63 protein-coding genes, 1 pseudogene and 1 riboswitch (2 of these 65 running past the window's edge) are annotated in these 57,671 nt (G+C 43.6%); of the genes and pseudogenes, 4 read left to right on the top strand and 60 right to left on the bottom strand.

The features are described 5' to 3' along the window. The 20 genes and pseudogenes from DWX61_RS04305 to DWX61_RS04215 form a co-directional block, all read right to left on the bottom strand. Positions 1–527: the 5' end (the start) of a sugar ABC transporter substrate-binding protein gene (locus DWX61_RS04305; RefSeq protein ID WP_118368734.1), read on the bottom strand. Its footprint begins 721 nt before the window's first position; 527 of the gene's 1,248 nt are visible here — the first part of the coding sequence; it begins with the start codon at positions 525–527; its stop codon lies off the left edge, out of view. Between the two features lie 18 nt (positions 528–545). Next, positions 546–1,511, bottom strand: coding sequence for an ABC transporter ATP-binding protein (locus DWX61_RS04300; RefSeq protein ID WP_118368733.1), 966 nt, complete (start codon positions 1,509–1,511; stop codon positions 546–548). Then, positions 1,504–2,289 carry an ABC transporter ATP-binding protein gene (locus DWX61_RS04295; RefSeq protein ID WP_118368732.1) on the bottom strand — a complete coding sequence of 262 codons (786 nt, stop codon included), beginning with the start codon at positions 2,287–2,289 and terminating at the stop codon, positions 1,504–1,506. Before DWX61_RS04295 ends, DWX61_RS04300 begins: the two co-directional genes overlap by 8 nt. Positions 2,290–2,303: 14 nt before the next feature. Beyond that, positions 2,304–3,872, bottom strand: coding sequence for an ABC transporter substrate-binding protein (locus DWX61_RS04290; protein WP_118368731.1), 1,569 nt, complete (start codon positions 3,870–3,872; stop codon positions 2,304–2,306). Between the two features lie 60 nt (positions 3,873–3,932). Beyond that, positions 3,933–4,760, bottom strand: coding sequence for a nickel transporter permease (gene nikC, locus DWX61_RS04285; RefSeq protein ID WP_118368730.1), 828 nt, complete (start codon positions 4,758–4,760; stop codon positions 3,933–3,935). Then, the gene (nikB, locus tag DWX61_RS04280; protein WP_118513550.1) at positions 4,761–5,699 is read right to left on the bottom strand and encodes a nickel ABC transporter permease; all 939 of its coding nucleotides are present in this window, start codon (positions 5,697–5,699) and stop codon (positions 4,761–4,763) included. 181 nt (positions 5,700–5,880) lie between these two features. Then, a riboswitch (cobalamin riboswitch) is annotated at positions 5,881–6,069 on the bottom strand. Positions 6,070–6,353: 284 nt separating this feature from the next. Continuing rightward, positions 6,354–7,313, bottom strand: a complete 960-nt coding sequence (locus DWX61_RS04275; RefSeq protein ID WP_118623963.1) for a M14 family metallopeptidase — start codon at positions 7,311–7,313, stop codon at positions 6,354–6,356. Between the two features lie 171 nt (positions 7,314–7,484). Further along, complete coding sequence (hisIE, locus tag DWX61_RS19675) at positions 7,485–8,063, bottom strand: bifunctional phosphoribosyl-AMP cyclohydrolase/phosphoribosyl-ATP diphosphatase HisIE (protein WP_502696281.1); 579 nt, start codon at positions 8,061–8,063, stop codon at positions 7,485–7,487. Positions 8,064–8,390: 327 nt separating this feature from the next. Then, positions 8,391–8,765 (bottom strand): annotated as a pseudogene (locus DWX61_RS19670) (HisA/HisF-related TIM barrel protein); the annotation flags it as partial. An 18-nt stretch (positions 8,766–8,783) separates the two neighbouring features. After that, positions 8,784–9,371, bottom strand: a complete 588-nt coding sequence (gene hisB / locus DWX61_RS04265; protein ID WP_021976578.1) for an imidazoleglycerol-phosphate dehydratase HisB — start codon at positions 9,369–9,371, stop codon at positions 8,784–8,786. After that, positions 9,371–10,681 (bottom strand): histidinol dehydrogenase, encoded by a 1,311-nt coding sequence (gene hisD, locus DWX61_RS04260; protein WP_015524922.1) that lies wholly within the window; start codon positions 10,679–10,681, stop codon positions 9,371–9,373. Before hisD ends, hisB begins: the two co-directional genes overlap by 1 nt. Before the next feature lie 50 nt (positions 10,682–10,731). Next, entirely contained in the window at positions 10,732–11,370 is a 639-nt protein-coding gene (hisG, locus tag DWX61_RS04255; RefSeq protein ID WP_118513540.1) for an ATP phosphoribosyltransferase, read from the bottom strand. Then, positions 11,370–12,491: an ATP phosphoribosyltransferase regulatory subunit gene (gene hisZ, locus DWX61_RS04250; protein WP_118623959.1), complete on the bottom strand. Its 1,122-nt coding sequence runs from the start codon at positions 12,489–12,491 to the stop codon at positions 11,370–11,372. Before hisZ ends, hisG begins: the two co-directional genes overlap by 1 nt. A gap of 110 nt (positions 12,492–12,601) precedes the next feature. Then, the gene (locus tag DWX61_RS04245) at positions 12,602–13,135 is read right to left on the bottom strand and encodes a Holliday junction resolvase RecU (protein WP_118513536.1); all 534 of its coding nucleotides are present in this window, start codon (positions 13,133–13,135) and stop codon (positions 12,602–12,604) included. Between the two features lie 12 nt (positions 13,136–13,147). Next, the gene (gene lepB, locus DWX61_RS04240) at positions 13,148–13,705 is read right to left on the bottom strand and encodes a signal peptidase I (protein WP_118623957.1); all 558 of its coding nucleotides are present in this window, start codon (positions 13,703–13,705) and stop codon (positions 13,148–13,150) included. Continuing rightward, positions 13,689–14,657 carry an RluA family pseudouridine synthase gene (locus DWX61_RS04235; protein WP_118623955.1) on the bottom strand — a complete coding sequence of 323 codons (969 nt, stop codon included), beginning with the start codon at positions 14,655–14,657 and terminating at the stop codon, positions 13,689–13,691. The genes lepB and DWX61_RS04235 overlap by 17 nt, the downstream gene beginning before the upstream one ends. Before the next feature lie 12 nt (positions 14,658–14,669). Beyond that, positions 14,670–15,290, bottom strand: coding sequence for a hypothetical protein (locus DWX61_RS04230; RefSeq protein WP_118623953.1), 621 nt, complete (start codon positions 15,288–15,290; stop codon positions 14,670–14,672). Beyond that, positions 15,253–17,127 carry a YgiQ family radical SAM protein gene (locus DWX61_RS04225; RefSeq protein ID WP_118623951.1) on the bottom strand — a complete coding sequence of 625 codons (1,875 nt, stop codon included), beginning with the start codon at positions 17,125–17,127 and terminating at the stop codon, positions 15,253–15,255. Before DWX61_RS04225 ends, DWX61_RS04230 begins: the two co-directional genes overlap by 38 nt. Before the next feature lie 46 nt (positions 17,128–17,173). Further along, complete coding sequence (locus tag DWX61_RS04220; protein WP_118513526.1) at positions 17,174–17,986, bottom strand: GTP pyrophosphokinase; 813 nt, start codon at positions 17,984–17,986, stop codon at positions 17,174–17,176. Positions 17,987–18,264: 278 nt separating this feature from the next. After that, positions 18,265–19,710, bottom strand: a complete 1,446-nt coding sequence (locus DWX61_RS04215) for an aminoacyl-histidine dipeptidase (protein ID WP_118623949.1) — start codon at positions 19,708–19,710, stop codon at positions 18,265–18,267. A gap of 82 nt (positions 19,711–19,792) precedes the next feature. Between DWX61_RS04215 and DWX61_RS04210 the strand changes: the two genes are divergently transcribed. Then, positions 19,793–20,728 carry a hypothetical protein gene (locus tag DWX61_RS04210; protein ID WP_118623947.1) on the top strand — a complete coding sequence of 312 codons (936 nt, stop codon included), beginning with the start codon at positions 19,793–19,795 and terminating at the stop codon, positions 20,726–20,728. Here DWX61_RS04210 and DWX61_RS04205 read toward each other — a convergent pair. The 5 genes from DWX61_RS04205 to DWX61_RS04185 form a co-directional block, all read right to left on the bottom strand. Beyond that, positions 20,705–21,343, bottom strand: coding sequence for a F0F1 ATP synthase subunit B family protein (locus DWX61_RS04205; protein ID WP_114002511.1), 639 nt, complete (start codon positions 21,341–21,343; stop codon positions 20,705–20,707). The genes DWX61_RS04210 and DWX61_RS04205 overlap by 24 nt on opposite strands. 12 nt (positions 21,344–21,355) lie before the next feature. Then, the gene (gene coaD / locus DWX61_RS04200) at positions 21,356–21,850 is read right to left on the bottom strand and encodes a pantetheine-phosphate adenylyltransferase (RefSeq protein ID WP_118513520.1); all 495 of its coding nucleotides are present in this window, start codon (positions 21,848–21,850) and stop codon (positions 21,356–21,358) included. 15 nt (positions 21,851–21,865) lie between these two features. Next, complete coding sequence (rsmD, locus tag DWX61_RS04195) at positions 21,866–22,414, bottom strand: 16S rRNA (guanine(966)-N(2))-methyltransferase RsmD (protein ID WP_118513518.1); 549 nt, start codon at positions 22,412–22,414, stop codon at positions 21,866–21,868. Continuing rightward, positions 22,411–22,806: a methylglyoxal synthase gene (locus DWX61_RS04190; RefSeq protein ID WP_021976563.1), complete on the bottom strand. Its 396-nt coding sequence runs from the start codon at positions 22,804–22,806 to the stop codon at positions 22,411–22,413. The genes rsmD and DWX61_RS04190 overlap by 4 nt, the downstream gene beginning before the upstream one ends. 202 nt (positions 22,807–23,008) lie before the next feature. Beyond that, positions 23,009–23,887 (bottom strand): DNA/RNA non-specific endonuclease, encoded by an 879-nt coding sequence (locus DWX61_RS04185; protein WP_330674866.1) that lies wholly within the window; start codon positions 23,885–23,887, stop codon positions 23,009–23,011. Between the two features lie 197 nt (positions 23,888–24,084). On the opposite strand from DWX61_RS04185, the gene DWX61_RS04180 reads away from it, so the two are divergent. Further along, the gene (locus tag DWX61_RS04180) at positions 24,085–24,315 is read left to right on the top strand and encodes an alpha/beta-type small acid-soluble spore protein (RefSeq protein ID WP_015524906.1); all 231 of its coding nucleotides are present in this window, start codon (positions 24,085–24,087) and stop codon (positions 24,313–24,315) included. 368 nt (positions 24,316–24,683) lie between these two features. Here the strand turns inward: DWX61_RS04180 and DWX61_RS18870 are convergent, their stop codons facing one another. The 4 genes from DWX61_RS18870 to DWX61_RS04160 form a co-directional block, all read right to left on the bottom strand. Then, positions 24,684–25,283, bottom strand: a complete 600-nt coding sequence (locus DWX61_RS18870) for a DUF6465 family protein (protein WP_182433943.1) — start codon at positions 25,281–25,283, stop codon at positions 24,684–24,686. 78 nt (positions 25,284–25,361) lie between these two features. Continuing rightward, complete coding sequence (gene recG / locus DWX61_RS04170) at positions 25,362–27,422, bottom strand: ATP-dependent DNA helicase RecG (RefSeq protein ID WP_118623945.1); 2,061 nt, start codon at positions 27,420–27,422, stop codon at positions 25,362–25,364. A gap of 12 nt (positions 27,423–27,434) precedes the next feature. Then, the gene (locus DWX61_RS04165; RefSeq protein ID WP_118623943.1) at positions 27,435–29,087 is read right to left on the bottom strand and encodes a DAK2 domain-containing protein; all 1,653 of its coding nucleotides are present in this window, start codon (positions 29,085–29,087) and stop codon (positions 27,435–27,437) included. A 20-nt stretch (positions 29,088–29,107) separates the two neighbouring features. Beyond that, positions 29,108–29,467: an Asp23/Gls24 family envelope stress response protein gene (locus tag DWX61_RS04160; RefSeq protein WP_015524900.1), complete on the bottom strand. Its 360-nt coding sequence runs from the start codon at positions 29,465–29,467 to the stop codon at positions 29,108–29,110. 363 nt (positions 29,468–29,830) lie between these two features. Here DWX61_RS04160 and rpmB point away from each other — a divergent pair, with 363 nt between their 5' ends. Next, positions 29,831–30,019, top strand: coding sequence for a 50S ribosomal protein L28 (gene rpmB / locus DWX61_RS04155; RefSeq protein ID WP_015524898.1), 189 nt, complete (start codon positions 29,831–29,833; stop codon positions 30,017–30,019). A gap of 97 nt (positions 30,020–30,116) precedes the next feature. On the opposite strand, the gene DWX61_RS19075 is transcribed toward rpmB, so the two are convergent. The 22 genes from DWX61_RS19075 to rsxC form a co-directional block, all read right to left on the bottom strand. Continuing rightward, a complete protein-coding gene (locus tag DWX61_RS19075) occupies positions 30,117–30,254 on the bottom strand; it encodes a hypothetical protein (RefSeq protein WP_173740860.1) in 138 nt (45 codons plus the stop codon). Positions 30,255–30,313: 59 nt separating this feature from the next. Beyond that, positions 30,314–30,685: a GerW family sporulation protein gene (locus DWX61_RS04150; RefSeq protein WP_015524896.1), complete on the bottom strand. Its 372-nt coding sequence runs from the start codon at positions 30,683–30,685 to the stop codon at positions 30,314–30,316. Further along, positions 30,669–31,718, bottom strand: a complete 1,050-nt coding sequence (locus tag DWX61_RS04145) for a DUF2953 domain-containing protein (protein WP_118623941.1) — start codon at positions 31,716–31,718, stop codon at positions 30,669–30,671. The genes DWX61_RS04150 and DWX61_RS04145 overlap by 17 nt, the downstream gene beginning before the upstream one ends. A gap of 4 nt (positions 31,719–31,722) precedes the next feature. After that, positions 31,723–32,034, bottom strand: coding sequence for a hypothetical protein (locus tag DWX61_RS04140; protein WP_118623939.1), 312 nt, complete (start codon positions 32,032–32,034; stop codon positions 31,723–31,725). Positions 32,035–32,098: 64 nt separating this feature from the next. Then, on the bottom strand, positions 32,099–32,554 hold the full coding sequence (locus tag DWX61_RS04135) for an NUDIX hydrolase (RefSeq protein ID WP_015524893.1): 456 nt from the start codon (positions 32,552–32,554) through the stop codon (positions 32,099–32,101). Between the two features lie 100 nt (positions 32,555–32,654). After that, complete coding sequence (locus DWX61_RS04130) at positions 32,655–34,133, bottom strand: peptidoglycan D,D-transpeptidase FtsI family protein (RefSeq protein ID WP_330612670.1); 1,479 nt, start codon at positions 34,131–34,133, stop codon at positions 32,655–32,657. Then, on the bottom strand, positions 34,051–35,430 hold the full coding sequence (locus DWX61_RS04125; RefSeq protein WP_118513506.1) for an FtsW/RodA/SpoVE family cell cycle protein: 1,380 nt from the start codon (positions 35,428–35,430) through the stop codon (positions 34,051–34,053). Before DWX61_RS04125 ends, DWX61_RS04130 begins: the two co-directional genes overlap by 83 nt. Before the next feature lie 6 nt (positions 35,431–35,436). Beyond that, complete coding sequence (locus tag DWX61_RS04120; protein WP_118513581.1) at positions 35,437–37,596, bottom strand: peptidase U32 family protein; 2,160 nt, start codon at positions 37,594–37,596, stop codon at positions 35,437–35,439. A gap of 89 nt (positions 37,597–37,685) precedes the next feature. Next, a complete protein-coding gene (locus tag DWX61_RS04115) occupies positions 37,686–38,093 on the bottom strand; it encodes a cell division protein ZapA (RefSeq protein ID WP_015524889.1) in 408 nt (135 codons plus the stop codon). A gap of 609 nt (positions 38,094–38,702) precedes the next feature. Continuing rightward, entirely contained in the window at positions 38,703–39,035 is a 333-nt protein-coding gene (locus DWX61_RS04110) for a ribonuclease (RefSeq protein ID WP_118513504.1), read from the bottom strand. 99 nt (positions 39,036–39,134) lie between these two features. After that, positions 39,135–39,398 (bottom strand): DUF6275 family protein, encoded by a 264-nt coding sequence (locus DWX61_RS04105; RefSeq protein ID WP_118513502.1) that lies wholly within the window; start codon positions 39,396–39,398, stop codon positions 39,135–39,137. 11 nt (positions 39,399–39,409) lie between these two features. Beyond that, entirely contained in the window at positions 39,410–39,712 is a 303-nt protein-coding gene (locus DWX61_RS04100) for a DUF4406 domain-containing protein (RefSeq protein WP_118513500.1), read from the bottom strand. Between the two features lie 223 nt (positions 39,713–39,935). After that, positions 39,936–40,097 carry a CdiA C-terminal domain-containing protein gene (locus tag DWX61_RS19515; protein WP_182433945.1) on the bottom strand — a complete coding sequence of 54 codons (162 nt, stop codon included), beginning with the start codon at positions 40,095–40,097 and terminating at the stop codon, positions 39,936–39,938. A gap of 84 nt (positions 40,098–40,181) precedes the next feature. Then, complete coding sequence (ruvB, locus tag DWX61_RS04095; RefSeq protein ID WP_015524888.1) at positions 40,182–41,192, bottom strand: Holliday junction branch migration DNA helicase RuvB; 1,011 nt, start codon at positions 41,190–41,192, stop codon at positions 40,182–40,184. Between the two features lie 58 nt (positions 41,193–41,250). Next, on the bottom strand, positions 41,251–41,862 hold the full coding sequence (ruvA, locus tag DWX61_RS04090; protein ID WP_118513498.1) for a Holliday junction branch migration protein RuvA: 612 nt from the start codon (positions 41,860–41,862) through the stop codon (positions 41,251–41,253). A 141-nt stretch (positions 41,863–42,003) separates the two neighbouring features. Next, positions 42,004–43,068 carry a tryptophan--tRNA ligase gene (trpS, locus tag DWX61_RS04085; RefSeq protein ID WP_118513496.1) on the bottom strand — a complete coding sequence of 355 codons (1,065 nt, stop codon included), beginning with the start codon at positions 43,066–43,068 and terminating at the stop codon, positions 42,004–42,006. A gap of 227 nt (positions 43,069–43,295) precedes the next feature. After that, on the bottom strand, positions 43,296–44,087 hold the full coding sequence (locus DWX61_RS04080) for an RnfABCDGE type electron transport complex subunit B (RefSeq protein WP_118513494.1): 792 nt from the start codon (positions 44,085–44,087) through the stop codon (positions 43,296–43,298). Positions 44,088–44,100: 13 nt separating this feature from the next. Then, positions 44,101–44,676, bottom strand: coding sequence for an electron transport complex protein RnfA (locus DWX61_RS04075; protein WP_015524884.1), 576 nt, complete (start codon positions 44,674–44,676; stop codon positions 44,101–44,103). 16 nt (positions 44,677–44,692) lie between these two features. Next, the gene (gene rsxE / locus DWX61_RS04070; RefSeq protein ID WP_015524883.1) at positions 44,693–45,397 is read right to left on the bottom strand and encodes an electron transport complex subunit RsxE; all 705 of its coding nucleotides are present in this window, start codon (positions 45,395–45,397) and stop codon (positions 44,693–44,695) included. A gap of 14 nt (positions 45,398–45,411) precedes the next feature. Continuing rightward, a complete protein-coding gene (locus DWX61_RS04065; RefSeq protein WP_015524882.1) occupies positions 45,412–45,990 on the bottom strand; it encodes an RnfABCDGE type electron transport complex subunit G in 579 nt (192 codons plus the stop codon). Then, positions 45,990–46,967 carry an RnfABCDGE type electron transport complex subunit D gene (locus DWX61_RS04060; protein WP_118368828.1) on the bottom strand — a complete coding sequence of 326 codons (978 nt, stop codon included), beginning with the start codon at positions 46,965–46,967 and terminating at the stop codon, positions 45,990–45,992. Before DWX61_RS04060 ends, DWX61_RS04065 begins: the two co-directional genes overlap by 1 nt. 14 nt (positions 46,968–46,981) lie before the next feature. Beyond that, positions 46,982–48,307 carry an electron transport complex subunit RsxC gene (rsxC, locus tag DWX61_RS04055; RefSeq protein WP_118368829.1) on the bottom strand — a complete coding sequence of 442 codons (1,326 nt, stop codon included), beginning with the start codon at positions 48,305–48,307 and terminating at the stop codon, positions 46,982–46,984. 479 nt (positions 48,308–48,786) lie between these two features. Here rsxC and DWX61_RS04050 point away from each other — a divergent pair, with 479 nt between their 5' ends. Beyond that, positions 48,787–49,806 (top strand): ribonuclease H-like domain-containing protein, encoded by a 1,020-nt coding sequence (locus DWX61_RS04050; protein WP_118368830.1) that lies wholly within the window; start codon positions 48,787–48,789, stop codon positions 49,804–49,806. 100 nt (positions 49,807–49,906) lie between these two features. Here DWX61_RS04050 and rpsA read toward each other — a convergent pair whose 3' ends face one another. From rpsA to DWX61_RS04005, 9 genes are all read right to left on the bottom strand, one after another. Continuing rightward, positions 49,907–50,983 (bottom strand): 30S ribosomal protein S1, encoded by a 1,077-nt coding sequence (gene rpsA / locus DWX61_RS04045; protein ID WP_015524876.1) that lies wholly within the window; start codon positions 50,981–50,983, stop codon positions 49,907–49,909. After that, positions 50,964–51,830 (bottom strand): 4-hydroxy-3-methylbut-2-enyl diphosphate reductase, encoded by an 867-nt coding sequence (gene ispH / locus DWX61_RS04040; RefSeq protein ID WP_118623937.1) that lies wholly within the window; start codon positions 51,828–51,830, stop codon positions 50,964–50,966. Before ispH ends, rpsA begins: the two co-directional genes overlap by 20 nt. Continuing rightward, on the bottom strand, positions 51,827–52,492 hold the full coding sequence (gene cmk / locus DWX61_RS04035) for a (d)CMP kinase (RefSeq protein ID WP_118368832.1): 666 nt from the start codon (positions 52,490–52,492) through the stop codon (positions 51,827–51,829). The genes ispH and cmk overlap by 4 nt, the downstream gene beginning before the upstream one ends. A 25-nt stretch (positions 52,493–52,517) precedes the next feature. After that, positions 52,518–53,747 (bottom strand): BaiN/RdsA family NAD(P)/FAD-dependent oxidoreductase, encoded by a 1,230-nt coding sequence (locus tag DWX61_RS04030; RefSeq protein ID WP_118368833.1) that lies wholly within the window; start codon positions 53,745–53,747, stop codon positions 52,518–52,520. Between the two features lie 103 nt (positions 53,748–53,850). Next, on the bottom strand, positions 53,851–55,263 hold the full coding sequence (locus DWX61_RS04025) for an oxaloacetate decarboxylase subunit alpha (RefSeq protein ID WP_015524872.1): 1,413 nt from the start codon (positions 55,261–55,263) through the stop codon (positions 53,851–53,853). A 36-nt stretch (positions 55,264–55,299) separates the two neighbouring features. Continuing rightward, positions 55,300–56,448: a sodium ion-translocating decarboxylase subunit beta gene (locus tag DWX61_RS04020; protein WP_015524871.1), complete on the bottom strand. Its 1,149-nt coding sequence runs from the start codon at positions 56,446–56,448 to the stop codon at positions 55,300–55,302. A 15-nt stretch (positions 56,449–56,463) separates the two neighbouring features. Beyond that, positions 56,464–56,844 (bottom strand): biotin/lipoyl-containing protein, encoded by a 381-nt coding sequence (locus DWX61_RS04015; RefSeq protein WP_015524870.1) that lies wholly within the window; start codon positions 56,842–56,844, stop codon positions 56,464–56,466. A 23-nt stretch (positions 56,845–56,867) separates the two neighbouring features. After that, positions 56,868–57,632, bottom strand: coding sequence for an OadG family transporter subunit (locus DWX61_RS04010; protein WP_118368834.1), 765 nt, complete (start codon positions 57,630–57,632; stop codon positions 56,868–56,870). Between the two features lie 13 nt (positions 57,633–57,645). Continuing rightward, on the bottom strand, positions 57,646–57,671 hold the end of the coding sequence (locus DWX61_RS04005) for an acyl-CoA carboxylase subunit beta (protein WP_118368835.1). 1,411 nt of this gene lie beyond the right edge of the window; the window shows 26 of its 1,437 coding nt (coding positions 1,412–1,437); its start codon lies beyond the right edge, outside the window — the gene reads right to left on this strand; it ends in the stop codon at positions 57,646–57,648.

Raw genomic sequence — 57,671 nt, 5'->3', positions numbered from 1 at the left:
CCGCCTGACGGTATGAGGTAATTATTTGTATCTGTATCTGCAAAATACTCAGCCATATTATAACCGGCCTCATAATCAGCCTTTGCATCCGGGCCCACACTTCCGAGGAAATACTGGCTTGTTTTTATCTGCTCATAATCTTTATCGCTGATGCTTCCGGAACCAAGAACATAGTACATCTCTTCTTCATCGCAGGCTTCTACAATCTTCTGAATATCCTGACCATAGAAGGAGATGATTCCGCTTACGCCCTGCAGTTTCATTGCACGAATGAAATCAATCTCATCCTCTGCGGAATTGATGCTTCCTGAAAAATAGAACTTCACTGGGAATCCCTGCTGGATATAATCCCTGTAATAGCTCATAAACATGTTCATTTCCGGGCTATCCTGATTATATACTACAACACCGATCGTATACTGAAGATCTCCGTCTTCCACAGCAGCAGAAACTTTTTTTCCGCTGACAGCAAAAACAGCAAGCATCAACAGCAGAATGCCTAATATTTTTAAGTTTTTAAATGTCATACTGTTTTTTGCCTTTCTTTATTTCTCAGTTACATAATGGCAGGCAACTTCATGTCCTGCTTCCATTTCCTTAAGTACAGGCCTTGTTGTTTTACATTTTTCCATGCAATGCTCACAGCGGTTCTGGAACGGGCATCCGTGAGGAACGTCCAGAGGACTTGGTGCCTCACTCTCAATACTCTCGATCTTTTTGTGCTGATCCATATGAATGGAAAACTGTGCTCCCAGAAGTGCCTGTGTATACGGATGGAGAGAGTTTTTCGCAACATCCTCCCCAGGAATTACCTCTACAATATTTCCAAGATACATAACTGCGATCTGATGAGCAAAAGAACGAATCAGCGCCAGGTCATGACAGATAAACAGCATACTGATATTCTTTTCTTTCTGAAGGCGCACAAGAAGCTGGATCACGGATTCCTGTACAGAAACATCCAGTGCAGAGGTAGCCTCATCACATACCAGAATCTCCGGTTCCAGAGAAAGTGCACGTGCAATACTGATACGCTGTCTCTGACCACCACTCATGTTATGGGGATAACGGTCTACAAAATCTCCAGGAAGCTCTACCATCTCCAGAAGTTCTCTGGCCTTGGCTTCTTTTTCACTTTTTTTCAGTTTCCCATAATTGATCAGTGGCTCTGTAAGAATGTCCACGATCTTCATTTTCGGATCAAAAGAAGCAAGCGGATCCTGGAATACCATCTGCATGTTCTGACGGTTCAGCCAGGTTTCCTTTTTGGAAAGATCTGCAAGATTTTTTCCATGGTAAAGGATCTCACCGCTGGTCGGCTTGTCAAGGGAAATGACCATACGGACAAATGTTGATTTACCGCAGCCACTCTCTCCTACGATTCCCAGAGTTTTTCCTTTATATACATTTAAGTTTACATCGTTGCAGGCTGTTAAGGTTCTGCCGCCGGAAGCCGGGAACTGCTTTACGATATGCTTCGCACTAAGTACGATATCAGATTCATTAAACATAACGCTGTCCCTCCATTTCCGGCACTGCAGCCAGCAGTTTCTTAGTATAGTCACTGGTCGGGTGATTCATAACTTCATCACGGGTTCCCTGATCCACAACTTTTCCATGCTGCATAACTACCAGCTGGTCAGCCATATAGGCTGCAACACCGATGTTATGGGTAACGATGATGATACCCGTTCCGAAATCATCACGGAGTTCCATCATCTGGCGTACGATCTGAGCCTGTGTAGTAACGTCCAGAGCACTGGTCGGCTCATCTGCCAGAAGAAGTTCCGGGTTAAATGTCATAGCCATGGCAATACCAACTCGCTGGCGCATACCACCGGAAAGCTGGTGCGGATAGCTTTTCATAATGTTTTCTGCATCAGGAAGACGCATTTTCTGAAGCATGGAGCATCCTTTTTTCCATGCTTCCGCTTTGGATACATCGGTATGTGTGCAAATATATTCCACATACTGACTGCCGATCTTACGAATCGGGTTTAAGGTTCCACCGCAGTCCTGGAAGATCATGGAAATACGGGTACCTCTTAATTTTCTCCATTCATCCTTTGTATTGGAAAGCAGAGATTTTCCATTGAACTGGATATCACCGGCACTTACCCGGCCGCCCCCGGCAAGTGCGCCGAGAACAGCACGGATAACAGTTGTTTTTCCACTTCCACTCTCTCCTACTACACTGATGATCTCACCTTTCTTCATGGAAAGATTGAAATGCTCAATGATAGGTGCCTGCTTTCCGTACTGAACGGAAAGATCCTTGATTTCAAGCATAAATAAACGCTCCTTTACTCGGCAAGAGTGATATCCTTTGTCAGCCAGTAGTAGTCCATCGGATACATCTTAACGCCAGTTACCTTCTTATTGGAGAAGAGGTAAGTTGTCTCATATCCGAAGAATACAGTTGCTGCATCGTCCATGATATCCTGCTGGATGTCAACGATGAGATCTTTTCTCTTATCCTCATCAAATGTCTGAGCAAGCTCATCAAGAAGCTTATCTACATCCGGATTGTTATATCCTGCAGTGTTGTTTGCAGAAGAGCTGTACCAGTTCTCTCTTAAGTAGTTCTCCGGGTCACCGGTGTTGGCAACCAGTACGTTCCAGATAAGAAGGTCATACTGTCCGGAATCTCTCATGTCAAGAAGTGTCTCATAACTTACTGTATTCAGGTTTACGTTGATACCGATCTCTTTCAGGCTGGCCTGTGCTGCCTGTGCGTATACACCAAGCTCTGCACGGCTTGTGTAGATAACAAAATCAAGAACAAGCGGATCTCCGTCCGGAGTCTCTACATATCCGTCGCCATCAACATCTTTGTATCCAGCATCCTCGAGGATCTTTTTAGCGCTGTCCGGATCGTAAGAGTTTTCATCGTTGAGATCATCAAATCCAAAGTCAAGTGTTGGCGGAACCGGTGCTTTACCAGCTGTTGCACCACCCTCAAGAAGAGTGTTGCAGTATGTCTCTTTGTCAAGTCCACGGAGAAGTGCCTGACGAAGTGCCTTGTCGCTGAGTGCATGATCCTCATTCTGGTTCATGAATGCATAAGTAGAACGAAGAGACTGAAGCTCCTGGATGTCGTAATTGTCATTTCCCTCAAACTCAACCAGGTTCTCTGTTTTCAGGTTGTAAGCGATATCGATCTCACCTGTCTGAAGAGCCATGGAACGTGTTGTCTGGTCATCGACACATTTCAGAGTAACTCTGTCAAGCGGAACTTCGCCATCCCAGTAGTTCTCATTCTTTACTACAACGCAGGAGTCTGTCGGGCTGAAAGACTCTACTGCATAAGGTCCTGTACAGATCGGTCCTTCCATTGCAAATGTGGAATCATCAACATTTGTATCAACGATCAGAAACAGCGGGTCTGCAAGGCATCCGGCCATGTTTGCGTTTGCTCTGTTCAGGTGGAAGATCAGGTTCTGTCCGTCAACTTCAATACTATCAAGGTCAAAGAACTCCGGAACACGGTCGCTCTTCTCAGCTGTACGCTCGATGGAAGCTTTTACCATCTCCGGTGTCATATCATCGCCGTTGGAGAATTTTACACCCTCACGGATCTTGAATGTCCATGTTTTTCCATCTTCACTGTTGTCCCACTCTTCTGCAAGACATGGAACGATATCACCGTTCTCATCGAATTTTGTAAGGCACTCACCGATCGCATAACGGGATACAACCCAGCTGAAATACTGCTCTGTCGGCTCAAGTGTATCTGCAAAGCTTGTTACTCCAATCGTGATTTCCTTATCACTGCTCTTATCGCCCTTTGCCTGAGCCACTGTTGTCATAGAAAAAGTCATCATACATGCAAGTGTAGCAGCCAGCACTTTTTTAACTACGTTATTTCTCATTTCATCCTCCTAAAGATAAATATACTGATTATTGGTGTTGGTTTGTTACAGAAACGTTTTTTAATCCTGGCGCGGATCCAGTACATCACGGATGCTGTCTCCAAGCATATTGAAAACAACAACACAGATCACGATCGCAATACCAGGGTAGATCATAAGCCATGGCGCTTTTGCCATGTAAGTTCTTCCTTCATTCAGCATCAGTCCCCACTCCGGTGTCGGCGCAGTTGCACCAAATCCCAGGAAAGAAAGAGAAGCCAGCTCCAGCATCATGGTTCCGATATCTGCTGCCGCAGTTACCACCATCTGGGTTACCATGTTCGGAAGAACGTGTACAAGAAGAATTTTCCAGGTCTTTGTTCCGTTTACCACTGCAGCTTCTATATAAAGACTCTTCTTGACTTTCAAAACCATACTTCTTGCAAGGCGGGCATACTTCGTCCAGCTTACAGCCGCGATGGAGATAACGGCATTTACCAGGTTTGGTCCCAGCATACCGGCAATGGCGATGGCCAGTACAAGGCCGGGGAAAGAGATCATCATATCTGCGATACGCATGATCACCGCGTCCACAACGCCACCGAAATATCCGGCAATAACTCCTAAAAATGTACCGATCACAAAAATCACCGCAACCAGACATAATGTCATGATCAGGGAAGTTCTTGTTCCGAAAATAACACGGGAAAGAAGATCTCGTCCAAGTTTATCCGTTCCGAACGGATGAGCGGAACTCGGCTCCTGCAGTGATTCAGTCATAACTGCATTCAGCGGATCATATGGCGCAAGCTGCGGTGCGAAGATCGCAACGCCAATTACCACCAGGCCCAGAATGAAGAAAAGAGTGAACTGTTTATTTTCTTTAAATACTCGTAATACCTTTTTCAATTATCTATCCTCCTTAAGTCTTGGATCGAGATAAGTGTAGGACAGATCCACAAGCAGGTTGATGCACATGTACAGGATCGCGATCCAGAGTACATAGCCCTGTACAAGAGGATAGTCACGACAGGAAATTGCCTTTACTGCCATATTTCCCATACCAGGCCAGTTGTAAATGATCTCTACAACTGCGGTACCTCCAAGGAGGCTTCCAAGGGAAAGACCCAGCAGTGTTACCAGCGGAAGCATTACATTAGGAAGAACGTGTTTCCAAAGGATCACGCTTTCTTTGATTCCACGCATTCTTGCACCGGTCACATAATCCTGGTGAAGCTCCTCCAGCACCGCACTTCTTACCTGGCGGGTATATTTCGCAGACATGGCAAGTGCAAGAGTCAGTGCCGGAAGGATCATAGACTTGAAATCCGTACTTCCTCCTGCTACATTGATCCAGCGAAGCTGAACACCAAAGATACTGAGAAGGATCAGGCCCAGCCAGAAGCTTGGAACAGATACTCCCACAAAGGTAATTCCTCTCACAAAATAATCCGGGAATTTGTTCTGATATACAGCGGCCAGGATTCCAAGCGGTATGGAAATAATGACCATCATCAAAAGTGCCAGCAAAGACATCCTCAGCGTCGGCCAGAAACAAGATACCAGTTTATCCGTTACCGGCATTTTGAAAGAATAGGACTGTCCCATATCTCCTGTAACAACACCCTTCAGCCAGGAACCATACTGCACGAGAAAGGGCTGATCAAGGCCAAGCTCATGTCTTGTCTGTTCCAGAAGCTCCGGTGTCGGAAGATTACCACATTCTGTCAGCATGATCTCCGCAGGATCACCAGGTGACAGGTAGGTCAGTCCAAATGTGAAAAAGCTGATTCCAAATAATACAATGATGATCTGGAGAAATCTTTTTCCTATTTGTTTCTTTGTCACGTTTTACTCCTTTCCTCATTTGATGCGATTTTAACATTGCCGTTTTAATTGAGTTAGATAAAAAAACTACTGGATTCTTATTATGCAGAACATGCATGGAATTTTAGAAATTTGCACGAAAAAAGCCCGCGATGAAATACGGGCACATAAAAAAATATGCTTCCTATCTTCCGTAAGAATCATTTTAAAACAATTGCAAGCAGGTCTCCTGACTTAGGATCCTTACCCTCAGGCACCTTCCCGGTCTATTTCTCACGCACTCGACCAGTGGTATTTTGTCTGAGGATTCCCCCTTACAGTGACGGGATCGTACCGGATTTACACCGGTTTCCCTATTAATCCTCTCGGAACTTACAACGGCTGATGTGAAAATCAGCAAATGCTGTTAAATTACCTAAATATTATACGATAAAACTATAGTTTATGTCTATGGAAAAATGTTATATTTTTTGAAAACTCATAAATTTTGTTAAAGATGCTTGAATTGTATATATCCCCCATTGGGGATTTGACAATTAAATTTATTTGATCTGCTAAAAAAACACGGATTTTACCTCGCTGTTTTTACAAATAGAATAGCAAATGGTAAAACCCGGTTTTCTTACTGTTTCAATATGATTTCAGACAGAAGCGTTCTGAAAAGTCTGTTTACTATCAGGTCAGAGTATCTGTGATCGCCGCATATGCGATCATCGGTCCGTCTTCAATGATATTCAGGCTGGCTGTCTGATAAAGTACGACTCCGTTTTCAGTTGCAATAGACGTGTAAAGTAAATTTCCATAGTAATCTCTCAATTCACCCAGTTCTTCTCCCTTAAAGAAGTACTCTCCAGGCTTCTTGGATGGATACCAGCATCCGGTATACGGCGCATATTCATAGACTACATTTTCAAGAAGCATCTGACGGTAATGCTTCAGACCATGACACGTCTTTCCCTGGAGATGAAAAACAAGGTGACGGACGTCTCTTTTATCCTGTTCTACTTCCTCCCAGGTCCAGTAGCTGTGTCCGCCTCTTTCGATAAGAATACTTGGAATTCCAAGAGAAGAAGCATAATTATAGGCGCCACCTGTGGCGGTTGTGGAACGGACTACATATTTTACGCCGATATGCCGTGCCATATGCAATGACTTCTCTGCTGTTTTTTCATCTACAACCCCTACATAATAAACATAGGGATGAAGTTGTTCGAACCCATCTCCGCTGTGCAGGTCGATATAATAATCTGCTATAGAAAAAAGTTTCGTCACTATAGTATAGGCAATACGATCTGCAGCTGTTCCCTCAGGATCTCCGGGGAAAACGCGGTTCAGGTTCTTGCCATCCTCATAGACCAGACTCATGGTGCGATGCTCAAAGCCGCTGACGTTGACCAGTGGAACGATGATCACATTTCCCTTCAGTTCTTCCGGCTGAAATTCTTTTGCAAGTTCCATTGCTGCCTGGATTCCCACATACTCCGCACTGTGTATTCCTGCCGTGATCAGGACCGTCGGTCCGTCTTCCACTCCGCATATCACAGTTGCCGGCATTGCCATGCCATTTCCTGAGATCTTAATTTTTCCCTGTGCCTTCTCTCCTTTTTCAATCACCCAGTCATCAATTTTGATCATTGATTGTTTCCCTTTTCCTTTTTTATATTTCCGCACTTTTGACGATAAGTATATCATGCCTAACCGAAATTGTATATATTCTTTTTAGGATTCCGGGAATACAGAAAAAAACTTCCGTAACCGTTTTTCTGACCCGGTGTACAGAAGCTTTTTTCCTGAATGATATATGATTTATCTTTTCGCCAGTTCCCTGGTGATTTCCTCCCAGCTGACTCCTTTTTCCACCATGAGTACCATCATATGATAAAGAAAATCTGAAATTTCGTATTTAATCTCTTCTTTATCCGGATTTTTGGCTGCAATGACGATCTCTGTGCATTCTTCACCGACTTTTTTCAAAATCTTGTCGATTCCTTTATCAAAAAGATAATTAGTATAGGAACCTTCCTTTGGATGTTCTTTTCGGTCAGTGATCACATCATACACATTCTGGAACACGTGAAGTGGGTTGGTATCATCGTACTCTTTTTTCATCAGCGGTTTGAAGAAACAGGTACGGTTTCCTGTATGGCAGGCTGCGCCCACCTGCTCCACTTTGGCAAGGATCGTATCATTATCACAGTCAATGGTAAGAGACTTTACATACTGTACGTGTCCGGATGTCAGACCTTTGGTCCAGAGCTCATTCCGGCTGCGACTCCAGTATGTCATTTTTCCAAGCTTCAATGTTGTGTTAAAAGCAAGCTCATTCATATAGGCCAGCATCAGTACTTCATCCGTCCGGTAATCCTGGACAATAACCGGAACCATTCCGTCACTGTTTAATTTAAAGTCCGACCATGCAATATTACTTTTATATGTGTTTACCGGAATTCCGGCTTCTTCGCAGGTTTCCTTAAATGTATGCAGATCATTTTCAAGACTGCTTACATAAGCACCGCAAAGTCCGGACACAGCTGGTTCTCCTAAAAGCTCCAGAACGTTCTCAGATCTGTTTTCATCGGTATGAAGAACAATGGAAATCTGAGAAATCTCTGCAATTTCATTTTCGACAGTGTCCAAAGCCAGAACAGTGTCTGCATATGTTTCGATCAGATCCTGATTTTCTGTGAATTCTCCCAGATCAGAGATGCTGATCATCATACGCTCTTTTCCAAAGCGCCGGGATACTTCTTCCAGAAGCTTGATATTATTCTCTTTCGAAAAATTCAGTACAACTTTAGCACATCCCGCATAGATCAGCTTTTTTACATCTTCCATACGTTTGATATTTCCCGCTGCGATCACCGGGATCTCAGATACCTGACAGATATCACGGATTTTTCCGATCGCACGGTCATGCTCTGCATCTGCGGAAGAAAAGTCAAATACCAGAAGCTCATCTGCCCCATTGTCACCGTAAAATTTTGCAAGTGTTTCTACATTTCCGTCTCCGAAAAGATTTCTCTGTCCAAATCCTGTTACCGCCTTTTCTGAATGAAGATAAAGGCATGGGATCAACTGTTTGTTCATAAGTGGTCTCCTTCTGTATCAGAGGCTTCCCTTGGTAGAAAGCACGTCTGTGATCCGGGAATCGTACTGTGTTGCTGCATCAAGGGCTTTCGCAAAGCTTTTAAACATGGCCTCTGCCACATGATGGCTGTTTCCTCCGGAAAGAACCTTGATGTGAAGATTCATTGCTGCGGAATAGGATACTGCATAAAAGAATTCCTTTACCATCTCTGTAGCCATATCTCCTATTTTTTCCGTAGAAAACTCTGCATCCCATCCAAGATAAGGTCTTCCGGAAAGATCTACTGCGCAGAGCACAAGCACTTCATCCATAGGAAGGATACAGCTGCCGTAACGTTTGATCCCTTTTTTGTCGCCAACTGCCTCACGGATAGCGTTTCCAAGGACGATCCCTGTATCTTCAATGGTGTGATGATCATCTACATTCAGATCACCGTGGACTCTCAGCGTAAGATCATACAGTCCATGGCGCGTAAAACCGTCCAGCATATGGTCAAAAAAGCCAATGCCTGTATCAATATCGGAACTTCCTGTTCCATCAATATTCAGCTGCAGACGTATCTGCGTTTCTTTTGTGTTTCTTTCGATCAGTGCTTCTCTTGCCATTATTCGTTCTCCTTGTCCTCTTCCTCAAAACGGACTGCAATGGAATTTGCGTGTGCAGTCAGCTGTTCCGATGTGGCAAACTGGATAATGTCCTTGTGGATCTTTCGGAGTGCTTCCCTGGAATAATATACAATACTGGATTTCTTGATAAAATCATCTACAGAAAGTGCGGAGAAAAATTTGGCAGTTCCATTGGTAGGAAGCACATGGTTTGGTCCTGCAAAATAATCTCCAAGGGGTTCAGAGCTGTGCTCTCCGATAAAGATCGCACCTGCATTTCGTACCTTCATCATATCTTCAAAAGGATTCTTTGTGACGATCTCCATATGTTCAGAAGCAATTTCATTGGCAGCCTCAATGGCCTCGTCCATATCTTCTGCGATCAGGATATAACCAAAGTTCTCCAGGGATTTCTCAATAATGGCTTTTCTGGAAAGTACCTCAACAAAACCTCTGACTTCTTTATCTACCTGATCTGCAAATTCCTCATTTGTTGTGATCAGGATCGCAGATGCCATCTCATCATGTTCTGCCTGAGAAAGAAGATCTGCTGCAATATAACGAGGATTTGCAGTCTCATCTGCAAGAACGAGGATCTCGCTTGGGCCGGCAATAGAATCAATGCTTACGTATCCATAAACTGCCTTTTTTGCAAGCGCAACAAAAATATTTCCGGGTCCTACGATCTTGTCAACCTTTGGAATACTCTCGGTTCCATATGCAAGTGCTCCGATGGCCTGTGCACCACCCACTTTATAGATTTCATCTGCTCCGGCTTCGTTGGCAGCAACAAGTGTGCTTGGATTTACTTTTCCGTCTTTTCCAGGAGGTGTTGTCATTACAATACGGTCAACACCGGCAACTTTTGCAGGAACGATATTCATCAGCACGGAAGACGGATATACAGCCTTTCCACCGGGAACGTAAACACCTACACAGTTCAGAGCGGTTACCTTCTGACCAAGCATGGTTCCGTCTGTTGTGCTTGTGAACCAGCTGTTCTGAAGCTGTTTTTCGTGATAGCTGCGGATATTCACCAATGCTTTTTTGATCACATCGATCAGGGAAGGATCTACCAGCTTGTATGCTTCCTCGATCTCCTCAGGGGTTACACGGATCGTATCCTTTGTCACTTCGACTTTATCAAATTCTCTGGTAAATGCAAATAACGCGGTATCTCCCTCTGCTTTTACTTTGGCAAGTATATTTGCTACTGCATCCTCGTATTTTCCATAATTATTAGGGCTTCTTTTTAAGAGAGTTTCCAGAATATCTTTTGTAGATTCTTTGGTGAGTTTTACCTTACGCATAATAAATTCTGCCTTCTTTCTGTATTTTGGAGGTTCATCTGTTGCTCAGTTTATTTGACCACACCTCGAAGTTCCGTGATCAGTTTGCGGATCCGTTCATCTTCCATTTTCATGCTGACCTGATTGACTACCATACGTGCAGACAGCGGGCAGACTTCTTCCAGCACCTTCAGGCCATTCTCACGAAGGGTGCTTCCGGTTTCCACGATATCCACGATAACCTCGGAAAGTCCTACGATCGGTGCAAGCTCAATGGAACCGTTCAGCTTAATGATTTCCACAGTCTGATGCTTTTTGTTATAGAAGTAATCCTTTGCAATATTTGGATATTTTGTAGCTACACGGATCAGCTGATTGTTATTCAGAACTTCCCTGGCGCTTTCAGGGCCGCATACGCACATGCGACATGCTCCAAATCCAAGATCCATAACCTCATATAGCTTTCTTCCTTCTTCCAGAATGGTATCCTTACCTACGATACCGATATCTGCTGCACCATACTCTACATAAGTCGGCACATCCGGACCTTTTGCAAGGAAAAACTTCAGCTTCAGTTCCTCGTTGGTAAAGATCAGCTTTCGGGAATCTTTGTCACGCATCTCCTCACATGTAATACCGATCTTCTCAAACATATCCAGTGTTTTGCTGGCCAGACGCCCTTTTGTGAGGGCAAATGTAAGATATCTCATCAGTCCTGCTCCTCCTTTGCCGGGCACAATGCCACTTTTTTACCTTCGTTTCGAAGCTCCATTGCTTCCTGGATCGCTTTTTTCAGATTTTCCGGATCATAGGTGATCACAATGGTCTTATCACCGGCCGGAACAGTCAGTTTCTGTCTGGAAAGCGCGAGCATCAGGTTATCGACCACAATGGCAAATCCAATGGAAGAAGCCGGTTTTCCGAAATGTTTCATCAATTCGTTGTATCGTCCGCCTTTGATCAGAGGTTCACCGGTTCCATATGTATAGGCCTGGAAAATGATCCCTGTATAATAACGGAACTTACTGAGCATTCCAAAATCAAAAGCAATGTATTTCTCACAGCCGTATACTTTCAGGATCTCATAAATTTCTTCCAGTCGTTTTACTGCAGAAAGTGCCTCCGGATTGGAGGTGAGTTTTTTTGCTTTTTCCAACACTTCTGCTGAACCGAACATCTGAGGCAGTTCAGCAAAAGCCTTGGAAAGGTTATCGCCTAAATTCTGTCCCTTAAGAAGTTCTTCCACACCAAAATAATTCTTCTGAGAGATCAGCTCACGAAGATGCTCTTCTATCTCTGGCCCCAGATCTGCCTCTGCAAGCAGGGATTTATAATAATCTACCTGGCCTACGCTAACCTGGAATTCGGTAAGTCCTGCTGCCTTCAGACACTCCACGGTCATAGCAAGAATTTCAGCATCTGCTGCTGCAGAATCATCTCCCATATGTTCAACACCCATCTGAGTATTTTCTTTCATCTGACCTCTGTAACTGGAATTGTTGATAAATGTATTTCCGGTATAACAAAGTCTTACAGGTCCCTTTTCCGGATCAAAATAAGTTGCACATGCTCTGGAAACAGACGGTGTAAAGTCAGGTCTGAGAACAAGTGTGTTTCCCTCTCTGTCAAAAAATTTATATAAGTCCTTGGATGGAATCGTTCCTACTTCATTGCTGAACACTTCAAAATACTCAAATCCCGGTGTTTCTATATCTTCATATCCATATCTTGAAAACACCTGGTGGAGCTCCTTCTGGAGCCGTTTTTTGCGGCTGCATTCCTCTCCATAAATGTCCCGCACACCTTCAGGTGTATGAAAAATACGCTGCATGTTTATTTCCTCCGTAACACGTTTTGAGATTTCCTGCGTTTCACTTTAATTCGCTACCATGCTACCACAGAAAAACTTAAATTTGATTATATAGGAAACCTTTCCAAAAGTCAATCCCGTAATTGCAGATCTTTCTGGATTCCTTCCAGATAAGGAACCAGAAATCCATTTTTTCCGGAAAGATAAAATTCCTGGTCCAGCTCTTCCCGACGAAAACTTTTTCGTCCGCCGTCTTCCATCCTTTTCCAGAATTCCTTCAGCTTACGAAGGGTAAGATAATAAAAAACATTATCTGCGCTGAAATAGATCAGAAAAAAAGCAATCCCCTTCTGCTTTTCAAACTCATCCATAAATGCTACCTGATGAGGATGAATGTTCGCAAGGGGAAAAGTTTTTACACAGCATTCTTTTGCATCGAAGCAGACAGGGATTCCCTGTACTGCTCCGATATAATCTACGGTACTTTTCTGTTCAAAATATGCCAGCGTGATATGCCGGGAGGTTTTATCCATTTTAACCGGAGTGATAGGGGTCGGAATTTTCTGGATGAGGGCCAGTCCCTTTTCCCTGTACTGCTCATTGGTACGATTGATAAGTTCCTCCAGAGTAGAACCACGAAGTCCTCTGCTGTTCCATGTTGCCATAAAGTCTGTCCTTTAATTTAGAAGTTTGATGGATGGGAAATAACGGATCTCCGCTTTTCCGACGATCTGATCAAACTGTACATATGTATTCTGCCAGTATCGGGAATCCTTGGAATTGTTACGGTTGTCTCCCATCATAAAGTAACAGTTTTCCGGTACTTCGTATGGTCCGAAGCTTCCAAGAGGAGTTTCCGGCACAAAGGAATCATCCAGAGGTGTCTCTGAATCATTGATATAAACTTTACCATCTTTGATCTCTACTTTATCTCCTGGAAGACCGATGATACGTTTGATGAACAGTTGGGACTCATCATCCGGATATTTGAAGATCACAATGTCAAAGCGTTCCGGATCTTTCCATTTTTTTGAGATCTCGTGACCAAATACATCCATATTCAGACCATAGGCCAGACGATAGCCAAAGATACGATCCCCGGTCATAATGGTATTTTCCATAGATTCTGACGGGATCTTTGCATTGATCAGTACTACATTGTTGATAACCAGGACTACAACTACCACGATGATGATCATCTTGACGTAATCCCATATTTCATTCCAGATTTTCATAATAACTCTCCTCCAACTTTTCCTCTTTTAGTGTTCTGAGAAAGATTTCCGGAAGCGGTGCCGTAAAGACCTTCCCGGATAAATATGACAGGCTTCCTTTCATAGATGGAAACTCCATTCGAAAAGAATGAAGTAGCTGTCCTTTCAGTTTTTTATCGGCTTTTCCATATTTGGGATCACCAACAATCGAATGTCCCTCCGAAGCAAGGTGGGCACGAATCTGATGTGCACGTCCTGTGATCAGTTCAACCTTAAGAAGGGTACGGGTTCCATTGGTGCCCAACGGATAATACTTTGTTTCCACTGGCAGGTCATTTTCTTTCTCTTGTTTATAGATGGTTACTTTGTTGCTTTTTTTATCTTTTGCCAGATAACCTTTGATATATCTTTCTTCTTTTAAAACTCCCTCCACAAGACAGAGGTAATATTTATGAAGTTCCCTGGACTTGAACATCCCTGAAAGTTCCTGCAGACCGGAAAGGCTTTTGCCTGCCGCTATAAGTCCGCTGGTATTGCGGTCAAGGCGGTTGCATACGGAAGGACGAAAGGTTCTCAGATCATTCTCTGTAAGAGAGCCATTTTTCAGAAGATAGCCGGTCAGATATTCTACCAGTGAAGGGGTTCCGTCATCAGCAGGCTGAGAAAGCATTCCTGCCGGTTTGTTGATCAACAGGATATTTTCATCCTCGTAAATGATATCCAGAGCATAATGTGCCCGTGGAGCAGAATCATTTCCGCTGAATTTTTCAAATGTTTCATCACTTAAAAACAGTTTTACATGATCTCCTGAAAACAGCTTTTCATTCCCGGTGGCTTTTTTTCCATTGAGCGTGATATTTTTTTTCCTCATCATTTTGTAGAAAAAGCTCTTTGGAGCTTCACGGAGAAGCTTGGCCAGATATTTGTCAAAACGCTGTCCGGCCTCGTTTTCGTTAATGATAAATTCTTTCATTATATAATGCTCCTACAGACAGATTGCCAGGATCGTATGTTTGATCAGTTCTTCTCTGGAAAGATCCGGGTATCGTTCATCCGGTGTGAATTTAATCCCGTTTCTCAGAGATTCTTTGTGCTCATTTATGGAATCCAGACGTTCCAGATAGGGCTTCAGGTCCTTCAGGATCTTTACATCTACTTTATATCCGTTTTTACGGATGATTTTCTGTGACTGCTCTGCAAGGTAGGTGATATCTGCTTTTGGATCACTGGTATAACCTACTACTGTATTTCCGCACACGGCAACAGCGTCAAGATAACCGCTTTTCTCATAAAAAGTCATGTACATTTCATAGGACATGACCAGGTCTCCTGCATGTTCGCAGATCTCTTTATAGATCTTTTCATCCATAGGATGACGTAACAGGATCATGATCAGGCTTACCATGGATTTACAGCCTGGCAGACAGCCTACTACGGTCAGAACCGTCCAGACTGTCATTCTTGTTCCGTTGACGGCCCACGCCACAAAGAAAATGAGCAGTGGAAGCGAAAATAATCCTGCGGTGATCAGGAGTCTTCGTTTTTTTTCGCTGTTAAAATAACCGAAATCACCTTTTTTTGTTTTTCTTTTTCTGGTATCTTTCATGTGCCGAACTCCTTGTCTGTGTTTTTTTGGCCTTTTTATGAAGCTCTCTGGGGCGGATCAGACATTTCGGTCCAAAGCCGACCAGATCCATACGTCCGGTCATCTTAAGTCCTTCCAGGACAAGTTCGCGATTTTCCGGATTTTTATACTGCATCAGTGCTCGCTGTATTGCTTTTTCATGTGGATTTTTTGGCACATATACCTTTTCGCCTGTCAGCGGATGGATTCCTGTGTAATACATACAGGTAGAAAGTGTTGATGGCGTTGGATAAAAATCCTGAACCTGCTCCGGTGTAAATCCGAGATCACGGACGTATTCCGCAAGTTTCACGGCTTCCTTCATTGTACACCCGGGATGGGACGACATGAAATACGGAACGGCATATTGCTGTTTACCAGTCCGCGCATTTGCTTTTTCATATTCCTTCAGAAAGCCCTCATAAACCTCGTGCCTGGGCTTGCCCATAAACTTCAGGACTTCATCGGAAACATGCTCCGGTGCTACTCGCAGCTGACCGCTGACGTGATATTTCACAAGTTCATTAAGAAAAGTTTTATCCGGGTCTGCCATCAGATAATCAAACCGAATGCCGGAACGGACAAAAACTTTTTTGACTTTGGGAATATTCCTGACTTTTCTGAGAAGCTGAAGATAATCCTTGTGGTCTACCGTCAGATTCTTACACGGAGAAGGAAACAGGCACTGCCGCTCCTTGCAGACTCCTTTTGTCAGCTGCTTTTTGCAGGAAGGATAACGGAAATCAGCCGTGGGGCCTCCTACATCATGGATATAGCCTTTAAAATCCGGATCCTCTGTCATCTTTTCAGCTTCTTTCAGAATGGAATCGTGACTTCTTGTCTGAAGGATACGGCCCTGATGAAAGGTCAGCGCACAGAAATTACAGCTTCCAAAGCATCCTCTGTTGCTGGTCAGACTGAATTTGATCTCTTTCAGTGCCGGAATCCCGCCTTCTTTCTGATACATGGGATGATATTGTCCTGTATAAGGCAGATCGTAAACATCATCCATTTCCATCTGCGTCAGAGGCTGCGATGGTGGATTCTGTATCACATATCCACGGTTCCCATAAGATTCTGCCAGAGGCTTTGCTGTAAATGGATCTGTGTTTCGGTACTGAATGGCAAAGCTGTCCGCATAAGATTTTTTATCGGTCTGTACCTGTTCAAATGACGGAAGGACCACCGGATCGTAAACCCTGCTGATATCATGGCTTTTAAAAACCGTCCCTGCCACATATGTGATCTCCTGGACCGGAATCCCGCTTTGCAGGGCTTCTGCGATCTCCAGGATGGAATGTTCCCCCATTCCATAAGAGATCAGATCCGCACCGGAATCGATCAGAATACTGTGCTTGACCTTATTTTCCCAATAATCGTAATGTGCCATTCTTCGAAGACTGGCTTCGATCCCGCCAAGAATGATAGGCGTATGTTTATAGGTCTGCCGGATCAGATTGCTGTATACAACAGAAGCCCTGTCCGGTCTTAATCCCATTTTTCCTCCTGGAGAATAGGCATCTGTGCTTCGGTGCTTTTTGGAAACCGTATAATGATTCACCATGGAATCCATGTTTCCTGCTGTAACGAGAAAACCCAGGCGCGGTTCCCCGAACACCTGGATGCTCTCCTTCTTTCGCCAGTCAGGCTGAGGGATCATGCCTACACGATATCCTCTGCTTTCCAGAAGACGTCCAATGATCGCAGATCCAAAAGACGGATGATCCACATAGGCATCTCCTGTCACGTAGACAAAATCCAATTCATCCCAGCCTCTTGACTTCATATCTTCTCTTGTAACTGGTAAAAAATCCTGCATTTATAATTCCTCGTATGTAAGTGTATTAGTACTGTCTGCTCTGTGTTCATATGCTGTGATGGACTGCCTGGGCACGATAACCCTCTGCAATAATATCCAGCTGCCTGTGGAAGCGTTCCAGCTGACGCAGATCCTTGGTTTTGAATACCCGCAGGAACTCATCCTGTATTTTGCTGACTTCCCGTTCACTGGAAACACGGTAGAGATTTTCAATATTATTCAGAATATCCTTTACAAGATTGGACTGCATCTGAGATGAATTCTGAGCATCCATGATCTCGTTGCGCACAGAAGACATTTCATGATCCAGCGAAATGATCGCATCGGATGCTTTACTAAGACGTTCTGCTACATGAGGAGGCATATCACCTTTGTATTTATACTGAAGGGAATGTTCGATCGTTGCCCAGAAATTCATTGCCATGGTACGGATCTGTATTTCTACCTGAAGCCGTTTCGGCCCGTTAATAGTCTCCACTGTATAATAAAGGATCATGTGATAACTCCGGTAACCGCTCTGCTTGATATGCGTCAGATAGTTCTTTTCACTTTTGACTTCCATATCTGTTCTTTTTCGGATGATCGCAGCAACGGTATCGATATCTTCTTCAAACTGACAAATGATCCGTACTCCTGCCAGATCTTCCATTTCTGTTTCCAGCTGTTCGATCGGGATATCTTTACGCTGCATTTTCTCCAGGATACTGGAAACGCTTTTTACTCTTCCACTGACTTGTTCAATGGGAGAATAACGATCATTTTCGTGATACTCTTCTATCATATGTTTAAACTTGACTGTCAGTTCTTTGACAGCCAGCTCGTAAGGGCACAAAATACTTCGCCATAACTGTATTTCCATGTTGCTCGCTCCTTATCATCTGCCGTCAGTCTCTTTTTTGTTTTGGTGACAGCGGCATACATTTTTTATTATAACATATGTTTTGAAAAAAAAGGGATTGTTTATCAATTTTTTATTAAAAAAATATAGAATTATTTTCCTTTTTGTGTGATGCATCCACAAATCTATATATATGTAAAATTCTGTATTTTATGAATATTTTTTATCAGGGCATAAAAATACCCTGGAGAAACCTTTCATTTCTCCAGGGTAAAAGTTCGAACATACTCCGAACTGAATCAGTCTTTCAGATTTTTGAGAACCTGTACAAGATAGTTCCATACTCTTTCTGTGGAAGCAATGCTGAGAACCTCCTCGGATGTATGGATATCCTTCATATCCGGTCCAAGGGATACACAGTCCAGTCCTTCCATTTTTTTATAGAAAAGCCCACATTCAAGGCCTGCGTGGATCGCAACGACTTCAGGCTTATGGCCATACATTTCCTCAAAAACTGCAACCATTTTATCTCGTAATGGAGATTCCTTTCTGTACTCCCATGCCGGGTATGCACCCTGTACTTCATAGTCACCACCAAGAAATTCTGTGAGATATTCAATCTTATCAGATAATGCACTGCATGCAGCGTCTACAGAGCTTCTTACACTGGAACTTGCAAAAAGCTCGTCCCTATCCAGACGGAGGATACCGATATTGCTGGAGGTTTCCACCAGGCCTTTGATGGTTCCGCTCATTTTTTGGATTCCGAATGGTACATTCTGCAGATAAAATACGATCTTTTCCTGACTTGTAGGATGAAGAACCTCTGCTGTTGCAGTACCCTTTTCTGTTATTTCAAAAGTAATGTTTTCGTCAGAACCAGTATATTCTTCACGGAGCTGCTCCTGGAGCTCTTTTGCGTAAGCTTTTACCTCAGCAACGGAATCCGTAAGAAATTCTGCGGTGCACTCTCTTGTAATGGCATTGTCTTTCTGTCCGCCTGTAAGAGAAATAAGGGCATATTCCGCTTTTTTCTTAAGTCCGTAAAGAAACCGTCCCATAAGTTTATTGGCATTCGCTCTGTTCTTGTCAATCTCGGCACCGGAATGTCCGCCCATAAGTCCACAGACTTTGACCTGTACCTTTTCTCCTTCTCCTTCTACACGCTGGGCAGGGATATGGCTGATACCGGAAAGACCGCCGGCACAGCTGATCCAGAGACTTCCCTCCGCTTCAGAATCCAGATTGATAAATCTTCTTCCCTTCAGCACGCTGCAGTCCAGACCGACTGCACCAAGAAGACCAATCTCCTCATCAACCGTGAGCAGTACTTCAAGAGGAGGGTGTGGAATATCTGTACTGTCAAGAAGGGCAAGGCCATAAGCAACTGCAATACCATCATCACCGCCAAGAGTTGTTCCGTTGGCTGTGATATAACCATCTTTTACAGAGATGTTCAAACCATCCTTTGTAAAATCATGATCTACATCCGGTCGTTTTTCACATACCATGTCCATGTGGCCCTGGATGATCACTGTGGGAGAATTCTCATATCCTGGTGTGCCTGGCTTGTAGATCACTACATTATTCAGCTCATCCTGTACATATCTGAATCCATGATCCTTCGCGAATTCCACAAGGAAATCACTGATCTGTTTTGTATTTCTGGAACCATGAGGAATCTTGCAGATTTCTTCAAAATAATGAAAAACTCTCTTTGGTTCACAATTTTCTAATACTGGCATAAATTCTGCCTCCTTCTGCTTCATAAATTCATTTGTCTTTTATAATAATCATATACTGTAAAAAAAGCAAGGACCTGTTTTTATGAAACGAAAAATAATCATATTTTTCTATATCTGCCTGTTGTTTTTTCTGCTTTTTCACCCAAAAGAAGCTCTTACCGGAGTAAAAAATGGACTTGGATTGTGGTTGAATATCATGATTCCCACTCTGCTGCCATTTCTGATCCTGACAGGAGCATTATTAAAAACTGGAAATATCCGGAAGCTTCTGAAACCATCTGCTTTCTTCTGGAAAACGTTTTTCGGGCTTTCACCTGCTGGAGCCTATGTTCTGATTCTGGGGCTGTTATGCGGATATCCTATGGGAGCTAAACTGGCACATGATCTGTACATAAACCAGCAGATTTCCCGCAGAGAAGGGGAATATCTTCTTACGTTTAGCTGCAATGCAAGTCCCGCATTTATCATTTCCTATCTTTCCGGCATACTCTTGAAAAATAAGATATCAGCAGTACAGATGATCCTCACTTTTCTGGCGGCAGATCTCTTTTGTATGCTGTTTTTCCGTTTCGTTGTATATCGCGGGCATACCGTGGACTCTGTCTGCGTAAACAAGATAAAAAAAGAGACATACCAACAGGACTCCACAGGAGCCATCCTGGATGTCTCGATCATGGACGGATTTGAAACCATCACACGTCTCGGGGGCTATATTCTCATCTTCTCACTGATACTCGCCTGTATCAGATTTTACTGGCCATTTCATGCACAAAGCTGTATGCTGTTCACAGCACCACTGGAACTAACTACCGGGTTGGAACAGATTGCCGACGCACCACTGACATGGAAAAGCAGGTACCTTGCTTCTATGATCCTGACTTCTTTTGGTGGCTTTTGTGTCATGGCTCAGACAAAAAGCGTATTGGAAAACAGTTTGTCACTGATCCCCTACGCTATTTCAAAATGTCTGAACGCCAGTGTGATATTCCTGATCCTAGTTTTCTCCGATATCGTCTAACAGATCTTCGTCTTCTTTTGTTACAGAAGAACTGTCATCATCCTGGAAGGTATTGGAGATTGCCGCTGCCTGAGCAGTCTGTGGTGCAAGCTCCTGACGATTATGATTAACAACCTCAAGGCAGCTCTGCAGAGCATCAATAAATGCTTTATATTTACCACCGGCATCTTCAAGTGTCTGGTTCAGGACAGAACCGATATTAGCCATCATATCATCCGTGTATGTGATCGCACTGAGACGAATGCTGTTTGCATCCTGTGTTGCAGAATCAAGAATCTCCTGAGCCTGCTTATTTGCAGCATTTATGGTCTCATTTGCCTGTGCATATGCTTTCTGCATGATCTCATGCTGTGTAACCAGTTCCTGAGCTTTGGCCTGAGCATCTGCGATCAGACTGTCAGCTTTAGCCTGAGCATCCTCAAGGATCGCATCCTTATTGCTGATGATCTTCTGATAACGTTTGATCTCATCCGGAGTTTTCAGACGAAGTTCACGTAAATACTCCTCAATCTCTTCTTTGTTCACTACGATCTTGGTAGTGGAAAGAGGCTGGAATTTACAGCTGTCCACATACTCTTCAATCTCCTGAATAATCTGTTCAATTCTGCTGCTCATAATACACTCTCCTTATTTCTCTGTTTCTCTTTTTTTCAATTTCTCTTCGACTGCATCCGTAATCTCACGTGGAGCGAATTTGCTCAGATTTCCTCCGAAATTAGCAACTTCTTTCATGATCGTGGAGCTTAAGTATGCATATTCCAGACTGGTTGTAAGAAAAACGGTGTCCACATCCGGTGCCAGAACACGATTAGTCTGGGCCATCTGCAGTTCATATTCAAAATCCGTGACAGCACGAAGCCCTCGAACGATCACCTGGGCATGGTTTTCCCTGGCAAAGTTCACTGACAGGCCCTCGAATGCTTTCACCTCCACATTCGGGATATCTTTTGTCGCCTTTGTTAGTATCTTAACACGTTCTTCTACAGAAAACAACGGACTTTTTGCAGAATTATGCAAAACTCCCACTATAACCCGGTCAAATGAAATGCTTGCCCGCTTAATGATGTCAAGATGGCCATAGGTTGCCGGGTCAAAGCTTCCCGGGTATACTGCTGTTATCATATGTCTGTCTCTCTTTCATTTTTTTAGGAAAACATGCTTGTTGGTTTTATATTCCTTGGAACGTACCAGACGATATCCAAGGTCCTCTACATAAGAAAAATCCGTATGCAGATCTTCCTCCACAACGATCAGCGTGTTTTCATCTGCAAGAGTGCTGTCAGCCAGATACTCAAGGACTGGTTGTTCCAGATGCTGTTCGTATGGTGCATCCATAAAAATACAGTCAAATGGTTCTCCGCCTTCCAGTGAACGCAGTGCCTGAAGCACATCCATGTTCAGCAGTTTACCACCATCCGTGAGTTTTGTAAATGAAAGATTTTCGCGGATACAAGTACATGCTTTGGGATTTTTTTCAACAAATACAGCATACTCGGCTCCACGGCTCAGAGCTTCAATACCGATCGCTCCGCTTCCGGAAAACAGATCCAGAAAACGACAACCAGGTATTTCAGGCTGGAGAATGTTAAAAAGAGTTTCCTTAATACGGTCTGTTGTTGGTCGTGTCTCATTTCCGGGAATGGTTTTTAAGTTCAATCTACGTGCTTTTCCTGCTATGACTCTCATTTCAGATTTAATCTCCAATCCAGATCACCGCGGGCCAGTCCAAGGATCAGAAGTTCCGCAGTGGCAATATTTGTAGCAACCGGAATATTGTACTGGTCGCAGCGTTTGACAATGCTCATGATATCCGGCTCTGCCGGGTCCATCATGACAGGGTTATAAAACAGGATCACCATATCCAGATCCTGACGTTCTACCATCTCCATAAACTGTTTGTCTCCGCCTATACTTCCGGCAAGAAACTTGTGAACGTGAAGACTGGTTGCTTCCTCAATTCTTCTTCCTGTTGTTCCGGTTGCATATACTTCATGTTTGGCAAGGATATTCTTGTATGCAATACAGAAGTCTTCAATCAGAACTTTCTTACTGTTATGCGCAATAATTCCTAAATTCATAATTCACCTCTCCATTCTGCCCTTGGGTTACATCCCTTTTCTCCCCTTTATATAGGTAAAATCATATAACTCTGTAACTGATTCTAGCATAACGCCCAAAAAAGTGCAATTTAATTCGTATAAATTCATGAAAAATTAATATTTTCTGTTGCTGAGAACGGAGTGAACAGTAACTATTTTCTCCGACTTTGCTTCATATACCCTATTCTTCCCAGCTGTTTCCTGTAGTATAATCAATTTCAATTCCCGGCTGTATGTTATAAATGAAAACATGGAAAGATATCTTCTGGTCTTTAACGGATTCGGCTTCCATTTCCACACCTCGGGCTACCAGTTCATCTCCCTTAAAAAACGGAGTCACACGATACATACAGGGATTTCCTGTACTGTGCACATAATCTGCAACTTCATTTTCAAAAGGAAGCATTCCGGTTACATTGAGATATCGGGTTCCTGTGATAAGATTTTTCTTGTTTGCATTCTCACCAGTCAGCTGATACCCGATAAGATGGCAACGATTATACAGATACCTGCCATCTACATTTTCATATTTTACAGTATGCCATCCTGTAGGCTTTACCATTCCGATCGCTCCTCGCTCTTCATCAGGCATCAGCTCCGGTGTGATCTTGGATTCTGCATAACCGCAGCGTCCCAGAGAATCCAGTTCACTGTAAAATTCGTATGCAGGTCCTGCGCTTTTTTCATCAGAAAAAGATGGTACATTTCCATTGATCTCCACATATGGACTGTCGCTGTATTCCGGAATCTGATCCAGAGAAACAGATTCTGTCTGCTCTCCTTGCTTCGCCTGGGATTGTTTCAGCAAACCTGCCACTGCATCGGAAGCGGATTCCGAAACATCTTCCCAGAGGATCTGTGCATTTTCTTCTATATATGTAAGAAATACCTGTCCGAAGATCCGGCTTTGATCTTTTACCTCTTTCAGGCTCCGCGGCGGCATCCATCCATTACATACTGCAAGGATAACACACAGAATAATAGCTGTGAGTATTTTTCGCATGGGCTGTTTTTTTCGTTTATATTTTCGTTTGTATGTAGGATAACGTTTCTTTTTCACGGGACCCCCTTATTTTTGTCTGACAGATATTATATGTTGTGCAGAAATTATTATAACTTCTGTTCCTGTAAAAAAGCAACCATACATTCTGTTTTTTATATTTTTGATTTCCTTTAACTGCCAGTGTATTATTTTACGGATTTCATATACTAGCAATGTAACATCAAAACAAACAACAACCAAGGAGGAAATGAATTATGCCAAGTAACACTTCTTCTAACAAAGCAGTTGTACCGGAAGCAAAGGGCGCACTTGACCGTTTCAAATATGAGGTAGCAAACGAGCTGGGTGTTCCGCTTACAGACGGATACAACGGAAACCTGACTTCCAAACAGAACGGATCCGTAGGCGGATATATGGTCAAAAAAATGATCGAGGCGCAGGAGCGGCAGATGTCCGGCAACTCCCAGGGCGGACAGCAGTACTAAATCTGTGCGCGCAGGTAGTTTTATTGCTATGCTGAGTTGATCTAAGCTCATGCAAAAAAAGATGCTGTCTGACAGAACTGAAAAACTGCCAGACAACATCTTTTAATTTTATATAAAAAGAGATCTTATTTCATAAACATATCCACACATTATACAAATAATAAGATCCAAAAATCTTAAAATCCTATATTTATTTACAGCAATTCCTGTACTTTCCGATTACATCTGCTGATGCTCCGAAAACAGTTTTGCAGTCATCATGCTATTCTCATTTGGTCAAATACACAAAAGAAATAGCCTGCTACAGATTTTCTCTATAGCAGGCCATCTTACATACTCTTTTATATACTTTTTATCAGAGACTCTTTTTACAGTCCGATAAATCCTGTAACATCTCCGTTGATCACATAATGTGCACCATTATCTTCCGGTTTAATGTAGATTTTGAGATCTTTCAGTTCAGAGGCTTTTTTGCCCATGTCCTCTGTCCAGATCTTTTTGATCCTGTCAGCAACCTCTGAAGTATGTATCTCCTTGCCCCAGTACTGAACATATACTTCTGTTACTGGCTCAGCTTTCTTAGCTGCTGTTTTTCGTGTTGTTTTAGTCGCTGTTGTCTTAGCAGCCGTCCTGGTTGTTGTTTTCTTAACTGCAGTAGTTTTTCGTGTTGTTGTCTTCCTGGCAGTTGTTTTCTTAGCCGGTTCTTCTGATTTTACAGCTGTTGTTTTCTCTTCATCAGATTTTACTTCTGCTGCTTTTTCTTCTACTGGTTTCTCAGCAACAGGTTTTACCTCTGCTGTCTTCTCAGCTACTTTTGTCTCTACAGATGCTTTTGCATCGTCTGTCTTCGGTGTCTCAGCCTTAACGGCTTTCTCTTCGGATGCGGTTACTACAGATTTTGCAGGAGTCTCGCTTACTGAAGCCGTTTTTACGATTGTCTTGGTTGCAGCTTTCTTTGTTCTAGCCATGTTTATAGCCTCCTTACAAGGGATTTGTTAATCTTTTCTCGAATTTTAGGATATCACTTTTTGTGAAAGAACGCAAGGTTAGATCCCCAGATTTTCCAGTTCTTCACTCATATACCCCTTGAGATGTTCCTTTAAAGCCTCATGCTGAGGCAGGATAAGATCAAAATCCAGTGCCAGGATCTCACCGGCTGCTTCACTTGCATTCTTCAAAATCCCGGCATCATTGTAGATATCACCAATCTTAAATTCCATCAGTCCGCTCTGGCGGATACCGAAAAGATCTCCTGGACCCCGAAGCTTCAGATCTTCTCCGGCTATATAAAATCCATCATTGGATTCATTGAGGATCTTCAGGCGTTTAGAAGTATTTTCTTCATTATTTCCCTGGATAAAAATACAGTATGACTGATGCTCTCCACGCCCTACACGGCCCCGAAGCTGATGAAGCTGGGCAAGCCCGAAACGTTCTGCGTTTTCTACCATCATAACGGTAGCATTTGGCACATTCACTCCGACCTCCACAACTGTGGTAGATACCAGCACCTGGATCTCGCCGGAAGCAAAAGCCTCCATGATCCTGTTTTTCTCTTTTGGCTTCATCTTTCCGTGAAGAATCTCTACGCTGATCTCTCTCGGCAGGACCTCCTGAAGCTTTCTGGCATAATCTGTAACATTCTCTGCCTCCAAGCCTTCGCTCTCTTCCACCATAGGACAGATCACATAAGCCTGCCTTCCCATCTGCACCTGCTTTTCAATAAAAGAATACGCCTTGGGACGGTAGGAAGTTCCTACTACGCAATTCTTGATCGGAAGTCTTTTTGCAGGAAGCTCGTCAATGATCGAAATATCCAGATCTCCGTATAAAATGATCGCCAGTGTCCGGGGAATGGGGGTTGCGCTCATAACAAGTACATGAGGCGGATTTCCTCTGGTCGTCAGCGCTTCCCTCTGGCGAACGCCGAATCTGTGCTGCTCATCTGTGATCACAAGCCCCAGATTCTTATATTCCACCTTTTCCTGGATCAGAGCATGAGTTCCGATGATCACATTCACTTCACCGTCTGCAATCTTCTGATAGATCTCACGCTTCTGTCTGGCTGTGGTAGATCCTGTCAGAAGCACCGGATGGCAGGAAGCGATATTCTGTTCTTCCATCAGCCTCAGAAAGCCTTCGTAATGCTGATTTGCCAGAACCTCTGTCGGTACCATCAATGCACTCTGAAATCCATTCTCTGCTGAAAGTACCATAGCTAAAAATGCGATCACGGTCTTGCCGCTACCAACATCCCCCTGTACAAGCCTGGACATCAGCTTATGACCGCTCAGATCCCGTTCGATCTCATGCCAGACATTCTTCTGGGCTCCGGTCAGGTCATAGGGAAGCCCTTCTATGATCTCCTCGGTTGTCCATACTGGTTTCATAGGAAACGTGTTTGGAGCCTCTTCTGTTTTCTCCTTCAAGAGCTGTATTGCCAGCACAAAAAGCAGAAATTCATCGAATACCAGACGTTTCCTGGCTGTGAGAAGCTCCTGCATATTTTTCGGAAAATGGATAGTCCGGATCGCATAATTGGCATCTGCGAGCTGATAGCGTTCCCGTATCTCCTCCGGCAGATATTCCCCATGGAGAGGCCTTGTATCCAAAATCTGATGGACCAACTTCGTGATCATCTTGTTGGAAAGTCCTTTCGTCAGACCATATACAGGCTGCATACTGTGAATGATCTCCTCATAAGCTGCCGGGGTAAAAATCTCCGGATGTTCCATCTGCGGACGGCCTTTTTTTCTGATGATCTTTCCTCTGAGGATAAACACACTGCCCTTTTTGAGTGTTCCCCTCAAATAAGGCGCATTGAACCAGGCAACCGGTAATCGGCCGCTTGCATCTGCCACAGTTGTTGTCAGAACCTGGAGATTGCGTATCTGGTTAATATAAATACCTGTTGCTATAGTGGCACGGATAGAGACTGTTTTGTTCTCCTCTGCTGATGCAATCTCCACAGGCTCCTCATATATATCGTAAGTCCGCGGATAATAACGGAGAAGCTCTTCCGCAGTCGTGATCCCGATCTTCTGGAAAAGCTTCTCTGTTTTCTCACCCACGCCTTTTAATTCACGCAAAGGTGTCTTTTCATTCATTTTTTATACTCTTTATTCTACAGAAATCAGATAGTAGTAGATCGGTTGTCCGCCCTGGTTCAGCTCAACCTCGCACTCCGGATATTTCTCAGTAAGAGAATCAGAAAGTGCCTCTGCATCTTCTTCCGATACATCCTCACCATAGTAAACACTGATGATCTCAGATTCCTCGTCAACCATCTCTGCTACCATCTCCTCTGCTACCTGAAGTCGATCCCTGCCTACTGCAAGGATACCTGCATCACCGATTCCCATGATATCTCCCTCATGGATTTCCTTGTCATCAATGCGTGTGTCACGAACTGCATAAGTAATCTGTCCGGTTTTTACTCTGGATATAGCATCTGTCATGGAAGCAAGATTCTCCTCGCCACCTTTTTCCGGAACAAAGCTGATCATTGCAGAAATTCCCTGTGGGATTGTCTTGGTTGGTACTACAATGATCTCCTTATCCTCAGTCAGATCCCTCGCCTGATTTGCTGCAAGGATAATATTCTTGTTATTCGGGAAAATATAAATTGTTTTTGCATTTACTTTCTCAATAGCATTGAGCATATCTTCGGTACTTGGATTCATAGTCTGGCCGCCTTCGATCAGATAATCTACGCCAAGTTCACGGAAAATCTGAGAAAGTCCCTCGCCTACGGATACGGAAATAAAGCCATGATCCTTAGGAGGTTCCTTGTTTTCTGCCTGTTCTTTTGCAAGTTTTTCCGCATCTTTGATCAGTTTTTCCTGATGTTCTTCTCTCATATTGTCAATCTTCATGCGGGAAAGCTGACCATACGTGAGTGCGCGTTCAAAAGCCTGTCCCGGATGATTGGTGTGCACGTGTACCTTGACAATCTCATCATCAGCCACCAAAACAATGGAATCACCGATGGAATCCAGAAATTCACGGAAACGGTCGATCTCATCCTGTGGAAGCGGTTTTTCAAGAAGAATAATAAATTCTGTACAATATCCAAATTTAATGTCTGCCTCTGCCTGAGGAGAAATTTTTGTGATCTTAGGAGCTACTGTTTCAAACTGGGAATAATCCACTTCTTTTCCATGATATCCGTCGATGGCACCACGGAAAACTTCCAGAAGTCCCTGTCCACCAGAATCCACAACACCTGCTTCTTTCAGGACCGGAAGCATCTCCGGTGTTCTGGCAAGAGTTTCCTCTGCATGCTGAAAGATCCCGTCGAAAAAAGCATCCAGATCTTCTGCCGCATCAGCAAGCTCTGCTGCTCTGTCTGCTGCAGCTCTGGCTACAGTAAGAATGGTTCCCTCTTTTGGTTTCATAACTGCCTTGTATGCAGTCTCAACGCCTCGCTCCATAGCTGCGGCAATGGCAGGTGCATCCAGATCCGTAAGTTTACGCACACCTCTGGTAAATCCACGCAGAAGCTGTGACAGGATAACACCGGAATTACCTCTGGCTCCACGAAGGGAACCGGAAGAAATTGCCTTTGCCAGGGATTCCATATCCGGATCTGTAAGAGCACCTACTTCGGAAGCAGCAGACATGATGGTAAGCGTCATATTGGTTCCTGTATCTCCGTCAGGTACAGGAAACACATTCAGTTCATTGATCCATTCTTTCTTCGCTTCCAGATTTTTTGCTCCGGACAGAAACATTCTGGAAAGTATTTTAGCATCTATGGTTTTGTTATTCACCACAAGTTCCTCCTCTAAAACTAATCTATTGCACGTACGCCCTCAACCATAATGTTGATTTTCTCAATCTCCATTCCTGTAAAGGCTTCGACTTTATATTTTACATTGTTGACAAGATTGTCCGCAATAGTACTGATATTCACGCCATATGCTACGATGACATGAAAATTCAGCCGGATCTTGTTATCATCCGTGATCTTAACACTGATACCATGTTTCAGGCTGTCAATACGCAAAAGCTTGACCAGGCCATCCTTCATACTGATAGCTGCCATTCCGATGATGCCAAAACACTCTACCGCCACACTGCCGGCATAAGTCGCAATGACATCCGTATCAATTACAATCTGACCCAATCCGGAATCTATACGTCCATTCATATGGTTACCTCCATTGTTTCATTCAGATTAAATTATATAAAACTATTATAACCTTTTTTTTACGATTACGCAATGATAGAGTTCAACTTGTTTTGTCTTATAGAAAATTACTTTATTTTCAAAGCATCCTACATATCCGGAAATGGCATAAAATCAGCATTTCCAAGTCTTCATAGTATAAATATATTGCTTTTCTTGCAAGAACACAACGCTTAATTTCACCACGATCCGCCCTGTTCCTGGAGGTATAGGGTATTTTCCTTAAAACTCTTTGCAGAATTTTTGATAAATTTCCTTTTTTTGCTTGCAAAAGAGCAATTCATCTGTTAAAATGGTGACTGTTGATAAAAGGAGGTGCTATTCATGGCTAAATGTGCAATCTGCGATAAAGGAGCTCATTTCGGAAACAATGTGAGTCATTCCCATAGAAGATCCAACAAAATGTGGAAATCTAACGTTAAATCCGTCAGAGTAAAAACAACTGCCGGCGGAGCAAAGAAAATGTATGTATGTACTTCTTGTTTAAGATCCGGAAAAGTTGAAAGAGCGTAAGTAATATCGTATGCCCCCGTAGAATGCGGGGGCTGTTTTTTTATCTTTAAGACAGATAAATCACAAGCGGGAAGTATGCCAAGTGCACACTTCCCGCTTATCTGCAAAACATATGATATCCGCACAGCAGACATATGACTGCCATTGCGATCACAATAAAATTCTCTGTAATAAGAATACCAAGAACCATGCCCACACCAATAAAAAACAGCATAAAACCAGTTAGCTTTCCCACTCCTGTCTGCTCATTTCCTGTTTTTTATTACAGTATATGCATGAAATCTAAATGGAATACTACTCTTCTTTCCCGTCTGTATCCTCAGCATTGCCTGCACCTGGCGCAAAACGGTTCACAAAATCCGGCACCATATCCAGAACCTTGGTAAGGCCATCCTGATTTTTTACGTTTACAAGTTTGGTGCTTCCATTCTGGATCACAAGTACTGCACAGGGAGACATCTTTCCGGCAAGACCTCCGCCGCCGTTATTCTTCTTGTCCCCTTCAAAAGCTCCGGCTCCCACGCCGAAGGATACATCGACCAGAGGAAGGATAATGGTATCACCCACATGAATGGCATCGCCAACCACTGTCTTGGCCGATACAAAGCCATCCATTCCTTTAAATAATGAATTCACGGTATCTTTGAAATTATTCTCTTTCTCCATGTTTTACCTCCTTATGTCTCCATCGGTGGATGACGTATTTTATATTTTTATTGAAATAAAGCTCTGCTGCTGTTTTGAGAACTACAATTCCATAAATCCTTCCCTTTAACAGGATCTCTCCCTCAAGAACATTTTCATCATCAAAAAGGGGCGCTACTTCGATCTTGTTTTTATGAAAAGGAATCGTCATTCCTAATACAGCCAATACCATACCTGTAACTGCCGGATCTTCATTGCCAAATGTGATTTTTCCGGTGATCCTTGTCGGAAGCACATGATAAATCAGTTTTTTTGCATTTTTCCACAGAAAGGAAAGAGCCGCTCTGGTTCGGGGATGATCTAAAAATTCTTTCCACCAGTTTATCTTATCACAGAAATTCCGGATTGTTAATGCAAGACTTTGAATTTTTTTCAGAATCCTTTTAGGGATTCCAAGAAAATTATGAATGATTCGGATCAGCTTTCCAACTGCCGTTTTTATTTTTCCCACTATATTCAAAATTAAATCTGCAATCTTTGTCCGAAGCTTCTTTTCATCTTCCGATATTTCTTCAGAAATCGATATCGGCTCCATTATTACATTTTCCGAAATTTCATTTATATCTTCAACAGTATCTTCCTGAGGCTCAGACATTTGTAACTCTGCTGCATCGTTCTGCTGTTCACTTTTTGATGTCTTTTCATGGCTTCTGGAAGCCTCTGTCTGTTTTTTTGCATTTTGATCTTCGGAGTTGGAAAGAGATCTTGGTTTCTTTTTTTTACGAAATTTTTCCAAAGGAATCCCTAAAAAACATATTTTTGTTTTCAGAACGCCCTGCTCCCAGAATGCCTGTACAGATATTATATGAAGCAGCCAGCTCACTTCACCGGTAGCATGTATTTCACGAAGACTATCCGTACGGTCTTTTTTTAATTTCCCTCTGTATCTGATCGGACAGAACAAAAGAAGCAGCAGGATCAGAAAGATCAGCCCGATCAGGATCCCCAGAAGGATCAATATCCATTTTATTATCAGCCATAATATATGCAGCATTAGTTCACCTGTTTTTCAGATATTCTTTTATTTTAAAATTTCCAGTTTCGGTATAAACCTGTTCGATCACATCCTGTGCCATCTGTATAGCACCTGATTTTCCTCTGGCCATTCCAATGATCAAAGGACAGGTGTCTCTGGCGCTTCGCTGTACAAGCATGCCTGCGGGAAGAATTTCCAAAATATTTCCGGGATTATCAGACAAAGTAACAACGTAGATATCTGGCACGAATTTGCCAGCAGTGATCCTGGCTCTTATTCTGGTAGGATTTTTTACATCATTTCCTATGTAATAGTTTTTCATCCATTTTAGCAATCTGCCATCACCTCCGTCTATAATGCCAAACAGGGCTGCGTAAGTACACAGCCCTGTCCTGTTGTTAAAAATACTTCTGCTGTTTCGCCCAGACGCCCTCACTTCGCATTTCCAGATACTCCTGATAGGCCTGTTCCACGATATGCTTCTCGTTGGAAAAACGGAGAAGATGATAGATCTCGTGAAACTTATAGTATCCGGAATCTACAAAATATTCCTCTCGCTGGGGTTTGCTATGATAATTATCAGCTATCATGAGATACCAGTGTACCTCTTTCATTACCACATCCTCCGGAACGGTGAAATTATACTGGCTCTTGCCGATATATTTCACGATAGAGGCCCGAACACCTGCTTCTTCCATTACTTCACGCAAAGCAGTCTGCTCAAAAGTCTCTCCTTTTTCTACAGTTCCTTTGGGAAGCACCCATCCTTCATAACGGTTCCTGTAGGATTTATATAATGCCAGGATCTTACCCCGATGAATTACCACACCGCCACAGCTTGTTGCTTCTATCATATTGCAATCCTCCTGTAATGCGTGTGTCTTTTGCACTGGCTATAGTATACCTCTTTTTCACCTTATAGGCAAGGGGCAAGAAGCAGATACTGTTCTCAATTTAATCGAAATAATATGCATCAAAAACATCTGCCGCAATGGGAACTGCCGCTTCACTTCCGGTTCCGCCGTTTTCCACGATCACTGCAATGGCGATATCCGGATCATCTACATTAGAATAACCCACAAACCAGGAATGACTGGAGCCATTTTCATCAAACTCCGCAGAACCGGTCTTTCCGGCAACAGTATATCCTCGTCCGTTCAATGCAGAAGCCGTACCGTTTTCAACTACATTTTTCATTAGTTTTCCAAGGATATTGGCTTCATTTCTTGTCATCAGACGTTTGTATTCTGTTTTTTCTGTTTCTCTGACCGTATCACCGGAATTATTCACGATCTTATCGATCATGGTTGGCTTCATCAGTACACCATCATTGGCGATGGCACTTGTGATCAATGCCATATGCATCGGAGAAACAAGAGTGTTACCCTGGCCGATCGAGGTCTGCATCACAAGTGCATTCGGAGAATCTTTATCAAGGGTAAAGCGGCTGGTTTTATAGGAATTCAGCGGAAGAGCCCTATTAAAGAGCAGATCTTCTGCAGTACTTTTCAGAGTATCTCCTCCCAGGCCAAGTCCCATATCTGCAAATGCACAGTTACAGGAATGTGCAAAAGCGGAATAAAAATCCTCCTGTCCATGTACTGTACCATTGTAACACTGGATCGTGTGGTCATCCACTGTAATACTTCCCTGACACAGATAGGAATATCCTTCCAGTGATCCCTTTTGCCTGAAATAATCCAGTGCCGTGACGATCTTAAATGTTGATCCCGGCGGATAAGCTCCATTGGTCGCACGGTTTAAAAGGCTACTGTTACTTTCATCATTAACAAGGGTATCCCAGTTCTGTGCGATCGTATTCGGATCAAAATCTGGTTTGCTCACCATAGCCAGGATACGTCCGGTGGATGGTTCCAGTACAACTACCGCTCCTCTCCGGTCTCCCAGAGAATTGTATGCCGTTGTCTGAAGATCTGCATTCAGACTGGAGATCACGGTATCACCCTGATTCTTTTTTCCCAGAAATTCATTTTTCATCTGTTCCAGAAAAAATGAATGGGAGGTGAGAAGCTGGAAATTTGCTTCCGATTCCAAACCACTCTTACCATTGGTATCATATCCTACTGCATGTGCAAAAATATTGGAAAACGGATACGTTCTCTCTTCTGTTCCATCTTCATACACATTGGTCTGTGCCAGAACCTCACCATCCGAAGACTGGATACTTCCACGTACTACACGGTCCGAAAATGTATCCTGACGGGTGTTGTACGGGCTGTTGATAAAATCTTCGCTTTTTATGGCGTCAAAATAGACCAGATATCCGATCAGACTGACAAAGATCAATATAAAGAAGGCCGATACAAAAGTTAAAGGCCGGTTCTTTTTTCTACGGAGTCTGGCGATTTCTCTTTCTCTCAGGCGTTGCTCTCTTTCCTCTTCTTTCAATCGTTTCTTTTCGCTGCGTTTCAATTTGTTCGTCCTCATCTTCCCTCAGAATATACAGTCCCTGAATGATCGCAAGCATCAGGATGGTACACATGACAGAACTGCCTCCGTAACTCACCAGCGGAAGTGTAACTCCTGTCATTGGAATAAACTTGGTTGCACCGCCAATGGTCAGAAATACCTGAAAAGCATATTCCGTTCCGAGCCCCAGTGCGATCAGTTTATAAAACGGATTCCTGATCTTTAGTGCAATAGTAACGATCATCAGAAAAAAGCTTGTGCATACAAGAATCAGGCAGATGGCAAAAATGCCACCCAGTTCCTCGCAGATAGCACTGAAGATAAAATCATTTTTTACGACCGGAATCTTCTCCGGAGAGCCCTGACAAAGTCCCATTCCAAACCAGCCTCCGGTTCCGATCGCAAACAGAGACTGCACGATCTGATAACCTTCATTTTGATAGACAGCCATCGGATCCTTCCAGGCACTGACTCGCTGACGGACATGTCCAAAAAGATGATATGCGATCACCGAACCAACGCATCCTCCGCCAAGTCCCAGAAATAAATAGCTCGGATTTCTCGTTGCCACATAGATCAGTACAAGGTAGGTGACAAAAAAGATTACTGCACTACCCAGATCCCTGGAAAGGACCAGGATCCCTACATGGATCACTGCAACGATCGTAGCCAGTACTACTTTGCGAAAATCCACCTTGGTACACAGAAGTGATGCCATAAAAAATACGAAGGTTATCTTGATCACCTCGGAAGGCTGGATTCCCATAAGAGAAAGCTTTGCACCGTAGCTTGTGCTTGCCAGAACAAGAACTGCCGCCAGAAGTACAATACCAATTCCGGCATAAGCCCATGTAAGATCCTTTAAAAATTTCATTTTTCGTATCATTACCGGTATCACCAGTGATACTGCACTTCCTGCGGCCACGATCAGAAGCTGCTTAGTTGCAGACGGAAGTGAAAGCCTGCAGAGCATGATAAATCCTACGCTCAGGAGCATGCACATATTATTTAAAAGAAGCAGCGATGCATTCGGATAAATAATTCGATAAAGGATCTGGATCGCTGCAAAAAAGATCATCATTTCGATATAGAACAGGATGACCCTGAAATCCATGCTTTTTAAATAGATCACAAGAAATGCTGTAAAATCAATAAAAAAGATCATGGTCAGCTGCTGATGGAGCAGTTCTCTCTTTTCTTCCTCATCCTGCCGCCACACCATATAAAAACAATGAAAGGTATAGACGATCATCAATGTGAGGATCACATACTTAGATAATTCTGTAATTACATTAATCATACACTTTTACTCGGCTCCTCTTTTAAAATGGCCTTTTGTATACCTGCGTCCGGAAGGTTTTCCGTTTTTCTGATAAACCGTCCGGAATTCTTTCAGGATCGCTTTTGCTTTCTCTGGCTCTTCGATCGTAAATGCCAGTCGCAAAGAGTGAAGGTTCAGTTTTTTTACCTGATCTTTTTCACCTGGAAGTCCGTAAGGAATGCTGTTATAAATGATATTATAACAATATTTTGCTTTTTCGGAGATGTTTTTCCCCCATGGATCACAGCTGCATTTTACCGGAAATTCACTGTTATAGCGGTCTTTCAGATAAGCCGTCTCACATTTTCCTGTACATCCGAAAAGATTTTTCCTTACACACTGCGCGGAAAGCATCAGTGGGATATAACCATATAAAAGCAGCTCCGAAGAAGTATTATCTCTGTGTTTCAGTTCACCCTCATTCAACTCAAGGGGGACTGTATTTCGAAGAACTCCCTCTTCCCGCCAGAAATCAACACTCTGATCATTCCAGGTATACATGGATGCATCCAAGATACATTTTTCGCCATATCCCATTTTTTTCAGTACTGCGTAAGATTCCAGGTTTCTTACCAGAAAACCCTTCATACCCTGCTCCAACCATTTTTGAGCTGATCGAAGCCACTTTTCAGGGGTTTCTCCTCGATGGATATGTGGAGTAGAAAGATATAATTCACTACTTGCAGCAAGTTCCGGTGAAAAATACTTTTCCATAGTATCAAAAGGAAAATAAAAACCTGTAATCCCCGGTTCGTTCAAAAGTACTTCCGCAGTATCCGAACGTTCACAGGATACATACACAGGCAGGCTGTCTGTTACCCTTCTGTGACAGGCAGCCTGATCCTTAGATTTCGTCGGCTGCTTCGTAACCTGTGCTCTCTTCTGACATCCGATCAGTGCTTCCCGCAGCTGACTCAGAGCATCTCTTCGTACTTCATTGAGAACTTTAACCGGAACAAAAATCCTTCCATTTATTTCAATGTTCAGATCCTCCCACTGAAAATCTGTATTTCCCAGTTTCTCCATCTGCTGACGGATCCTCTGTTCTTCCATTGGCTGATTTTTAGCAAACTGTACCTCACCGCCCATAGCAGTTACTGTCTGGCCCTTGCAGGTTATTTCAAGTATAACAGGACTTTCAGGAGAAAGTATTAAATTCCCATGAATTTTTTCTTTAATTTTTCTGATCTCCGGCTGGATATTACCGGATTTTTTTTCATTGGCAAAAGCCATCATTTCCGGCCCACGATACATATCATAGTATCCTTTGCAGGATCCTCCCCGGCTGAAAAGCTCAAGAAGATACTTCCGGTCTTCTTCCAGAACGTGATATTCTTTTCCACTTAAATACATATCCAGATATTTTCGATATACTGCCGTGACGCCCGCTGTGTACGCCGGCTGTTTCATACGTCCTTCGATCTTCAGAGACATAACACCCGCCTCCAGGATATCCGGAAGAATATCCAAAGTGCAGATATCTTTCAGACTTAATGCACAAAAATCCTTGTCTCCTTTATATTTTCTGTGATCCATGGTTACACTGTAAGGAAGCCTGCACGGCTGTGCACAGCGGCCACGGTTTCCACTTCTCCCACCGAAAATACTGCTCATCAGACACTGGCCGGAATAGCTGTAACAGAGAGCTCCATGGATAAAAGTCTCTATTTCCAGAGGACTTGCCTTATGCATGGCCGATATCTCTTCCAGAGAAAGCTCTCTGGCCGGAACCACACGCGTTGCTCCCTTTCCCTCCAGAAACCGCATTCCTTCAGGTCCGGTTACTGTCATCTGTGTGCTTGCGTGAATATCCAGATCCGGAAAACTCCGGCGTATAAAAGAAAATACCCCCAAATCCTGTACGATCACCGCATCCAGACCAGCCTCATAATACGGAAGCAGATATTCAAACAACTGATCATCCAGTTCACGGTTCTTCAAAAGTGTATTCACAGTAAGATATAATTTGCGGTTATGGATATGTGCGGTCTCAATGGCAGTGATCAGCTCTTCCTGGGTGAAGTTCTGCGCATAAGCTCTTGCTCCAAAAGCCGGTCCGCCTACATATACCGCATCAGCTCCGGCACCAATAGCTGCCTCAAAGCTTTCATAAGAACCTGCCGGCGAGAGCAGTTCTGTTATCATATTTTTCAAAGTATTCCCTCATCTCCCATCTGTTAATCAAATCTGATGGCCATAAAACAAAAGAGGATTACCGAAGCAATCCCCCATCCTTATTTAAGCAGTTCATCAAGTTCTTTCTCCAGTTCTTTCACTTTACCATCCAGAAGATTCTTCTGTTCCTGAGCTTCCTGTTCTGCCTTCTTCGCCTCTTCGATCTGCATTTTCAAAGAGATCAGTTCATGCTTCAGATCATACATCTCCTGGTCTTTCTGCTGCAGATCCTGTTCAAAAATCTCCGCCTGTTTTTTAGCCTTAAAATAATCATCTGTAATATTCAGACTGAGCAGTGTATGCTTGGTCTCCATGGCCTGTCTGGAGTATCCCGGCATCTGACTCAGCTCACTGATCTTATTATTCATATAGGCTGCAACCTTCTGAAAATATTCCTCGGACTCATACCCGCCCAGAGTAATGATCTTTCCATCGATAACAACCTGTGCTGTATTCTTTACCGCCATTCGTAAAGCCTCCTGAATTTATCTGTTACTGGTTATTTCCTCAATAACATTCCTCTGTATTGCCGGTCTTACAACCCACAATTTCTTCTATTATAACTGATTCCTGCAAAAATGTATAGAAGTTTTTCTATTATTTTGTCGATAAATCTGAAAAGCACAAAACCCTTGATTTATGCGGGCTATCGGTTTTCATTTGTGACTAATGTGTGACTAATCAGAATTATATAACAATTCACATATTCCAAGATGATACAATATTTTTCTTAAAAATGCAAATTGCTGATGATCTTCTGGCCGTAATTCCTGCCGGATGCCTGGGCTTTTCCCATAATCTTTAACATATGTTTCCTCCAATAAAAAAAGACGATTATTCGTCTCCTAAAAATACTTGAATTATTTTTTTCGAAATGGTATATTGATAATACAAAAGGAACAACCGCCCACAAGGGGTTGATCTCAGTATAGGGATAGAATTACCACCTTGCACTCAGCCAAAGTTTTGGGGTGGTTTTTCTATGTAGAATAGAGGTCAGCCACCCTGCAACACAATTGTTCCGTGTTCTATATTATCATATCATCCTTTGGTATTCAACGAATTTCACAAGGGGATCACTCGCCCTCTGAATCTTTGTATTTCGTCCTGTCCCAGATACCTTTTACTTTTTCCCAACCGCCGGTCGCAACCAAATACACTACAAACGCCGCAATAATCGATGCGAAATTATAATACCAGGTGACAGCTGTCTTATAATACGTGCACAGGACTGCCAGTGCCACCGGACACAGGATCAGTGATGTGACCAGTGCTACAATACTTGTCGGGATCTTATTAAGTCCCGGGAGCTCTTTGATCACCTGCACAATGATCGATACCAGGAACGCCAGCACCCCGATCAGCGCCAGACCATATGTTACATACTGCATCATTACATTTACATTCATGTTCATTCTCCTTTTCTTTCCATATCTTCTATTCTATGACATGAGGAAATGATTGTTTCCATGTAGTGTTTCCCTTCTCCGACTGTTGCACCGGCGCAATTACAGTTTAAAGCACATGTTCTGAAATTTCTTATAAGCATCAAAGTATAACTCGTGCTTATCTCCGTTATATGTCAGCTCATAATACATTCCATCCGGCACAGTCGTGCTCAGAAGTGCTTTACTGTTCTGTAATGTCTTACAACTCCATACCACGTACACATACTGTACTGTGATTTGTTTTCCATCGGTCTTATCCATGTGTGAATTGGTATATTCAGCTACTTTTACTTTGCAAAGTCTTAAAAATTCTTCATTTCCCATTTCCTTACCTCCTACACATGGTCAATTCTCGGAATTCCATACTCAACCGCACGCTCATGTTCGATCTTGCATCCTCTTGCTTTCTGCCAGTCTTTTGCAAAATAGGCGATATCGGCACCAGATAAAAACTCCAGGGACTTTCCAATGAACCACAGAGGTTTTGCTCCTACCGGTCCTGACTGGAAGAAAGAATCAATAACCTCTACAGGTTCTCTCAACAACTCTTCTGCCGCTTTGATTGCCACCTTTCGCTCTGCAAGAATCTCCTCGTCTGCTTTGCCACTCATTGGCTGACTGATAAATAATTTCTTCATTTCTTGTCCTCTCTTTCTTAAAAAAGTGTATAAAAATACCACCTGCCATTTTCTGACTGGTGGATAATTATTGTTTATTTTAAGTCTTGCATTCTTGTGTATATTATCGTAAAATACACATAAGATATCTTAATAAGAACCATTCGCAGTACCCATGATCTTTTAGATCGTACAGCTGAATGGTTCTTATTTTTTATTTCTTTGATAAACACCAATTATTTTTCTATCCTTGTACAATGCGATCTCTTCCAAAAAAGGAGAGATGTGTTGATCTGAACAGATTATTGACCTGCTCCATTATTTCGCCCTCTTTCAGCGAGCAATCCGTTATATCAAAAATAAAGTTTCCTGCCTGGCGCTTTTTCTTTTTTACCGCATTATACAGAACGTTTTTTCACCTGTGCTAATAGTCTTCAATTCAGATTCTCTGGTAACCCAGTTACCGAGTAATTCACTTTTTTTGTGACCTTTACTTTGTCGATAAATCAGGACGAGGATATCCAAGATGGGTATATGCCAGCACGGAAGCCATTCTTCCACGTGGAGTTCTGTTCAGAAAACCTGTCTGTAAAAGATAGGGTTCATAAACGTCTTCAAGTGTTCCGGAGTCTTCTCCTATCGATGCGGCAAGTGTTTCAAGCCCCACGGGTCCGCCCTGAAAATTCAGGATCAAGGTCTGGAGAATGCGGCGGTCCGTTTTATCAAGGCCATACTGATCTACTTCCAGAAGATCCAATGCAAAACAGGCAACATCGTAGGTGATCACACCGTTATACTTCACCTGGGCGAAATCACGCACTCTTTTCAGAAGACGGTTGGCCAGACGGGGAGTTCCTCTGGAACGCTTGGCGATCTCGGCAGCTCCATTGGGTTCGATTTCCACGCCAAGCACCTGAGCGGAACGGAGAATGATCGTCGTCAGTTCTTTTTTATCATAAAATTCCAATCTCTGTGTTACGCCAAAACGATCACGAAGCGGTGCGGAAAGAAGACCTGCTCTCGTCGTAGCACCTACCAATGTAAACTTCGGCAGATCCAGACGAATCGAACGGGCGGATGCACCCTTGCCGATCATGATATCGATAGCAAAATCTTCCATCGCCGGGTAAAGAACCTCTTCTACCTGTCGGTTCAGTCTGTGTATCTCATCTACAAACAGTACATCTCCTTCCTGAAGGTTGTTCAGAATCGCAGCCATTTCGCCTGGTTTTTCAATCGCAGGACCTGATGTTACCTTCATATGTGTTCCCATCTCATTGGCAATGATTGCGGAAAGTGTAGTCTTTCCCAGTCCCGGAGGTCCATAAAACAGCACATGATCCAATGAATCATGACGTTGCTTTGCTGCTTCGATATAAATTTTCAGGGTATCTTTTGTTTTCTGTTGACCAATATACTCATCCAGACTCTGAGGCCTTAAATTTCCCTCCAGGGAAAAATCCTCTTCTGTAACATCTGTTGTAATGATCCTGTTCTCCATTTGCTATGCTCCGTTCTATTTCATTTCAGTGCGAGCATGTTTGCTCTTACTCACGGCGTTAAAAATTTTTCAGTGCAGCCCGAAGAATTGCTTCTACATCATCTGCCGGTATATCTTCCGGTACCTTTCGTACTGCACGAAGGGCATCTGCAGAACTGTATCCTAGTGCGACAAGCGCCTCTACCGCTTCCTGACGACTATCCCTCAGATCAGAGGCTCCCTCGGCTGCTTCTTCCTGCTGATGCGCCAGTTTCATCTCAAAAGCATCTTCCAGCTTCAGCTTGTCTTTCAGCTCCAGGATCATTTTCTGGGCTGTCTTTTTCCCGATTCCAGGGGCCTTGGAGATTGTTTTTACATCATCGGAAAGTACTGCAAAACGAAGCTCGTCTGCACTGATCCCGGAAAGGATACCCAGAGCGCCTTTAGGTCCGACTCCGTTGACACCGATCAGGAGCTTGAACATGCCAAGATCATCCTTCGAAAAAAAACCATATAGCTGTAGAATATCCTCCCGCACATAGAGAAAAGTATGGATCTTCTTTTCATCGCCTATCCGCGCTTTCCCAAGATCCTGTCCTGTCATATAAATCTCATAACCAATTCCGCCATTTTCCACAACCAGACAATTTTCACCGATATCTGCTACGGTACCTTTTACAAAAGAAATCAAATCTCAAGGCTCCTTCCCTGAAACAGCTGAACATCTGTTTCCCATATGAACGCAATAGTAACATAATTTTCAAAAAAAATCAACCCGGAATACAATCTCCGGGTTGATATACAAATCTGTGATTCCTCTCGCTGTTTTCTATCACTGATTAAGGAAATCCTGATCCTCAAAATAATTGATCCGCATGGAAGAACGGACATCATGAAGCGTTGCGGCAGCTTTTTCCCTGGCAACCTCTGTACCGGCTTTCAGGATATCGAACACATCTTCGGTTCGCTGCTCCCACATTTTCCTTCTTTCACGGATCGGTCCAAGTTCTGCCTGCATAACATTATTCAGGAACTTCTTGACTTTCACATCACCAAGGCCACCTCTCTGATAGTGAGCCTTAAGTTCATCCAGATTCTGATACTCTGGCAGAAATTCAGCAAAATGTTCCTGACGGCTGAAGGCATCCAGATAGATAAATACCGGATTTCCCTCTACACGACCAGGATCCTGAACACGAAGATGGTTCGGATCTGTAAACATAGACATGATCTTTTTCTTCACAACATCTTCTTCATCAGACAGATAGATGCAGTTTCCGAGAGATTTACTCATCTTAGCCTTTCCGTCAATTCCTGGAAGACGTAAGCATGCTTTATTGGAAGAAAGAACAATTTCCGGATCTGTCAGTGTGTCACCATAAACCGTATTGAATTTATGGACGATCTCCTTGCATTGCTCAAGCATCGGAAGCTGATCTTCACCTACCGGTACATGGGTTGCACGAAAGGCAGTAATATCGGCAGCCTGACTGATCGGATAGCAGAAAAAGCCTACCGGGATGCTGGCTTCAAAATTACGCATCTTAATCTCAGATTTAACGGTAGGATTACGCTGTACACGTGCTACAGTAACCAGATTCATATAATAAAAGGTAAGTTCTGTCAGCTCCGGGACCATGGACTGGATAAAAATATTGGATTTTTCCGGATCAAGCCCGCATGCCAGATAGTCCAGAGCAACCTGAAGAATATTATGACGTACTTTCTCCGGATGCTCCGCATTATCTGTGAGTGCCTGGGCATCTGCGATCATAATATAAATCTCATCATATAAGCCAGAATTCTGCAGCCTCACACGCTCTGCCAGGGATCCAACATAATGACCTACATGAAGGCGTCCCGTCGGGCGGTCGCCAGTTAAAATAATCTTACTCATGAATTTCGTTCTCCTTGAAGTATACTGAATATTTATGTTCTATTATAGCCCCTTGAAATTCACCGGTCAAATATTTTTAACCGGAAACTGCAATTTTCGTTGAAATATAACCAAAAATTTGTATGTATTTATTTTATTTATGCATTATCGGGCACAACATGCTTTATTCCAAAAAAAGAACTGCCATATCACTCGGAAAACTTTCGTGACAGGCAGTTCTTTTTGTTTTACAGAATCACATGTCTTGGGCAAACTTCCTTACATTTACCACAGCCTGTACACTTATCGTAATCAATGTGTGCACAGAAATCGGTAACTGTGATTGCCTCGGACGGACAGTTCTTCTCACATTTTTTACAGCCAATACAACCAAGCTCGCAGGCAGTTGTAACTGCCTTACCTTTTGCGTGGGAGCTGCAGGCTACACGTATCTGTTTGTCATATGGTACCAGTTCGATCAGGTGACGCGGACATTTGGCAACACATTTGCCGCAGGCTTTACATGCCTCCTGATCTACAACCGCAATACCATTCACTATATGGATCGCATCAAACGGACATGCCTTTACACAGCTTCCGAAGCCCATACATCCGAATGTACAGTCTTTTGCACCGCCGCCTGGGATGAAAGCCATCATCTCGCAGTCTTCCACACCTGTGTATTCATATTTCACGGTCGTCTTATCACAGGTTCCCGCACATTTTACAAAAGCAACCCGACGTGCCGTTTCTTTTACTTCCTGTCCCATGATCGCGCCGATCTTGGCTGCAACCGGAGCACCACCAACCGGACACTGATCTACAGGAGCTTCTCCCTTTGTAATTGCAGCAGCGAGTCCGGAACATCCCGGATATCCACAACCACCACAGTTATTTCCTGGAAGAACGCCGAGAATGGCTTCTTCCTTTTCATCTACCTTAACGGTTAATTTCTTGTCTGCAAGTCCGAGAAAGATACCAATGAATAAACCAGTACCGCCGACAATGACTGCAGCCATAATAATTCCTGTTATACTCATGCTCTTCTTCCTCCTATACGATTCCGGAGAATCCAAAGAATGCAATAGCCATCAGTGCTGCTGTAAGCAGAACGATCGGCATACCCTGGAAGGATTCCGGAATATCGTTGTATTCCATTTTTTCACGGATTCCCGCAAGTAATACAATTGCGATCAGGTAACCTACACCTGTGGCAAATCCGTTGACAACACTTTCAAGAATGCTGTATTCATATTTGACATTGTTCAGTGCTACACCAAGAACTGCACAGTTTGTTGTGATCAGAGGAAGGTATACACCAAGTGCCTTGTAAAGGGATGGTACAAATTTCTTGAGAAACATTTCTACGATCTGTACCAGTGCCGCGATAACCAGGATAAATACGATCGTTTTCAGATACTCAAAATGGGTCGGTACCAGGATAAATTTATAAAGCAGTCCTGCAACAAAGGATGCAATGGTAATAACGAATACAACCGCACCACCCATGCCGGCTGCAGTTTCTGTCTTCTTGGATACTCCAAGGAAAGAACAGATTCCCAGGAACTGACTTAATACAACGTTACTGCAGAGTGCAGAACCAATTGCGATCAACATCAAGCTTGCCATCTTCTATTCCCCCTTTTTATTCTTTGTCGGAAGGACATCCGCCGCAGGTCGCACAATTGGAGCCGCAGCCGGACTGGATCTTGGAAACATCTTTGCCCTTCTTTGCCATGTTGATCTTTACTTTATTCTGGATCGCTGCAAGTCCGGCAAGAACCAGAAATGCTCCAGGTGCAAGGATAAAGATAGTGATCGGGGTATAGCCGGCAGCACCGGTAGCTGCATCAGCAACCGGAATGATCTGTGCTCCGAAAGCCTTTCCGGAACCAAGAATCTCTCTTACAAGACCAATGGCAACCAGGCCTACGGTAAAGCCAAGACCCATTCCAAGTCCGTCAAAGATAGACGGAAGGACAGGATTCTTGGAAGCATAACTCTCTGCACGTCCCAGAATGATACAGTTAACAACGATCAGTGGAATGTAAATTCCAAGTGACTCATAAAGAGAAGGAGTAAAGCCCTCCATCAGAAACTGTACGATAGTTACAAATGATGCTACAACTACGATAAAGGCCGGCATTCTGACAGAATCCGGGATAACCTTACGCAGCATGGAAATGAGCATATTTGACATAACCAGAACTACGGTTGTGGAAAGTCCCATACCGATACCATTGATCGCAGAAGTCGTTACCGCAAGGGTAGGACACATACCAAGCATCAGGACGAAAATCGGATTTTCGGTTATAATGCCGTTTTTTAATCTTTCACCACAATTATTCATATTCAACTACCCTCCTAAAATGCGTTTTTGCAATAGCCGATAGCTGTATTGACTGCACCGGTAAAAGCTCTGGATGTGATGGTCGCACCACTGATAGCATCAATAGGCTCACCTTCGCCGCCGTCCTTGGATACATAGAATTTATCGGTATTCTTTCCAACATACTGTTCCTGGAACTTCGCTTCTGTAGCACGCATTCCAAGTCCGGCAGTCTCACTGATAGAAAGAATGGAAACGCCGCTGACAGTACCGTCTTTTGTTACACCAACTGTGATCTGGATATCACCGCCGTAACCCTCTTTATCGGTTACAGTTACCACATAGCCTTCATCTGCTGCTTCACAGACTTCATCTACGGTTGCCTTGATTCCAAGATCTGCAACTGTTTTATCTGCAGCTTCCTTGTCTACATCTACAGCTTTAAAATCTTCCAGGCTTACATCACTGAATACAGTCTGCCATGCTTCCTTTTTTGCCTGTTCCTCGGTTCTTGCAATGGGTTCTTTGGTAACTTCGTAAACCAGTCCAAGGCCAAGGCCGGCAACTACTGTAATGATCGTAAGGATCAATGTATTTCTGATAATCTTACCCATTATTTTTTGCCTCCTTTTCCAAAAGCAACCGGTTTTGTTACTTTTTCAATAAGCGGAACCAGAAGATTGCAGAAAATGATCGCATAGGAAACGCCCTCTGCGGAACCACCAAAAAGACGGAATACCGCTGTCACGATACCGAGGCAGCAGCCATATACCAGCTGACCTTTCGGAGTGATCGGAGTTGTTACATAATCTGTTGCCATAAACCAGGCTCCAAGCATCAGACCTCCTCCAAAGATATGGCTGAAAAGATAGTTTACATCAAAGCCTTTGCCGGTTCCCAGCATATAGAAAATGACAAATACTGCAAAACTTCCAATATATGTAAGAGGTACCTTCAGATCAATGATCTTAAATGCGAGAAGGATCACTGCACCGATGAGGATCGCCAGGGCAGAAGTCTCACCGATCGTACCCTGGATATTACCAAGGAACAGATTCTTTACGGGAATAGAAGTCCCCTCAATGAATCCCTGGTTTTTAAGTGCTGTCAGAGGTGTTGCCTGTGTAACTGCATCTACAACAGCATGGGAGCTTTTGGAAACTGCAAAGTTAGTCATTTTTCCGGCAAAAGAGATCATAAGGAAACATCTTCCTGCAAGAGCCGGGTTCATAAAGTTCTGTCCAAGTCCACCGAACAGCTGTTTTACAACAATGATCGCAAAAGCACTGCCAAGGATCGGCATCCAGATTGGAATCTGGGGCGGCATGTTCAGTGCAAGCAGAAGTCCTGTTACAACTGCACTGAAATCAGTAGTTGTATTTTTTTTATGCATCAGGCGGTCGTAGAGCCATTCAAAAAACACACTGGATGCAACCGTCGCCAGCACTACAAGAAGTGCATGCACTCCAAAGTTCCAGATACCGAAAAGTGTTGTCGGCAGAAGTGCGATCACTACCAGCTGCATGATACGGCTGGTGGTCATTTTATCCCTGATATGGGGATTAGATGATACGTTATACATTTGTTCCATTGTTATTCCTCCCCCTATTTCTTTTTCTTGCGCTCTGCAAGAACCATTTTTCTCATAGATTTAATACTCTGAGTCAGAGGTCGTTTGGCCGGACAGATGTAACTGCAGCAGCCGCACTCGCAGCATTCCATACCATCCATCTTTTCGAAGCCTGCCATATCACCATGTTCTGCAAGAGTTGCAAGGCGGGCCGGAACCACATGGCCCGGACAGACGCTTACACAACGTCCGCAATTAATACATGCAGTCTGGATCTGCTTCGCTTCGGAGACTGCGTCACGCTCCAGGAAAAGCAGGGAAGAAGTTGTCTTCGTACATGGAATATGAAGATCATACAGCGCAAATCCCATCATCGGTCCACCGGAGATTGCTTTCGCGATTTTTTCCTTCAGTCCTCCTGCAGCATCTACCAGTTCAGACAGATCTGTTCCTGTAAGAACAGAAAAGTTCTTCGGTGTACGGATACCGTCTCCGGTAACAGTTACATTACGGCTGATGACAGGCTGTCCAAGGATTACTGCCTTATAAACAGAAGTAACGGTCTCTACGTTATCAACCACGCATCCTACGTCTGCCGGAAGCATGGTGGAATTGATCTCTCTGCCTGTTACCGCATAGATCAGTGTACGCTCACCACCCTGAGGGTATTTAGTCTTAAGCTCTTTTACTTCCATACGCTCTTTGCCTTTGATAGCTTCTTTCATCCTGGCAATACAATCCGGTTTGTTGTCCTCAATACAGATACATCCCACTGCCTTCGGAAAAGCTTTCAGAATCACTTCCAGACCACCTACTATACTTTCCGGTTCTTCCATCATCCTACGGTAGTCACTGGTGATATAAGGCTCACATTCCGCACCGTTGACCAAAATATAATCGATCTTGTCAGGTTCCTTTGGTGAAAGCTTTACATGTGTTGGGAAGCCTGCACCACCCTGACCAACAACTCCGCCTTCCTGAATCCTTTTCAGGATATCTTCCCTGGAAAGATCAGAAAGTGTAGCAGGCGTATATTCCACAGATTCATACAGACCGTCATTCTCGATAATGATCGCATCACCCATAGCGCCTACTGCAGTCAGACGTTTCTCAATTCCCTTTACGGTTCCTGATACAGACGAGTGTATCGGTGCGGAAACAAATCCTCCTGCTTCTGCGATTTTCTGTCCTGCAAGCACATGATCGCCTTTTTTTACGATCGGCTTGGCCGGAGCTCCGATGTGCTGAGAAACAAGAATTGCCAGATCTCCCTTCGGCAAATACTTCTCGACAGGACAGTTTTTTGACAAATCTTTGCCGTCATTAGGATGGATACCACCCCTGAAGGTTAAAAATGCCATAGATCTCATCTCCTCCTTTATTTTTTGCAAGTACATGTACATAGTATTTCTGCGTTGCGCACATACTCATTTTTAAAGTTGATTCCGTGTTTCTGATTTTCCTTTTCTTATTTCATCCAAGACAAACAAGATATATTTCGCTCACATAAAACATCTCGCGAAACTTTACCAGTGAACAGCAACAAAATAGCTTCTGTTCTGAGCAGGATATGTATGAAAGATTGAATCCAGACACGATCATGTGATATACTTCGGTAGAAGATATTCACCAGCTCATAAAAAGCTGTAAATGAATGACTAATTTATGAAGCGATAATAGTCATTTTTCCACTGTCAATCCCCACATAAATCCAGTACCATTTCCTGTTTTTTATCATCAACTCTACTAATAACTATAACTCATTTCACTTTAAATTGCACTATTGAAAAACAGTTTTTTTGTGTATAATCAGATACAATCCATAAAGGAGAAAATTAACATGATCGTTAAAAAAATGCCGATTTTACAAGGGTTTCCAGCCTTTGAGACTGTTAAAAAATTGACTAAAACCCAGAGCTTTTCAGAGCGTTTTGTACCGCTTTTCTATGATATTGAAACTACAGGACTATCACGAAATTCCACTTTTCTGTATCTGATCGGTGCTGTAGCCTACGAAGGAAATAACTGGCAGATGTACCAGTGGATGATTGAAAACGAAGAGGAAGAACCTGAACTTCTGAAAGCATTTGCTGTATTTCTTCAGGATTTTTCATGTACGATCCAGTATAACGGTGACAGCTTTGACCAGCCTTATCTGGATGCACGATATCAGATCCACGGACTCTCTTCCCCTTTTACAAAGCTGCCTTCGCTGGACCTTTACCGGGAACTAAAGCCGCTCAAGGGACTTTTGAAGCTTTCCCGGATGAATCAGCCTTCTATGGAATCATTCCTCGGTATCACTGAACGAAACTACTGTGATGGAGGTGCCTGCATCCGTCTTTACAAACAATTCGCTTCCGGAAAGAAACCGGAAGCTGCTGAGATCGTTATGGGACACAATCAGGAAGATCTTCTTGGACTTGGAAAAATATTCTCCATGCTATCCTATCTTGCTCTTTTCAATGAAGATTACGAAGCACTGGATTGTGAAATTCAAGACAATCAATTGGTCTTTACAATTAAAACTCATTACGATCTGCCTGTTGAATTTTCAAATCATAGTGAAGAATTCTACATATTCGGACGAAATAACCGTGTCCGTCTTCTTGTGAAGCTTCAAAATGGACGTTTAAAGCAATATTATTCCAATTATAAGGATTACGATTACATCCCTTCGGAAGACACAGCCATACCAAAAACCTTAAGTGCCTGCATGGACAAAAAGCTCCGAAGACCTGCCAAAAGGGAAAACTGTTATACCTGGTTCCCTGTAACAGAAGCTTTTCTGCATGATCCTTTAAAACAGAAAACCTATCTGAAACACTGCCTGCCATATTATCTTTCTGTTCTTAAATAATATCTCTGTTACGCAATTCCAATCAAAAAAAAGGCCGTCACAATAAATGTGACGGCCTCTGAGATTCAAAATATTCAACTGCTGTACAGCTTCTGAGAAATTACTCCTCTGTCTGCTCTGCAGAATTATCCTCAAGTGCTTTCATGCTGAGGCTGATCTTTCTGTCTTCGCCATTGAAATCAACAACCTTAGCCTCGATCTCCTGACCGATGGAAAGTACATCAGATGGTTTCGCAACGTGCTCTCTGGAGATCTGAGATACATGAAGAAGAGCATCTACTCCAGGTGCAAGTTCAACAAATGCACCGAAATCTGTCATACGTGCAACTTTGCCCTTTACTACGTTTCCTACTGCGAAGTCCTCAGCAGCTGTAAGCCATGGGTTCTCCTCCGGGAATTTAAGGGAAAGTGCGATCTTGTCTCCGTTGATATCTTTGATAAGAACTGTAACTTTATCACCTACGTTGAATACCTTCTTCGGGTTCTCTACTCTGCCCCAGGACATCTCAGAGATGTGAAGAAGTCCGTCTGCTCCGCCGAGGTCGATGAATGCACCGAAATCTGTAACATTCTTAACAACACCCTCAACTTTATCGCCTACGTTGATCTTAGCAAGAAGCTCTTTCTGTTTCTCAGCTTTCTCAGCAAGAAGAAGCTGTTTGCGGTTACCGATGATACGGCGTCTTCTTGGGTTGAACTCTGTGATAACGAACTCGATCTCCTGATCTGCATATTTGGAAAGATCTTTCTCATATGTGTCAGATACAAGGCTTGCAGGAATGAATACTCTTGCTTCCTCAACATTGACACAAAGACCACCGTCAAGTACCTGTGTTACAGGAGCCTTCAGAACCTCCTGGTTCTCGAATGCCTCCTCAAGACGTTTGTTGCCTTTCTCTGCTGCAAGACGTTTGTAGGTAAGTGTAACCTGTCCCTCTCCGTCGTTTACTTTGAGAACCTTTGCTTCCATGGTATCGCCAGGTTTAACAACGTCTGTAAGCACAACGCTTGAATCGTTTGTGTACTCGTTCTTTGTGATGATACCGTCTGCTTTATAGCCGATATTCAGGATGATCTCATCATCTTTAACATCGATGACGGTACCCTGTACGATCTCTCCATTTCTGATTGTTTTTACGGAATCTTCCAGCATCTGTTCAAAACTTAACTCTGACATGTTCTTGAACCTCCTCAATAATTTTCTTTGGGGTGGAAGCCCCTGCTGTAATACCTACACAACTACTGCATTGGAACATTTCAGAATCCAAGTCTACAGGTGTTTGTATATAGTAAGTATTTCCACATTCCTTTTTACATATTTCAAACAGCTTTTGAGTATTGGAGCTATGTCGGCCGCCTACGACCAACATAGTGTCTACCTCTCCGGCTATCGCTTTAGCTTCTTTCTGCCGTTCTTCGGTAGCATTACAAATAGTGTTTAAAATATTTAAAATATTTAAAACATTATTATCATAACTCTTTTTGCGGAGAATTTCAACTAATTCTTGAAATTTGTTGTAATTAAATGTCGTCTGGGACACTACACATACTTCTTTTTCCGGAGAAATATTGAATTTCTCAGCATCCTCAGCATTTCTGATCACTGTATATGGTCCCTGACACCATCCGCAGATCCCCTGGACTTCCGGATGGTCCGGATCACCGATGATCACAATATGCGCGCCTCTGGAGCTTTCTCTCTCAACGATCTTGTGAATCTTCAGCACAAAGGGACAGGTAACATCTACATAACCGAGACCATATTTTTTGATCGTGTTATAAACCTTGCGGCCTACTCCGTGAGAGCGGATCACAACAGTGCCGCCCTTCAGGCTGCCAAGTTCCTCCTCACAGATCACAGCCACACCTTTTTTTTCGAGATCTGAAACAACCTCCTCATTATGGATGATGGGGCCCAGTGTATAAATCGGTGCTGCATCGGAACCGATCAGCTCATAAACACGGTCAACTGCTCTTTGTACGCCGAAACAGAAGCCGGCGGTCTCTGCAACTTTTATGTTCATCTATTCACCCTATTTCTGTATACGGAAAGGATACTCTCAACCACTTCGTCAATTCCCATCTCAGATGAATCAACAAGAACAGCGTCCTCTGCTTTCTTAAGCGGAGAAACTGCACGGTTCATATCTCTCTCATCTCTGTCAACGATATCTTTCAGGATCTCATCCATATCACAGGCTTCGCCCTTCTCTGTAAGCTCCAGATATCGTCTGATGGCACGTGTCTTTGCACTTGCAGTCAGAAAGATCTTTACTTCCGCATTCGGAAGAATGGTGGTTCCGATATCTCTTCCATCCATAACTACATTATTTTCGGCTGCAAGATTGCGCTGCAGCTTCAGAAGATGTGTGCGCACCTCTGGATTTGCTGAGCTTACAGATGCCATATTTCCTACCTCTTCCTTACGAAGGAACGCTGTTACGTTCTTTCCGTTAAGGATCACCTGCTGTTCACCGTTCTCATAACGGATAGAGATATCCGCATCGTGACAGGCTTCAGAGATTTTTTCGTCACCGCTGATCCCTTTTTCCAGAAGATAAAGTGCCATGGCACGGTACATTGCCCCTGTATCTACATAAATAAAGGACAGCTCCTTTGCCACTTTTTTTGCAATTGTGCTTTTTCCTGCACCTGCCGGTCCGTCAATTGCAATATTAATACCCATAATTGTTGCTCCTTCCTCTTTTCTGTTATTCAATCGCCTGAGCTGCCGCATACGCTGTAGACCATGCGATCTGAAGATTATAGCCACCGGTCACTGCATCCAGATCCAGTACTTCACCTGTAAAATACAGATTTTTTATTTTTTTGGATTCCATTGTGGATGGCTGTATCTCTTTTACTGACACACCGCCTCTTGTGATGATTGCTTCCTTAAACTCTCCCATTCCCGTGATCGTAAACGGAAAAGCCTTGATCAGACGGCCAAAAGCCTGACGCTCTTCCCTGGAGATCTCATGTACCGGTTTTTCCCCGGGGATACCGCCAATTTCGATCATGATCGGAGTCAGAGAAGACGGAAAAAGAACACCGATCACATTTTTAAACTGCTTGTTATGATTTGCATCAAATTCGCGCAGGATCCGGGCATCAAGCTGTTCTGCATCAAGCGCCGGCTTCAGATCCAGGAAAGCCTCCAAAGGCTCCTTTTCCAGTTTTTTGCCGATCTGGGCACTGGCGGAAAGGATCAGCGGTCCTGTCACTCCGAAATGAGTAAACATCATCTCGCCGAAATCTTTATAGAGAACTTTTTTGCCGGATTTTACTGTAAGCTCCACATTCCGAAGGGAAAGGCCCTGAAGTTTGGAGACATAATCTTCTTTTGCCACCAATGGCACCAGTGATGGTGACTGGGAAACAACTTTATGCCCCGTCTCAGCAGCAAAACGGTATCCGTCTCCTGTGGAACCTGTGGACGGGTAGGAAAGCCCTCCTGTGGCAACTACCACAGTATCCGCTTCAAAAAAATCACCGTCCGAAAGTAATACACCAGTAACTTTTTCATCCCGTGTACAAACTTCCTTTACCTCTGTATGAAGATGAATCTGCGCTCCGGCTTTTTTCAGTTCCCGTTCAAGAGCACGGATAATATCTGATGAATGATCCGATACCGGAAAAACCCGGTTTCCACGCTCTGTTTTCAGCGGCACTCCTGCTTCCTCAAAAAATTCCATCACATCTCTGCTTCCATAGGTATAGAAAGCGCTGTAAAGAAATTTGCGATTTGACATCACTGCCGGAAAAAGTTCTTCGGTATCTGAATCATTGGTGACGTTGCACCGTCCCTTTCCGGTGATGAATAGCTTTTTTCCGAGTTTCTCATTTTTTTCCAGTATGTGAACCTGGTGTCCTCTGCGCGCAGCATATACACCGCAGAGCATTCCGGCGGCACCGCCGCCTATGATCGCAACTTTGGACATTACCTGTTATCCTGCCTTTTTTATCTTTTTTATGCACAAAGGAGCCTGCATACAGCAAGCTCCTTTTCCTGTTTTGAAATGCATCTGCATTTCTATGTGTGCTTTATACCGGGTATGCGCCGTTCTTGGTATCTGCTACAGTCTCATCAACTTTTGTCTTCTGAGCCTGGCGATATTTAAAGAAGTCCATGGCAACCTGCGGGAACAGTGCATATGTGAGAACATCCTCATCCTGCTCCTTGTACTGTGCCATCTCGCTCTCAAGCTTATCAAGCTCATCCTCCAGAAGATCTGCCGGACGGCATGTGATCGGTTCAATATCTCCGATACATTTTTTCTGTACTTCCGGATTGAACGGTCTGGCTGTTGCGCCATACTTACCACTTAACACGTCTTTTGTCTCTTTTGTGACAACCTTGTAACGCTCGCCCATGATCACGTTAAATACAGCCTGTGTACCAACGATCTGAGAGGACGGTGTAACAAGCGGTGGCTCACCAAGGTCTTTACGTACACGCGGAACTTCCTCAAGTACTTCGTAGAATTTATCCTCGGCATGCTGCTCTTTCAGCTGTGATGTCAGGTTGGAAAGCATTCCGCCTGGTACCTGATACAGAAGAGTCTTGATATTTACACCAAGGTTCTTCGGATTGAGAAGACCTGTATCAAGAGCCTCATCACGCATCGGACGGAAGTAGTCAGCGATCTCAGCGAGAAGCTGCTGATCAAATCCTGTATCATATGGTGTTCCCTTGAAGGTCTCAACCATAACCTCTGTTGCCGGCTGGGATGTTCCAAGAGCAAACGGAGACATTGCTGTGTCGATGATGTCAACACCTGCCTCTACTGCCTTCATATATGTCATGGAAGCAACACCGGATGTATAGTGAGAATGAAGATCGATCGGGATCTTAACAGTCTCTTTGAGAGCCTGAACAAGCTCTGTAGCCTTGTACGGAACAAGAAGTCCTGCCATATCTTTGATACAGATGGAATCTGCACCCATATCTTCGATACGTTTTGCAAGATCTGTCCAGTAATCAAGTGTGTAAGCATCACCAAGTGTGTAAGCCATTGCAACCTGTGCATGTGCTTTCTCCTTGTTTGCTGCTTTTACAGCTGTCTGAAGGTTACGAAGGTCATTCATACAGTCAAAGATACGGATGATATCGATACCGTTAGCTGCGGATTTCTGTACAAAATACTCTACTACATCATCTGCATATGGACGATATCCAAGGATGTTCTGTCCACGGAACAGCATCTGAAGCTTTGTGTTTTTGAAACCGTCACGAAGTTTACGAAGTCTTTCCCACGGATCCTCTTTCAGGAAACGTAAGGAAGCATCGAAAGTAGCACCGCCCCAGCACTCTACTGCATAGTAGCCGACTTTGTCAAGCTTCTCAATGATCGGAAGCATCTGCTCTGTGCTCATACGTGTAGCGATCAGGGACTGATGAGCGTCACGCAGGATCGTTTCCACAACTTTCACAGGTTTTTTCTCTATTTCTGCCATAATTATTCTCCTTACAAATTTTTATAAGACAATGGGTTAGACACCAAAGATCGCCATAAATGTACCGGCAGCAACCGCTGTACCGATAACACCAGCAACGTTCGGTCCCATCGCATGCATCAGCAGGAAGTTTGTAGGATCTGCCTCAGCACCAACCTTCTGGGATACACGGGCTGCCATAGGAACGGCAGAAACACCGGCTGATCCGATCAGAGGATTGATCTTTCCGTGAGTAACCTTGCAGAGAAGCTTACCAAGCATAACACCACCAAAAGTACCGCAGGCAAAGGCAACAAGACCAAGAACTACGATCTTCAGTGTATCTACGTTCAGGAACGCCTCAGCACTTGTGGAAGCGCCTACAGATGTTCCAAGAAGGATTACTACGATGTACATAAGAGCGTTGGAAGCTGTTTCAGAAAGCTGTTTAACAACTCCGGACTCACGGAACAGGTTTCCGAGCATCAGCATACCAACAAGAGGAGCTGTTGTCGGAAGGATCAGGCAAACAACGATTGTGATAACGATCGGGAAAAGGATCTTCTCAAGTTTTGTAACAGGACGGAGCTGCGCCATTTTAATCTTACGCTCTTTCTCTGTTGTGAAAGCCTTCATGATCGGAGGCTGGATGATCGGTACCAGGGACATATAGGAATATGCTGCTACTGCGATCGGTCCCATAAGAGAAGACTGTCCAAGCTTACCTGCAAGGAAAATGGAAGTCGGGCCATCAGCACCACCAATGATAGAGATCGCTGCTGCTGCTTTACCATTAAATCCAAGGAAAATTGCAAGGAAGTATGCAAGGTAAATACCAAGCTGTGCAGCTGCTCCCATCAGGAAGCTGATCGGGTTTGCGATCAGCGGACCGAAGTCTGTCATCGCACCGACACCCAGGAAGATCAGTGAAGGAAGAATACTCCACTCATCCATTAAGTAAAAATAATGAAGAAGTCCGCCAACGCCATTGGATGAATCCTCAATGCTCAGCATAATGTCCGGATAAATATTTACCAGAAGCATACCAAAAGCGATCGGAACCAACAGCAGCGGCTCAAAACCATGTTTAATGGCAAGGTATAAGAACACACATGCCACTGCGATCATCAGGTAGTTTCCCCAGGTAAGGTTGAAAAATGCTGTCTGATGGATCAGGTTTGACAGGGTATTTGTTACATAAGACATTTGTCTACCTCCTGTTTAGTTCATTGTTGCAAGAGTATCTCCATTTTCAACGGCAGCACCCTCTGCAACATCGATGCTAGCGATCGTTCCGTCCTGAGGAGCAACAACCGGGATCTCCATCTTCATGGACTCAACGATCACTACGCTGTCACCAGCTTTTACGCTCTGTCCAACAGATGCAACGATTTTTACAACTTTTCCAGGAACCGCTGCGGAAACCTTAACAGAACCTGCGCCTGCTGCCGGAGCTGCTGCCTTTGGTGCTGCTGCCGGAGCTGCCTTAGGAGCCGGAGCTGCTGCTTTTGGTGCTGCTGCAACTGGAGCTGCTGCGTTTCCGTTCTCTTCTACAGTAACTTCATATGCTGTTCCGTTAACAGTAATTGTATAACTCTTCATTTTAAAATCCTCCTAAATAATGATTATCTTTTTCTGCGGTTGACTTTGCGGATGGAACGTACCACAAATCCGTCTGTGCTTGTCTTGCCTTCAGAAGCAGCGATTGCTGCAGCGATCACGGCAATAAGCTCACCATCATCTGTTACATCCTCAACAGCAGGCTCAGCAACTGGTGCTGCAACAACTGGCGCCGGAGCTGCGGCTGCCGGAGCCGGTGCGCTCTCTTTTTTCTTTCCTTCCACAAGTCCGGGAATATATTTGAAAAGAGAGATCACGAAGATCAGGAATACCAGGATCACAAATACGGTTCCAAGACCCATCACTGTGTTCATGGCTGCCTTCTCCATGTTCTGTGCCAGTGTATAATTCACATCAACTGTAAGAGAAGTCGGGGTTCCTGATTTATCAAATACATAAGTGAAATTCGCTTTGTTTTTCTCGAAGGATACCGGAACAACAACAGTATACTGATCATCGGAATACTCCACTGTGATATCTTTCTCATTGATATCACCTTTTTTCTCACCAAGCTCTTCTCTGGAGCCGTCCCATGCACTTGCAGCACTCTGTGTGAAAGCATCCTCTGATTCCAGATATCCCTGGATATCATCCTCAGACATTGCGATGATCGCATCCGTCAGGCCCTTGGTTGTTGTGACAAGCTGACTCTTTACAGAATCATCAATCTCATCAGCAGCCCATGCAGTAGCTGTGCATCCGATCAGAAGTGCTGCCACGCAAAGAAGTGCCATGCAGACAGAAGAGATCTTTTTATAAAACTGTCTCATACGCTCACCTCACTTAGACTGTTCCATGCTTTTTGGATG

The sequence above is a fragment of the Ruminococcus sp. AF20-12LB genome (assembly GCF_003478985.1).
GTDB lineage: Bacteria > Bacillota > Clostridia > Lachnospirales > Lachnospiraceae > Blautia_A.
The sequence above is the reverse complement of the archived record's forward strand: the minus strand, read 5'-3'. Positions and strand labels throughout refer to the sequence as shown.

Coding starts and splice junctions, on each gene's coding strand:
- DWX61_RS04300 (WP_118368733.1), bottom strand. CDS start 1,511: ATGTTTAATGAATCTGATATCGTACTTAGTGCGAAGCATATCGTAAAG.
- DWX61_RS04295 (WP_118368732.1), bottom strand. CDS start 2,289: ATGCTTGAAATCAAGGATCTTTCCGTTCAGTACGGAAAGCAGGCACCT.
- DWX61_RS04290 (WP_118368731.1), bottom strand. CDS start 3,872: ATGAGAAATAACGTAGTTAAAAAAGTGCTGGCTGCTACACTTGCATGT.
- DWX61_RS04275 (WP_118623963.1), bottom strand. CDS start 7,313: ATGATCAAAATTGATGACTGGGTGATTGAAAAAGGAGAGAAGGCACAG.
- hisIE (WP_502696281.1), bottom strand. CDS start 8,063: ATGGTTCCGGTTATTGTCCAGGATTACCGGACGGATGAAGTACTGATG.
- hisB (WP_021976578.1), bottom strand. CDS start 9,371: ATGGCAAGAGAAGCACTGATCGAAAGAAACACAAAAGAAACGCAGATA.
- hisD (WP_015524922.1), bottom strand. CDS start 10,681: ATGCGTAAGGTAAAACTCACCAAAGAATCTACAAAAGATATTCTGGAA.
- hisG (WP_118513540.1), bottom strand. CDS start 11,370: ATGAGATATCTTACATTTGCCCTCACAAAAGGGCGTCTGGCCAGCAAA.
- hisZ (WP_118623959.1), bottom strand. CDS start 12,491: ATGCAGCGTATTTTTCATACACCTGAAGGTGTGCGGGACATTTATGGA.
- DWX61_RS04245 (WP_118513536.1), bottom strand. CDS start 13,135: ATGGCAACATGGAACAGCAGAGGACTTCGTGGTTCTACTCTGGAGGAA.
- lepB (WP_118623957.1), bottom strand. CDS start 13,705: ATGAAAATCTGGAATGAAATATGGGATTACGTCAAGATGATCATCATC.
- DWX61_RS04235 (WP_118623955.1), bottom strand. CDS start 14,657: ATGAAAGAATTTATCATTAACGAAAACGAGGCCGGACAGCGTTTTGAC.
- DWX61_RS04230 (WP_118623953.1), bottom strand. CDS start 15,290: ATGAAAGATACCAGAAAAAGAAAAACAAAAAAAGGTGATTTCGGTTAT.
- DWX61_RS04225 (WP_118623951.1), bottom strand. CDS start 17,127: ATGCAGGATTTTTTACCAGTTACAAGAGAAGATATGAAGTCAAGAGGC.
- DWX61_RS04220 (WP_118513526.1), bottom strand. CDS start 17,986: ATGGAAATACAGTTATGGCGAAGTATTTTGTGCCCTTACGAGCTGGCT.
- DWX61_RS04215 (WP_118623949.1), bottom strand. CDS start 19,710: ATGCCAGTATTAGAAAATTGTGAACCAAAGAGAGTTTTTCATTATTTT.
- DWX61_RS04210 (WP_118623947.1), top strand. CDS start 19,793: ATGAAACGAAAAATAATCATATTTTTCTATATCTGCCTGTTGTTTTTT.
- DWX61_RS04205 (WP_114002511.1), bottom strand. CDS start 21,343: ATGAGCAGCAGAATTGAACAGATTATTCAGGAGATTGAAGAGTATGTG.
- coaD (WP_118513520.1), bottom strand. CDS start 21,850: ATGATAACAGCAGTATACCCGGGAAGCTTTGACCCGGCAACCTATGGC.
- rsmD (WP_118513518.1), bottom strand. CDS start 22,414: ATGAGAGTCATAGCAGGAAAAGCACGTAGATTGAACTTAAAAACCATT.
- DWX61_RS04190 (WP_021976563.1), bottom strand. CDS start 22,806: ATGAATTTAGGAATTATTGCGCATAACAGTAAGAAAGTTCTGATTGAA.
- DWX61_RS04180 (WP_015524906.1), top strand. CDS start 24,085: ATGCCAAGTAACACTTCTTCTAACAAAGCAGTTGTACCGGAAGCAAAG.
- DWX61_RS18870 (WP_182433943.1), bottom strand. CDS start 25,283: ATGGCTAGAACAAAGAAAGCTGCAACCAAGACAATCGTAAAAACGGCT.
- recG (WP_118623945.1), bottom strand. CDS start 27,422: ATGAATGAAAAGACACCTTTGCGTGAATTAAAAGGCGTGGGTGAGAAA.
- DWX61_RS04160 (WP_015524900.1), bottom strand. CDS start 29,467: ATGAATGGACGTATAGATTCCGGATTGGGTCAGATTGTAATTGATACG.
- rpmB (WP_015524898.1), top strand. CDS start 29,831: ATGGCTAAATGTGCAATCTGCGATAAAGGAGCTCATTTCGGAAACAAT.
- DWX61_RS04150 (WP_015524896.1), bottom strand. CDS start 30,685: ATGGAGAAAGAGAATAATTTCAAAGATACCGTGAATTCATTATTTAAA.
- DWX61_RS04145 (WP_118623941.1), bottom strand. CDS start 31,718: ATGCTGCATATATTATGGCTGATAATAAAATGGATATTGATCCTTCTG.
- DWX61_RS04135 (WP_015524893.1), bottom strand. CDS start 32,554: ATGATAGAAGCAACAAGCTGTGGCGGTGTGGTAATTCATCGGGGTAAG.
- DWX61_RS04125 (WP_118513506.1), bottom strand. CDS start 35,430: ATGATTAATGTAATTACAGAATTATCTAAGTATGTGATCCTCACATTG.
- DWX61_RS04120 (WP_118513581.1), bottom strand. CDS start 37,596: ATGATAACAGAACTGCTCTCGCCGGCAGGTTCTTATGAAAGCTTTGAG.
- DWX61_RS04115 (WP_015524889.1), bottom strand. CDS start 38,093: ATGGCGGTAAAGAATACAGCACAGGTTGTTATCGATGGAAAGATCATT.
- DWX61_RS04110 (WP_118513504.1), bottom strand. CDS start 39,035: ATGAATGTAAATGTAATGATGCAGTATGTAACATATGGTCTGGCGCTG.
- DWX61_RS04105 (WP_118513502.1), bottom strand. CDS start 39,398: ATGGGAAATGAAGAATTTTTAAGACTTTGCAAAGTAAAAGTAGCTGAA.
- DWX61_RS04100 (WP_118513500.1), bottom strand. CDS start 39,712: ATGAAGAAATTATTTATCAGTCAGCCAATGAGTGGCAAAGCAGACGAG.
- ruvB (WP_015524888.1), bottom strand. CDS start 41,192: ATGGAGAACAGGATCATTACAACAGATGTTACAGAAGAGGATTTTTCC.
- trpS (WP_118513496.1), bottom strand. CDS start 43,068: ATGAGTAAGATTATTTTAACTGGCGACCGCCCGACGGGACGCCTTCAT.
- DWX61_RS04080 (WP_118513494.1), bottom strand. CDS start 44,087: ATGAGTATAACAGGAATTATTATGGCTGCAGTCATTGTCGGCGGTACT.
- DWX61_RS04075 (WP_015524884.1), bottom strand. CDS start 44,676: ATGGCAAGCTTGATGTTGATCGCAATTGGTTCTGCACTCTGCAGTAAC.
- rsxE (WP_015524883.1), bottom strand. CDS start 45,397: ATGAATAATTGTGGTGAAAGATTAAAAAACGGCATTATAACCGAAAAT.
- DWX61_RS04065 (WP_015524882.1), bottom strand. CDS start 45,990: ATGGGTAAGATTATCAGAAATACATTGATCCTTACGATCATTACAGTA.
- DWX61_RS04060 (WP_118368828.1), bottom strand. CDS start 46,967: ATGGAACAAATGTATAACGTATCATCTAATCCCCATATCAGGGATAAA.
- rsxC (WP_118368829.1), bottom strand. CDS start 48,307: ATGGCATTTTTAACCTTCAGGGGTGGTATCCATCCTAATGACGGCAAA.
- DWX61_RS04050 (WP_118368830.1), top strand. CDS start 48,787: ATGATCGTTAAAAAAATGCCGATTTTACAAGGGTTTCCAGCCTTTGAG.
- rpsA (WP_015524876.1), bottom strand. CDS start 50,983: ATGTCAGAGTTAAGTTTTGAACAGATGCTGGAAGATTCCGTAAAAACA.
- ispH (WP_118623937.1), bottom strand. CDS start 51,830: ATGAACATAAAAGTTGCAGAGACCGCCGGCTTCTGTTTCGGCGTACAA.
- cmk (WP_118368832.1), bottom strand. CDS start 52,492: ATGGGTATTAATATTGCAATTGACGGACCGGCAGGTGCAGGAAAAAGC.
- DWX61_RS04030 (WP_118368833.1), bottom strand. CDS start 53,747: ATGTCCAAAGTTGCGATCATAGGCGGCGGTGCCGCCGGAATGCTCTGC.
- DWX61_RS04025 (WP_015524872.1), bottom strand. CDS start 55,263: ATGGCAGAAATAGAGAAAAAACCTGTGAAAGTTGTGGAAACGATCCTG.
- DWX61_RS04020 (WP_015524871.1), bottom strand. CDS start 56,448: ATGTCTTATGTAACAAATACCCTGTCAAACCTGATCCATCAGACAGCA.
- DWX61_RS04015 (WP_015524870.1), bottom strand. CDS start 56,844: ATGAAGAGTTATACAATTACTGTTAACGGAACAGCATATGAAGTTACT.
- DWX61_RS04010 (WP_118368834.1), bottom strand. CDS start 57,632: ATGAGACAGTTTTATAAAAAGATCTCTTCTGTCTGCATGGCACTTCTT.